Raw genomic sequence first — 42975 nt, 5'->3', positions numbered from 1 at the left:
CCCCCGCGCCACCGCGAACCGCTCGACGACCCCCGCCTCCGACCGCTTCCGCGACTTCATCGCGTCCGGCTGGGCCGAGCGGGAGGAGCCGCTGCCTGCTCCGCGCGAGCAGGCGTCCTTCGCCGCCTCCCGCCGCGAGCGCCTCTCCGCGCTGCACACCGGCGTGCGCATCGTCGTCCCGGCGGGCCGCCTCAAGCAGCGCGCGAACGACACCGACTACCCGTTCCGTGCGCACTCGGCCTTCACCTGGCTCACCGGCTGGGGCTCCGACTCCGAGCCCGGCGCGGTCCTCGTCCTCGAGCCCGCCGGGTCCGGCCACAGCGCGACGCTCTACTTCCGCGAGCGCGCGGGCCGCGACTCCGACGAGTTCTACGCCAACCCCGAGATCGGCGAGTTCTGGATCGGGCCGCGTCCGTCGCTCGCGCAGGTCGCGAGCGATCTCGGCCTCGCCACCCGCGGGATCGCCGAGCTCGACGCGGTCCTCGACGCGCACGACGGCGTCCCCCTCGCCGTGCTGCGCGAGGCCGACCCGGCGGTGACCGGCCGTCTCGACGCGGTCGAGGCCGACGAGCGGGCGGACCGCGACGCGGCGCTCGAGCGCGACATCGCCGAGCTCCGCCTGGTCAAGGACGCCTACGAGATCGCCGAGCTGCGCGCCGCCGTCGACGCGACGGGCCGCGGCTTCGAGGACGTCCTCTCCGACCTGCCGCGCATCATCGCCCACGAGAAGGGCGAGCGCCTGATCGAGGGCGTCTTCAACGGACGCGCGCGCGCCGACGGCAACGCGGTCGGCTACGACACCATCGCCGCGGCGGGCCCCCACGCCTGCATCCTGCACTGGACGCGCAACGACGGGCCGGTGCGCCCCGGCCAGCTGGTGCTGCTGGACGCCGGCGTCGAGCAGGACAGCTACTACACCGCCGACATCACGCGCACCTTCCCGGTGGACGGCCGCTACACGGACGCCCAGCGCCAGGTTCACGAGACGGTGCGGGAGGCGGCCGACGCCGCGTTCGCGATCGTCCGCCCCGGCATCCGCTTCCGCGAGGTTCACGCCGCGGCGATGGCCGTCATCGCGCGGCGCACCGCCGAGTGGGGCCTGCTGCCGGTCAGCGCCGAGGAGGCGCTCGAGGCCGACAACCAGCAGCACCGCCGCTACATGGTCCACGGCACCAGCCACCACCTCGGACTCGACGTGCACGACTGCGCCCGCGCACGGCGCGAGATGTACCTCGACGGACTGGTCGAGGAGGGCATGGTCTTCACCATCGAGCCCGGCCTCTACTTCCAGCCCGACGACCTCACGGTCCCGGAGGAGCTGCGCGGCATCGGCGTCCGGATCGAGGACGACGTGCTCGTCACCTCCGACGGCGCCGAGAACCTCTCGGCCGGCATCCCGCGCTCGGCCGACGACATCGAGGCGTGGATGGCCCGACTGGCCCGCTGAGGCCGGTCGCCCGCGGGGAGCCCCGGCCGCTCAGGCGGCGACGGGCAGCGCGAACTCCCCGCGGGCGGCGGCCAGCGCCAGCCCGTCGAGCAGCGTCGCCAGCTGACCGGCGGGAGCGTCCGGGTCCTCGGGATGCCACTGCACACCCACGAGGGGGGCCGCGACGTGCTCGACGGCCTCGATCACGCCGTCCTCCGCCCGGGCGACGACCCGCAGCCCCGGAGCGAGCAGGTCGACCGCCTGGTGGTGCGCGCTCTGCACCGCGAGCGCCTCGGATCCGAAGAGCCCGCCGAGCACGGAGCCCGCCGCGAGCCCGACCTCGTGCCGGTGCATGCGCTGGTGAGCAGGGGCCGCCGCGTTGACGTGCTCCGCCTCCGGCCCCAGGTCCTGCACCAGCGTGCCGCCGAGCGCGACGTTGACGATCTGCAGGCCGCGGCAGATGCCCAGCAGCGGGGTCCGGCGGGCCAGCGCCCGGTGCACCAGCGCGATCTGGGCGGCGTCGGCGCGCTCCGCGTGGGGGCCCTCGGCCGGGTAGCCGCGGTCGGCGCCGTACTGCTCGGGAGCGATGTCCTCGCCGCCCGCGAGGACGAGGGCGTCCGCCCCCGCCGTGCGCGCCAGCAGCTCCTCCGTGCCCAGCTCCTCGGCGGCGAAGCGCTCCGCCCGCCAGCCGCGCTCGTGCGCGAGGGCGAGGATGCGGCCGTTCAGGATCTGCACGTAGGCGTGGTACTCCTCGCGGCCCGGTCGCACGCGGGCGACCTCGACGATGGCGAGTGAGCGGGTCATGACTTCATCCTGGGCACGCCGCCGCCGCTGGTCGAACCGCCGTGTCACGCGGTGTCACACTCCGGCCGTACGATCACGGAGTGACCTCGCCGAGCCCGTCCCTCCCGGAGCGCGTGCAGCAGGCGCGCTCCGAGGTCTCCGTCCTCGCCGGGACCACTCCCGAGCGCCGGGTCCGACCGCTGCGCGAGGCCGTCGAGCACGTCGCCGCCGGCGGCTCCCCCGATCCCGGCGCCCTGCTCGACGCGGTCGACTCGCTGGTCGGGCTCGTGACCCGCGCCGAGGTGCAGCTGAGCGGCGTCGAGCGCTCCGTGCGGGACGACCTGGAGCGGGCCGCCACCCTCTCGGACCTGCGCACCTCGGCGCAGCTCGCCTCCGCCGCCGACGTGGCCGTCGCGTGCGCCGCGGCACGGTCGCTCCTCCTCGACGCCGACGACGCCCGGTCGGCCGGCGCCCGCCACGATCCTGCCGCGCTGCTGGTCCTGCTGCTCGACGCCGACTCCGCTCTGGACGCCGTCGTCTCCGGATACCGCGAGCCGCGCGCCCAGGCCGAGCGCCAGCTCCTGCTGTTCGAGGCGGCGCGCACCGCGGCCCGGCTCGGTGCCGAGTCGGTGCTGCTCCTGGCCGCCGTGCACGGCGAGCGCATCACCGCGGCACCCCGGATCCTCGCGGAGGAGACGCTCGGGCAGCTGGACACCGCGGTGCGCCGTGCGGCAGGCGATCCGGCCGGCGCTCTGGACGAGGCCCGCGCTGCCGCCGACCGCGCCCGCTCCGCACTCGACGAGGCCCTGGTCGACCTCGACGGCGCACCCCCGTCGCTCCGCCCCGCGGCCGTCCCCGGAGGCCTGCCCGCGGCCTGAGGACGCAGGCACCCGGCAGCGGCGCGCGTGCCATAGTGAGGGACATGGCCTCCTTCCTCGTCGTCCCCCAGTGGCAGGGCTCGGCGTCGACGCGCGCGATGCGCCTCGTCGACGGAGCCGAGGCGATCCGGGGCGATCTGCCCTCCTCCGCCACCACGACCCTCGACATCCCCGCCGAGGCGGGCGACGCTCAGGACACCGGCATCCGCCGCTACGCCTCGGTCGCCACCGTCGCCGAGCGGGTGCGCGAGGCCCTCTCGGGCCGCACCGATCCCGTGATCACGATCGGCGGCGACTGCGGCGTCGAGTTCGCGGCGATCGGGCACGCCGTCCGCTCGGCACCGGGTCCGGTCGCGCTGGTCTGGCTCGACGCCCACCCGGACGCGCACACTCCCGAGTCCTCCCCCAGCGGCGCCTTCTGCGGCATGGTCCTCTCGGCCGCGCTGGGCCGCGGCGTCGGCCTCCTGAGCGCGGGCGCCGAGGAGCGGGTGGCCGACGAGCGCGTCGTCCTTGCCGGTGTCCGCTCCGCCGACGACGGCGAGCTCGAGCCGCTGGTCGAGCGGGGGGCCGCGGTGCTGACCGCGGAAGCCCTCGACCCGGAGTCGCTCGTCGCGGCGGTCGAGGCGACCGGTGCCGCCTCCGTCTACGTGCACCTCGACCTGGACGTGCTCGACCCCGCCGATCTCGCCGGGCTGTTCGAGCCGGTGCCCTTCGGCGTGCCCGCGTCGCGCCTCGTCGCGAGCCTCGACGCCCTCCGGTCCCGCTTCCCGCTCGCGGGCGCCGGCGTCACCTCGTTCGCCCCGTCGTCGCCGACCGCGGCCGAGGACGACCTGCCCACGATCCTCCGCCTCCTCGGCGCTCTGTCCCGCGGGGCCTGAGAGAGCCCTGCCATCGGCGCGCAAGCCCGAGCGCGTGTCGGCGGCACCCGGCAAGATGGTCGGACGCGACCGAGCGGAGGAACGATGAGCGACGAGAGACCGCGCGTGCGCACCGAGCGGCGCGGAACCGTGCTCGCGATCGTGCTGGACCGGCCCGAGAAGCGCAACGCCGCCGATCTGCGGCTGCTCGCGGAGCTGGCGTCCGCGTACGGCGAGCTCGACCGCGACCCGGAGCTGCGCGCCGGCGTGGTCCTCGCCGAGGGCGGGCACTTCACGGCCGGGCTCGACCTCGCCGACATCGGGCCCCGTCTGGGCTCCGACGGCCTGGACTTCGTGCCCGAGGGCGGTCTCGACCCCTGGGGCCTGCGCACCCGCCCCGTGAGCAAGCCGGTGGTCATCGGCCTCCAGGGCACCTGCCTCACGCTCGGCATCGAGCTCGCGCTCGCGAGCGACGTCGTCCTCGCCGAGCGGTCCACCCGCTTCGGCCAGATCGAGGTCGCCCGCGGCATCCTGCCCTTCGGCGGAGCGACGCTGCGCTTCCCCCGCGCCGTCGGCTGGGGCGACGCGATGCGCTGGATCCTCACCGGCGACCTCTTCGACGCCGAGGAGGCCCACCGCATCGGCCTCGTGCAGCAGGTCGTCCCCGACGGGACGGTCGCCGAGGCGGCCTGGGCTCTGGCCGCCCGGATCGCCGCGCAGGCGCCGCTCGCCGTGCAGGCCGCCCTGGCCAGTGCCCGGCTCGCGGTCGCCGCGTCCGACGCCGAGGCCGCGGCCGCGCTCCCCGGGGCGCTCGCGCGTCTCGCGGTGTCCGAGGACGCGCGCATCGGCACCGAGGCCTTCCTCCAGCGCACGACGGCGGAGTTCACCGGACGATGAGCGACGAGAGCACCACCGTCACGGCGCCCGGCGGCTCCTCCCTCGAGGCGCAGCAGGAGCGGGCCGCGCAGCAGCTCGAGATCCGGCTCCGCTACGGCGACCAGGTGTGGGAGCTGCGCGAGGTCGACCACTTCGCCGTCTTCTCCCGCCGCAGCACCGCACGACGGGCCGGGCGCGTCCTCGTGGCCTCCGGCTTCCAGATCGCGATCTCGCGGCTGAGGCTGAGGCAGGTCCTCGTCGCGAGCCACCACGCCGCGGTCGACGAGGAGTCGACCACCGCGTTCCTCCGCCAGGTGATCGAGGCGGTCGAGAGCCACGGCGGCCGCTACGACGGCTGGCGGGCCGAGATCGTGCCGGCGCATTGAGCGCCGGGCACCCACCGACGACGGGGCTCGACGCCTCCGAGAACCCCAGGGAGACAGCATGAGCAGCACGACGGACGAGTTCGACGTCATCGTCATCGGAGCAGGACCGGTGGGCGAGAATCTCGCGGACCGCGCGGTCCAGGGCGGCCTCACCGCGGCCGTCGTCGAGAGCGAGCTCGTCGGGGGCGAGTGCTCCTACTGGGCGTGCATGCCCTCGAAGGCGCTGCTGCGGCCGCCGATGGCGCTCCGCGCCGCCCGTGATCTCCCCGGCGCGGCGCAGGCGGTGAGCGGAGGAGTCGACGTGCCCGCGCTCCTGGCTCGCCGCGACTCCTTCACCAGCCACTTCGACGACCACGGCCAGGTGCAGTGGCTCGAGGGCGCCGGCATCGAGCTCGTCCGCGGGCACGGCCGCCTGAGCGGCGAGCGCGAGGTGACCGTGACCGGACCCGACGGCGAGGTGCGCGTGCTCCGCGCCCGCTCCGCCGTCGCCGTCGCGACCGGCACCACCGCCGTCGTCCCCGACATCCCTGGCCTGCGCGCGGCATCCCCCTGGACGAGCCGCGAGGCCACCTCGGCCGAGGAGGTGCCGCCGCGCCTCGTCGTCATCGGCGGCGGAGTCGTCGCGACCGAGATGGCGACCGCCTACGCCGGCATGGGCTCCTCCGTCACGCTCGTCGCCCGCAGCGGACTCCTCGCGCCGTTCGAGCCCTTCGCCGGCGAGCTCGTCGGCTCGGCGCTCCAGGAGCTCGGCGTCGACCTGCGCCTCGGCGACTCGCCCGTCTCGGTCGAGCGCCGGTCCGACGGCACCGTGGCCGTGACGCTCGAGGGCGGCGACGTCATCGAGGCCGACCAGGTGCTCGCCGCGACCGGCCGCGCCCCGCACACCCGCGACGTCGGCCTCGAGACGGTGGGCCTCGAGCCCGGCTCCTCGCTGACGGTCGACGACACGATGCTCGTGCTGGGCGGCGACGGTGCTCCCCTCGGCGGCGGGCGTCCGTGGCTCTACGGGGTCGGCGACGTGAACCACCGCGCACTGCTCACGCACCAGGGCAAGTACCAGGCCCGTGCGGCCGGCGACGTGATCGTCGCGCGCGCCACCGGTGCCGAGGTCCACGACGCCCCCTGGGGAGCGCACGTCGCGACCGCGGACCACGAGGCCGTGCCGCAGGTCGTCTTCACCGACCCCGAGGTCGCGTCGGTCGGCCTCACCGCCGCGGCCGCCGAGAAGGCCGGCTACCGAACCCGCGTCGTCGACTACGAGATCGGCTCGGTCGCCGGCGCCGCCCTCGCCGCCGACGGCTACACGGGCACCGCGAGGATGGTCGTGGACGAGGACCGGAAGGTCGTCCTCGGCGTCACCTTCGTCGGCAAGGAGGTCGGCGAGCTGATCCACTCCGCGACGATCGCCGTCGTCGGCGAGGTGCCTCTCTCGCGCCTCTGGCACGCGGTCCCCTCCTATCCGACGATCAGCGAGGTCTGGCTGCGGCTGCTCGAGACCTACGGACGCGACAGCGCGTGAGCGCGCTCCGTCGAGCCGTCGCGACGGTGGCCCTGGATCCGGCGATCACCCGGCCGGGCTACCTCTTCGCGTGCGCGGTCGGACTCGCCTGGGGCGCGCTGTGGAGCACGGGCCCGATCCGGCGCAGCCACGGCCTCGTCGTCTTCACCGGTCTGCCCTCCTGGGCGTTCGGCCGCGGAGGGTCCTGCGTCGGCACGAGCTACCTCACGGGCACCAACGTCTCCGACAGCGTCCTCGAGCACGAGGCCGTGCACAAGGAGCAGTGGCGGCTCTACGGGATGTGGTTCCCGTTCGCGTACACGGTGGCGGGTCGCGATCCGCTGCGCAATCGATTCGAGATCGAAGCCGGTCTCGAGAAGGGCGGATATCTCCGTGGTCACTGACATGACGGGGCGCGTCGTCGTCCTCACCGGAGCGAGCTCCGGCATCGGCCGGGTCGCGGCGGGAGCGCTGGCGTCCGCCGGTGCCCGCGTGGCCGTGGTCGGGCGGAACCCCGAGCGCACCCGCGCGGTCGCCGCCGACGTGGGAGGGGACGCGTTCCTGGCCGACTTCGACCGGCTCGACGACGTCCGCGCCCTGGCCGACGGCCTCCTCGAGCGCTACGAGCGGATCGACGTGCTGGCGAACAACGCGGGCGGGCTCGTCTCCCACCGCGCCGAGACGGTCGACGGCCACGAGCGGACGATCCAGAGCAACCATCTCGCGCCGTTCCTGCTCACGCGGCTCCTGCTCCCGCGGATGATCGAGACCTCGAGGGAGCGGGCCGGCGTCCGCGTCGTCTCCACGGCGAGCCTCGCGAACCGCTTCGGTCGCCTGAGGCTCGACGACCTCGACAACCGCCGCGGTCCGTGGCTCGGCGGCTGGCGGGCGTACGGCACGTCGAAGCTGGTGACGATCCTCTTCATCCGCGAGCTGGCGGAGCGGCTGCTGACGACGTCGGTCGACGCGTACTCGTTCCACCCGGGCGTCGTCTCGACGAGCTTCGGCGCCGACAGCACGATGATGAAGCTGATGACGAGCCTCTCGGTCGGCTCCTTCGGCATCTCCGCCGAGGCGGGTGCGGTGCCGCTGATCACCCTCGCCTCCGAGCCCGACGTCGGTGCCGCCAGCGGCACCTACTTCGACCAGCTGACACCGCACGGCTCCCTGAACCCCCAGGCCCGCGACCGCGCTCTCGCCCACGACCTCTGGACCCTCTCCAGCCGCCTCGTGGGCGTGTCGCCCACCCTGTAGCCCGCTGCCGCTCCCCGCCGCCGCCGACTCGACGCGGGGGCGGCGCGGAGTACCCGACCCGCTCGCCGGGAGGATCTCGACACACCCTCTCCGAGGGCTGCCCGATCAGCAGGTCTGTGCGCGGTCGCCCGACTCGGTCTGTGCCCGCGAGCTGCTCGATCAGCCGCGAAATCGGTCGGGCGTGGATCTCGAAACTCCCTCTCCGAGGGCTACCCGATGAGCATGTCCGGGCGCGGTCGCCCGACTCGCCAGGCACCCGAGAACCGCTCGATCACGCGCGAAGTCCGTCGGCAGTGACTCTCGAGACGCCCTCTGCGAGGTCCGCTCGATCAGCATCGTCCTCCGCGGCCGCGCTCTCGGCGCGCCGTCCCCCGCGGCCGCGCCCCCGGCGCGCCGTCCCCCGTGGTCGCGCCCCCGGCGCGCCGCACCCCTACGAGCAGCGCCCGGAGCGTCGCAGGGCGACGTTCTGCAAGGCGGAGGAGGAAGCGATACCGGCGGTATCGCGCCCGACGACAACGCCGCAGAACGTCGCCCTGCGACGCTCCGGGTCAGTTGGACTCTTGGCGGCCGAGGCGCCAGTACCCCATGAACGCCACGCGCTTCCGGTCGAGTCCGAGCTCGGTGACGAGGCAGCGGCGGATCAGCTTCACGGCGCCGGCTTCTCCGGCGATCCAGGCGTAGAGGCCGGGGTCGGTGCTCTCGTCGGGGACCTCCCAGAGCATCTCGTGGTCGACGTCGATGTCGCTGACGTCGACGCCGCGGTGGTGGGCGGTGAGGAAGCGGGTGGCCCAGGCGCGGACCGCGTCGCCGAGGGCCGCTCCGGGGGCTGCCGCGTCGGCGCGGACGATCCAGGTGACGTGGACGCCGGCGGGGTGGCGGAGCGGGAGGCGGTCGTGGGCGGTGGGGACCTCGAGGAACGCGGCTCCGGTGGCGTCGTCGTCGAGGCTCTCGAGGATCGCGGCGATGGCGGGGACGGCCGTCTCGTCGCCGGCGAGGAGGAGGGAGGTGGCGGCGCCGGGGTGGAACTCGACTCCGCCGCCGGGGAGGTCGGAGCGCGTGTCGGGCGCGATGATGACGATCTGGTCGCCGGCGCGGGCGCTCTCGACCCAGGCGGAGGCCGGTCCGGTGTCGCCGTGGGCGGCGAAGTCGATGTCGACCTCGGCGTCCTCGGGGCGGAAGGCGCGGATGGTGTAGGTGCGGAGCGGGTTCCGGAGCTCGTCGGGGAGCTGTCGCCAGCGGCCGTACCAGTCGGGGTCGAGTCCGTCGGGTCCGTCGGGGTCCGAGACGGAGGCGAGGAAGGCGGGGGCGTCGGAGGCGGCGGTGGGGACGACGAGCTTGATGCGCTGGTCGGGGCCGGTGCAGCCGACGTGGTCGAGGCCGGTGCCGGTGAGGGTCACGCGGATGAAGTGCGGGGCGATCCGGGTCGCTGCGGCGACGGTCGCGAGGTACGGCCGGTAGGCCGGTCGGGCGGGGGCGGCGGTCGTCGGAGGCATCGCCTCAGTCTCGCACAGAAGGTAAGCCTTGCCTAACACTTAGCCGGGACGCCCGGCGGACGGTCAGCGCGCGGCGTGCTCGGCGGAGGTGCGCAGGCGCGCCTCGACGTCGGCGGCGAGCTCGGCGACGACGGGGCCGGCCCCGCCGATCCAGGCGCAGAAGTCGTGGCGGCCGTCGGCCCACGGGTAGTCGCCGTCGACGACCGACATCTCGCCGACCCAGGCCCGGACCGCGCGGTCGAGTGCGACTCCGCGGGAGCAGCGCTCACCGGTGCCGGGGGCGCCCGAGCGCTCGGAGCGGCCGAGCCAGGTGACGCAGACCCGTCCGGGGGCGGCGAGCGGCGGCAGTCCGCGCGCGTCGTCGACCTCGACGAAGACCTGGCCGCGGGCGTTCGCGGGGAGGGTGTCGAGGATGCTCTGGATCCACGGCACGACGGTCTCGTCGCCCGCGATCAGGAACTGCTTCACGTCGACCGGCGCGGAGCCGTCGCGGTCCTCGAACATGCACATCGTGTCCGAGTATAGGCAAGGCTTACCTCAGTGACCAGAGCCGGACCTGACCATCCGCCGTGCGGCCGCGCCCGGACCCGTCACCGCTGCGGCCTCCCCCGTCACCACTGCGGCGGGTGCCGCCTCTGCCAGCGCGCCCGCCGCTCGAGCTGTGCGCCGATCGCCAGCAGCGTCGCCTCGCCGCCGGGTCGCCCGATCAGCTGGACTCCCATCGGCAGGCCCTCCTCCGTGGTGCTCAGCGGAAGGGTGATCGCGGGGAGGCCGCTCACGTTCACGAAGGACGTGTACGGCGTGTAGAGGCACTGCTGCTCGAAATTGCGCTCGGGATCCTCGAGGTCGTACCAGCCGACGGGGCGCGGCGTCATCGCCAGCGACGGCGTCAGGACCGCGTCGACGCCGGAGAACGCCGCGATCACCGCGCGCTCGTAGCCCGAGAGCCAGGACGCCGCCTCGACGATCTCGCGGGCGGAGCGCCGGCGTCCCTCCTCCACCAGCCAGCGGGTCAGCGGCTCCAGCAGATCGAGGTCCGCGCCCTCGACGGGCAGGGTCGCGGCGCCGCTCTGCCACAGCGTCCGGAACGCGGCGGGGTACGGGGCGCTCGGGGGGAGCGACGCCTCCTCGAGCCCGTGGCCGAGGGCGGCCAGCGCGGCGATCCCCTCGTCCAGCGCGGCGCGCGCCTCCGGAGCGAGAGCGATCTCGTACTCCTCGTCCCAGGGCGAGTCCGTCAGCACGCCGATCTGGAAGCGCCCCTCTCCGCGCACCGCGGCGCCGAGGAACGAGCCGTCGCCGTCACCGGGCGCGCCGAGCGACCAGCGCTGCGGGAGGCGGCCGTTCGTCCGCTCCAGCATGCCCTCGAGCAGGAGGCCCGCGTCGGCGACCGAGCGGGTGATCGGCCCGGCGACCGTCAGGCCGCCGACTCCGCCGATGCCGGAGAGCGCGGCGACACGTCCGCGGGAGGGCTTCAGTCCCACCAGGCCGCAGGCCGCGGCGGGGATGCGGATGGACCCGCCGCCGTCCGAGGCGGGGGCGAACGGCAGCAGTCCCGCGGCGACGGCGACCGCTGCTCCTCCGCTGGATCCGCCGGCCCCGAGGCGGGTGTCCCAGGGCGTGACGGCGGGCGGGCCGATCCGCGTCTCGGTGTAGGAGGGCATCCCGAACTCGGGCGCCGCGGTCTTGCCGAGGCTGACCGCTCCCGCCGCGTCGAGCACCTCGACGATCTCGTCGGAGGCGGTGGGCACGTGGTGCTCGCGCAGCCGGGATCCGAATGCGGTCCGCACGCCCGCGCGCCGCCAGAGGTCCTTGTCGCCGCTCGGCAGGCCCCAGAGCGGAGCGGTTCCGGGCCCGGTGCCGAGCGCTGATGCCCGCTCCCGCGCCCGATCGGCGGTCACCGTGGCGAAGGCGCCCAGCTCCCCGTTCCAGCGCTCGATCCGGGCGAGGTAGTGATCGGCGAGCTCGAGAGGCGTGACCTCTCCGCGCTGCAGCCAGTCCCACTGCTCCTGGGCGCTGAGGTGGTGGAGTTCGAACATGGAACGACCCTATTCCGCCGCTCCGGGGAGCCGGCGGAACAGGGTCGTGGGGGTCAGGCCGCGCGGCGGCCGCTCTCGCTCGCCTCGTCGATGCCCCTCCGGGCGCCGTCGGGCACCACGGTGTCGCGGTCGATGCGGGCGCCGGTCGCGATCACGGCCGAGCGTCCGATGCGGGAGTAGCTCCCGATCCGCGCCCCCGGTCCGATGATCGCCTCGGGCCCGACGTGCACGTTCGCACCGATGAAGGCGCTGTGCCCGATCATGGCGTCGCGGTCGACCCAGCTGCCCGCGCCGATCCAGGCGCGCTCGCCCACGGTCGCGCCGGGCTCCACGTAGGCGCCGGTCTCCACGTACGCGGTCGCCGAGACGCGCGATCCGGGAGCGACCATGCCGCGTCCGTTCGCGTGGCGGCGGTAGACGATCTCGTCGTCACTGCCGCGCGCCCCTCGACCCTTGTCCATCCCTGTTCCTGCCATCTGCCTCTGGCTCCTCCGAGCTGTCCGGTGGGCGGGGCGCCGAGCCCCGTCCCGTCATCGGTAGACAACAGCGGCGAGCGCCCGCGCATTCCCCGTTCGGGGGGCGCTGGCGCGGGGTGGAGGCGGGTCGGCGGGCGGAGCGGAGAGCGGGCGGCGGAGCGGACCCGCGCGGGCGTCCCCGGAGCGTCACTCCACCGCGTCGGCGACCGCGGTCACGACCGCGCGGAACCGGTCCGGCGCCTCGCGGATCCGCCGCCGGAGGAGGACCCCGGCGAGCGCCGACGAGGCGGGTGCGGCGACCAGCTCGCACTCGACCCGGGCCCCCTCCTCGTCCGCCAAGACCCGCCACTGCTCGACGCCGAGCACGGGGAGTCGGCGCTCGAGCCTGCTCCCCCGCCGCTCGTAGGCGCCGTCGGCGGCGAGGACGTCCGCGAGGGCGGCGAGCACCGGGGCGGGGTCGGCGTGGAGGACGGAGGCGAGGGCGAGGAGGCTGCGCACGGCGGCAGTCTCGCACGCCCCCGCGTCAGGAGCGGGCGTCGAGGACGCGCCGGAGCCAGTCGAACGACGCCTTGGGCACGCGGTCCCGGCTGCGCGTGTCGACGGCCACGAGCCCGTGCGGGCGGCTGTAGCCGTGCTGCCACTCGAACGCGTCGACCAGGGTCCAGAGCTGCACGGCCTCCACCGGCAGTCCGTCGTGGACGGCCTCGGCGAGAGCGGCCAGGTGCGCCCCGAGCCAGCGGATCCGCTCCGTGTCGACGATCGCACCCTCGCGATCGGGCTCGTCGGGGTAGCTCGCGCCGAGCGCGGTCACCACCAGCGGCGGCAGGGCGTCGCCGTAGCGCTCCACGAGGGACCGCAGCACCGAGACCACCGCCCAGGGCGCGACCGGCGAGCCGTCGCCCGTGCGGTCCAGCTCCGGCCAGGGCGCCGTGTGGAAGGGGAGCGCGGGAGGAGCGCCCACCCCGGTCGGCAGCGCCGGGTCGCGGCCCGACACGATCCGCAGCGGCGGCAGCGGCGCGACCGCGTAGAAGTCGAGCGGAGCCGAGATGCGCGCGAGGTCGACCGGATCCGCCTGCGCGAGGGCGCCGAGGAACGGCGGCAGCTCCTCCGGTCCGACCGGGTAAAACCCGGTCAGCACGGCGTCGGCCACCAGGCGGTTCCGCAGGACGTCCGCCAGGGAGGCGAAGGCGCGGTCCCGGTCGTCGTCGGAGGCGGGCTCGACCGGCGCGAGCGCGTCGACGAGGCCGATCCTCCCGGTCACCTCCGCCGCCCGCAGCGCCTCCAGCGCCACACCGTGCCCGAGGAGCTGGTGGTGCAGCGCCGGCAGGGCGCTGAACAGCCGGCCGGCGCCCGGCGCCTGCCGCGCGAGCGCGTAGCCCTCGAGCATCACCGTCGACGGCTGGTCGAGGGTGATCCAGTCGGCGACCCGGTCGCCGAACCGCCCGCCGAGCTCGAAGGCGAGATCGCCGAAGCGGAACGCGGTGTCGCGGTTCATCCAGCCGCCGCTGAGCGCCGACGGGGTGTCGCGGTGGTGCAGGGTCAGCGCGACCCGGATCCCCGTCTCGGCGAGCCCGTCGAGCAGGCGGTCGTAGAAGCCGAGCCCTCCGCGGTCGATCGGCCCGCGGCCGTCGGGCTGCAGCCGGGGCCACGAGACCGAGAGCCGGAGCTCGTCGACGCCGAGATCGACCAGCAGCGCGAGGTCCTCGCGCCAGCGCAGGAGGAAGTCCGTCGCGATCTCGGGAGTGGCCTCCTCGGCGATCGTCCCCCGTCGCAGCGCGAAGTCGTCCCACACCGACCGGCCCCGGCCGCCCGTCTCGAGGGAGCCCTCCGTCTGGAAGGCGCTCTGCGCCAGTCCGATGCGCAGGCCCGGCGGCAGGAGCCCGCCCAGCTCGCGCGGATCGTCGAAGCGCGCGGCCTCGACGCGCACCTCCCGCCGATCGCGCCCGCGGGCCTCGTCTTCGCGCATTCCACTGTCCTCCGGATCTGATCGACGGGTATATTCTCGCGGAAGCGCTCTCCCGGATCTCCCCGACTCCCCCGACCGGCCGAGACGCCTCCTCCGGATGGTGTACATCCGGGAACAGTGGTGCGGCGCGCTTGACAGCTCCCCCCTGCCCCCGTGCAATGGACGCATCGTGAAATCGGGCGTCGACGTGGCAGTACCGGGGGGTTCACCGGTCGTGCCGGTGCCCCGACTCCGCCGATCCCCGCGCCGCACGGCCGCCCTGCTGCTGGTGCTCCTCGCGGCCGTCGCCTCCGTCTCCGGCCTGGCCGCGCCGGCCGCGCAGGCCGCCGCTCTCGCGATCACCGCTCCCTCCTCCGGCACGGTCCTCAGCACGGGAGCGACGACGGTCACCGGCACGGCGACGGCCGGGGACCAGGTGCAGATCGGGCTCCGCGGCGGCGGCGACCCACTCTGCATCACCACCGCGGGCCCCGACGGCGGCTGGAGCTGCGCCGTCTCCCTCGACGACGGGCCGGCGACCCTGGTCGCGGTGGAGCTCCTCGCCGGCGGCGGGACCACCTCGGCCGCCGTCCCGATCGCCGTCCTCAGCGCCCCCGTCATCGAGTCGGTCGACGGCTCGGCGACCTCCGCGGGCTCGGTCCGCGGCACGGCCTACCCCGGCGCGAGCGTCGCCGCGGTCTCGAACGGCGGCGCCGCGTGCCTGGCCACCGCCGACTCCGGCGGCGCATGGTTCTGCCAGCTCGCCCCCACTCCGGCGCCGGGCAGCTACCGCGTCACCGCGACGCAGACCGCCTCCTTCGCCGGCAGCGCCGCCTCGCCGGCCAGCGCGCCGGTGACCCTCGTGGTCGACACCGCTGCTCCTGCCGCCCCCGCCCTCACCTCGCCGTCGAACGGCGCCGCCCTGCCGCTCAGCGGCGCGTCCTACTCCGGGACGGGCGTGGACGGCACTCGCGCCTACGTGTACGTGGACCGGGTCAACACCTGCGACGCGGCGGTCAGCGGAGGCGCCTGGAGCTGCACCGGCGGCACGATCACGGCGGGCGCGCATCGGGTCTCCGCCATCGCCGGCGACAGCGCCGGCAACTACAGCCCGCCGAGCCCCTGGGTCGACGTGACCTTCGCGGCGGCGACGACCGCTCCCACCGGCACGCCCAGCGCGACGACGCCGGCCGCCCCCGGAGCCGCGCCCAGCGCGCCCGGGGCCGCCGCGTCTCCCGCTCCGAGCAGTGCGGCGCCGACCGCGTCCCCGTCGCCCGTCCGCCCCGGGGAGACCGCGCCCACGCCCGAGGACGAGCCGACCGCCGAGCCCACCGCAGCGCCGGTCCCGGCTCCCGACGTGGACGGCGGTGACGTGCCGCCGCAGCCCGCCCCCGACGCCGGATCCGAGCCGGGCGGCTGGAGCGCGGCGACCGGGATGACCACCGCGCTGTCCGCCGGATCGCCCGTCGTCTCGATGGCCGACTGGATGCGCTCCCTCGCCCTCGCTCTGCTCTCGCTCGCCCTGGTCGTCGTGCCGGCCCGCCTCGCCGCGGCCGGGCGCGCGCCCCGCGCCGAGCGCAGCTGGCACCTCACGGGCCGGAACCGCGCCGCCGTCGAGTACGACGACAAGCCGGACACCGGTCCCGCCTCGCCGCGCCTGATGGTCGTCGGGATGATCGGCTGCGCAGCCGGCCTCGTCCTGCTCTCGGGACGCGTCGACGGCCAGCCCGCCTACCTGCGCCTGCTGATCGCCGTCATCGTGGCCGTCGCCGTGGTCAACGCGGTCGCCGCCGCCGTCCCCGCGCTGGTCGGCCGACGGATCGGCGTCAGCGGGATCGGCGTCGTCGCCGCTCCGCGCGCGCTGCTCCTGGTCGCGGCGGCCGCTCTCGTCTCGCGCTTCGCGGGACTGGACCCGGCGCTCCTCTTCGGCGTGGTGATCGGCCTCGTCCTCCCCGAGGGCGCATCCGCCGTCGACCGGGCGAAGCTCTCCACCGTCCGCGTCGTCTCGCTGCTGGGCCTCGCCGGACTCGCCTGGGGCGCCTCCGCCGTGGTCCCGCCCGACGGCTCGTTCGGCTCCGTGCTCGCCGCGGAGGTGCTCAGCGCGACCACGCTGATCTCGGTCGGCTCGAGCGTGGTGCTGCTGTTCCCGGTCGGGCGCCCCGCCGGCCGCAGCATCCTGCGCTGGTCCCCGCTGCTCTGGCTCGGGCTCACGCTCCTCGCGACGACCGTGCTGTTCGTGCTGCTCACCCCGACCATCGCGTCCTGGTCGACCGACGGCGGAGCGGGCCCGGTGCTCTTCGCTGTCGTCGCCTTCAGCGCGGTGTGCACGTCGATCTGGGCCTGGCGGCGCTTCGTCGAGTCGGAGTAGCCGGGCTCGGGGGCCCGCTCAGCCGATCGAGACGGGCCGGTCGAGGTCGTCGCCCGGCAGCACGTCGGCCACGGCGCCGACGGTCAGCTCGCGCAGCGTCGCTATGCCGCCGTAGACGCCGAGGAACGCGGTGTCGGCCGCGTCGCGTCCCGTCGCGATCCGCACGAGGCTCGACCGCGGCGCGAGCGTCGTCGCGTCGACCGCCCGCCACTCCCCCTCGATCCAGGCCTCCGCGACCGCGTGGAAGTCCATCGGCTGCAGTCCCGGGGCGTACACGGCCGCCAGTCGGGCGGGCACGTCCAGCGCACGGAGGAGGGCGACGACGAGGTGCGCGAAGTCGCGGCAGACGCCGCGGCGGGCGAGCAGCGTCCGCTCGGCCCCGTCCGTCGGAAGGCTCGAGCCGGGGACGTACGCCAGCCGCGTGCCGACCCAGGAGCTCACCGCGTGCAGGAGGTCCGCCCCGGCGAGGCCGGCGAACTCGGCCCGGGCCGTCGCCCACAGCACGTCCGACTCGGCGTAGCGGCTCGGCCGCAGGTACCGCAGCCGGTCCACCTCGTCGCCCTCGAGCGGATCGAGGCGTCCCAGGACGCGCGCGGAGTAGTCCACGACGAGGTGCCCGACCGGCGCGTCGAGCACGTGCAGCCGGGTGCCGTGCTGGTCGATCACCTCGCGAGCGGCGAGCGGGCGGCCGTCGACGGTGAGCGTCAGCGACTCCTCCGCCCCGTACGCGTCGGCCACCGCGATCGAGAGGACGAGGGCGGCCGGAGCCGCGACGTCGAGGGTCAGGTGGGCCGAGACGTCGCGCTGCATGGGGCTCTTCTCCGGGGCGTGGCGGGTGGGGGTCAGGCGCCCTGCTCGCCCTTCGGCGGCGGGGTGGGGGCGGCGTCCGGCTCCTGCACGAGCTGCAGCCCGCCAGACGAGTTCGCCGAGACGGTCAGCAGGTCGATCCAGGTGCGGTTGATCGAGGGGACCCGTCCGCCGAAGTACTTGAAGTAGAGGGGCAGGGAGGGGTCGAGCCAGATGCTCGAGCGGCCGTCGCCGACCGCGGGGTCGTCCCGCCACGAGAAGAAGAAGCTCTCGCGGCGGCGCAGCTTGTTGGCGATGACGATCTGGACGTGCGTGAGCGTGCGGTCGTCGAACTCGATCTCGACTCCCGAGGCTCCGTAGAGCAGCTTCCCCATGGGGGCCTCCCGGCCGCCCGTCGCCGGGCGGTGCATGACGGTGCCCGCGGGCACGAGAAGCGGGACCGTTCCGGCGCCCGCCGTGGACCGGGCGGCTCGCATCCGGACGCGGGCGCCCGAGCGCGGAACCGCCCGGTGACGACTCTAGGCGAGGCGGCGCGGGCGCGCGGGATCCTCGTCCGATTCCCGAACACCGGGCTCCTCCGGCCGGAAGGACGACCGGTCTGGAGGCGCACCCGGCGCCCTGTCGGATCCGGGCGAGACGCGCCGGGGCACTGCCGCGCGCATGTCGGAGGTCGGACGTACGGTACCCGCATGATCGAATGCGCACTCTGCGGAACCGACGCCGTCGTCCTCGACCGCTCCGGCGGCCGCGACACCGAGGAGGAGCTCGTCGTGCTCTGCGCCGACTGCACCCCGGGCGAGATCACCCAGGCCCTCGAGGCCGGGCTGCTCGAGCCCGCTCGACGCAGCGCGCACGCCCGCGCCGCCTAGAGAGCGGCACGTCGGACGGAGTGCCCCCACTGGGACTCGAACCCAGACTGAGACGATTTTAAGTCGTCTGCCTCTGCCGATTGGGCTATGGGGGCGACCACCGGGAGGAGCGACCCTCCCGGCCGCGGTGTCAGGACTTGGCGGGTTCGCCGCCGACCGGGACCGGAGCACCGGCCTGGCCGGGGATCTGCGCCGGGGCCTGCGCGGCCGGAGCCTCGGCGGCCGGGGCCGCCGGACGCGGACGCGACGCGTAGGTCTCGAAGGAGCCGCGGGGGTACTCGCGGGCCTCGATCGAGGCGATGTCGCGGCCGAGCCAGAGGTTGTTCCACCAGCCCCAGACCACGCGGAACTTGCGCTCCCACGAGGGCATGGCGAGACCGTGGTAGCCGCGGTGCATCACCCAGGCGGGGAAGCCCTTCACGGCGATCTTGCCGGACTGGAACACGCCGATGCCGATGCCCAGGCCCGCGACCGCGCCGAGGTTCTTGTGCACGTAGTCGACCGGCTCCTCGCCGCGGAGGACCGCGGTGATGTTCTTGGCCATGAGCTTGCCCTGGCGGACGGCGTGCTGGGCGTTCGGCACGCAGAAGCCGCCGACGCCGCCGCCGGTGAGGTCGGGGACGGCCGTCGCGTCGCCGGCGCCCCAGGCGCCCTCGACGAGCACGTCGTCGTGGCCGACGCGGAGGTCGGCGCGCACGCGCAGGCGGCCGCGCTCCTCGATGGGCAGGTCGGAGTTCTTGATCGACGGGTTCGCCATGACGCCCGCGGTCCAGATGATGAGGTCCGACTCGAAGCTCTCGCCCGTCGACAGCTGGATGACGCCGTTCTCGGCCGACTTGAGCTGCGTGTCGAGGTGCACGGTGGCGCCTCGCTGGTCGAGGTTCTTCAGCACCCAGTGGCTCGTCTCGAGGGCGACCTCGGGCATGATCCGGCCCATCGCCTCGATGAGGTGGAACTGCGTCTCCTCGAAGTCGATCTCGGGGTAGCGCTTGAGCAGCGCGCTCGCGAAGGAGCGCAGCTCGGCGAAGACCTCGATGCCCGCGAACCCGCCGCCGACGACCGTGACGGTCAGCAGGCGCGAGCGCTCGGGGCCGGCGGGGAGCGACGCGGCCTTGTCGAAGTTCGTGAGCATGCGGTCGCGGATCGCGGTCGCCTCCTCGATCGTCTTCAGGCCGATCGCGTTGTCGGCGACGCCCGGGATCGGGAAGGTGCGCGAGACGGAGCCGGCGGTGACGACGATCTGGTCGTACTCGAACTCGTAGGGCTCGCCCACGGTCGGGGTGATCGACGCGGTGCGGTTCGCGTGGTCGATCTTCGTCACCTTGGCGGCGAGGATCGCGGTCTTCTTGAGGTGGCGGCGGAGCGAGACGATCGCGTGGCGCGGCTCGATCGACCCCGCGGCGACCTCGGGGAGGAAGGGCAGGTACGCCATGTAGGGCAGCGGGTCGACGATCGTGACCTCTGCCTCGTGCGGGCGGAGCTGCTTCTCGAGCTTCCACGCGGTGTAGAAGCCGGCGTAGCCGCCTCCGACGATCAGGATTCTGGGCACGGTTGACTCTCCAAGAGGGATGGACAATGCGAACACCCTCACGCAATGCGAAGTGCCCGCTCTCGATGCGGTGGGCAGCACTGACCCCGACTGGGAATCAGCTTAGCGAAGAGCGCGCCGGTGGTGGCGCCTCCGTGGCTCCGGTAGGAGCGGCTACGCGTCGAGCGGCCTGCAGGCGCAGCGCTCGGGAGACCAGTCGGCGCGGGCCAGGGCCAGATCGCCGATCGGATTGACGCCGGGGCCCGCCGCGAGGGCGTGCGCGGCGAGGGCGTGGAGGCACTTCACCCGCGAGGGCATGCCCCCGGAGGAGATGCCCGCGATCTCGGGGACGGAGCCGACGCTCTCGCGGTCGGCCAGGAACGCCCGGTGCGCAGCGGCATACGCCTCGCGCAGCTCCTCGTCCTCGGCGAGCATCGCGTTGTACTCGACCATGACCTGGGTGGCCTCGAGCTGCGAGATCGCGGCCGTCGCGGCGGGGTGGGTCAGGTAGTAGAAGGTGGGGAACGGCGTGCCGTCGGACAGGCGGGGGCTCGTGGAGACCACCGTCGGGTCGCCGCAGACGCAGCGTGCGCTGATCCCGACGACGTCCCGGGCGGGACGGCCCAGCTGGGCGGAGACGACCGCGATGTCGCGCTCGGACGGCGGATCGAAGGGGGGCGTGGTCACGGGGGCTCCAGAGGACGGACGGCCGGGAGGACGCTCCAGTGTACGCGGGGCCGGGCGGGAGCGACGGGGTCGGGCGGGAGCTACGGAGTCGGTGTCAGCTCGTCGGCGGTCGGCTCGCCGAGGCCCGAGACCGCGATCGAGGACAGCAGGGAGCCGGCCCAGTCGCTCGGGGTCTCCTGCACCGTGTCGCTCGCGGGCTGCTGCGCCTGCTGGGCGAGCGTCACGTCGTCGAGCACGAGGTAGCTCACCTCGCCGGGCATCACGAAGTACAGCCGCTCGCGGGCCTGCGCGCGGATGAACGCCGGGTCGGACCAGCGGGTGCGCTGCTCGTCGAGGTTCTGCGCCTGGGTCTTGGCCGCGTCGACCGAGCGCTGCAGCTCGGCGATCTCGGCGCGCTGCTCGACGAAGTTCTTGATGCTCGGGGCGAGCACGACCACCGCGAGGATCATGATCCCCATCACCAGCAGCGTGAAGCCGGAGCCGCGGACGCCGGCGATCCACGCGGACGAGGGCGGGGCGGACGGGCCATGGGCGGGTGCCTCCTCGATCGCGGCGGGGGAAGTGGAGCGGCCCCGGCGCCCGCACCGAGGTGCTGGGCTCCGGGGCCGGTCCGGCGTGCCGAGACTACGCGGAGAAGCGCGGGAAGGCGGAGCGACCCGCGTAGGTCGCCGCACCTCCCAGGATCTCCTCGATGCGCAGCAGCTGGTTGTACTTCGCGACGCGGTCCGAGCGGGCCGGGGCGCCGGTCTTGATCTGGCCGCCGTCCACCGCGACCGCGAGGTCGGCGATGGTGGTGTCCTCGGTCTCGCCGGAGCGGTGCGAGAGGATCGCGGTCATGCCGTTGCGCTGGGCGAGGGCCACGGCGTCGAGCGTCTCGGTGAGCGTGCCGATCTGGTTCACCTTGACCAGGATCGAGTTGCCGGCCTTCTCGGCGATGCCGCGGGCGAGGCGCACCGGGTTGGTGACGTACAGGTCGTCTCCGACGAGCTGCACCTTGTCGCCGATGGCCGCGGTGAGGTGGGTCCAGCCGGCCCAGTCGTCCTCGTCCAGCGGGTCCTCGATCGAGACCAGCGGGTAGTTGGCGACGAGGTCGGCGTAGTAGGAGGAGAGCTCCTCGGCCGAGAGCTTCTTGCCCTCGAACGTGTAGGCGCCGTCCTCGTAGAACTCCGAGGAGGCGACGTCGAGCGCGAGCCCGATGTCCTTGCCGGGGGTGAAGCCGGCGGCCTCGACGGCCTTGAGGATGAAGTCGAGCGCCTCGCGGTTGGTGGGCAGGTCGGGGGCGAAGCCGCCCTCGTCGCCGAGGCCGGTGGCGAAGCCGGCCTTCTTCAGCTGCGCCTTGAGCGCGTGGTAGATCTCGACGCCCCAGCGCAGGCCCTCGGAGAAGGACTCGGCGCCCAGCGGGACGGCCATGAACTCCTGGATGTCGACGCCGGTGTCGGCGTGCGCGCCTCCGTTGATGATGTTCATCAGCGGCACGGGCAGGGTGTGCGCGTTCGGGCCGCCGACGTAGCGGAACAGGTCGAGGTCCGACGACTGCGCGGCGGCCTTGGCCACGGCGAGGCTGACGCCGAGGATCGCGTTCGCGCCCAGGCGGGACTTGTTCTCGGTGCCGTCGAGCTCGATCAGCTCGGCGTCGACGAGGCGCTGGTCGGTGGCGTCGAAGCCCTCGATGGCCGGGCCGATCTCGTCGATGACGGCGTCGACGGCCTTCTGCACGCCCTTGCCGAGGTAGCGGTCGGAGTCGCCGTCGCGGAGCTCGTACGCCTCGAACGCGCCGGTGGAGGCGCCGGACGGGACGGCCGCTCGCGAGGACGCGCCGTCCTCGAGCAGGACCTCGACCTCGACCGTGGGGTTGCCACGGGAGTCCAGAATTTCTCGGGCGACGACTGCCTCGATAAGGGCCACAACTATCTCCTCTTGACGGGTGGGCTCCCGGAGACGGGAGCGGTCGGGAAGGAGTCTACTGACCGCCTCCGAAGCGCAGGAGACCGCGGCCGGTCGTAGACTCCCAGGGCCCGATCGCCGGACGGCCCGGGCGCACCCGCCGACCCGGAGGTTCCCCGTGACCACGACCGCCGCCGACCACGTCGACCGTCTCACCGCCGTCGTCCCGGACTTCCCGAGCCCGGGCATCCTGTTCCGCGACCTCACGCCGGTCTTCGGCGACGGCGAGGCCCTGCGGGCGGTGGCCGACGCGCTGATCGAGCCCTACCGCGGCCGGATCGACGCGATCGCGGGCGTGGAGGCGCGCGGCTTCCTGCTCGCCGCAGCGGCCGCCTACTCGGCGGGTCTCGGCGTCGTCACCGTCCGCAAGCCCGGCAAGCTCCCGCGGGCCGTGCTGCGCGAGCAGGCGACCCTCGAGTACGGAGAGACGATGCTGGAGGTGCACGAGGACGCGGCGCCCCGCGGCTCGCGGCTGCTGCTGGTCGACGACGTGCTGGCGACCGGGGGCACGCTCGACGCTAGCCGCCGCCTGATCGAGCGCGCAGGGTGGAGCCTCGAGGGGATCGCGGTGGTCATGGAGCTCGACGGGCTCGGCGGCCGCGAGGTGCTGGCCGGCCACCGCGTCGACGCGATCGTCACCGTCTGACCGGGCCCCGTCGCTCCGCTCCCCCTGCCCTCCCCCTTCCCGCGAGACACCACCGGGGTATGCGACCCACCGTGCGAGCCGCACTCGAGTGGCGTCCCGCGGAAGGGGGAAGCGACGGGGTCAGGTGAGGGAGAGGGACATCCGGGAGAGGACGAAGGTCTCGAGCACCTGCACGAGCATGTAGAGCACGAGCGAGACGCCGGTCACGAGCACGACCGCCGACCAGACGTCCGCGAACCGGGCCTGGGCGGACCAGGCGTTGATCGCCCCGCCGATGCCCGCACCGGTGGAGAGCCACTCGGCGAGCAGCGCGCCCGTGATCGCTCCGGGCACCGAGATGCGGATCGCGGCGAAGAGCGAGGGCAGCGAGCCGGGGATGGCCACCTTGCGGATCGCGGTGAGAGTGCTGCCGCCGTAGACCGCGACCACGTCGAGCATCTGCGGGGAGGCGTTGTTGAGGCCGAAGGCGATCGTCACCAGCGCGGGGAACAGGACGACGATCCCGCCGATGACCGCGACCGAGGCGATCGAGCCGGTCCCGAAGACCAGGATGATCAGCGGCGCCATCGCGATCAGCGGCACCGAGCGCAGCAGCATCGCGAACGGCATCAGCGCGTGCTCGATGCCCTTCGACAGGCGGAACAGGATCGCGCCGAGGATCGCCACGACCAGGCCGGCCGCGAAGCCGATCAGTGCGTCGCCCATGGTCACGGCGAAGAGGCCGCCCAGCTCGGCGCGGTGCTCCGCGGCCTTCGCATCGGTCACCAGGTGCTGCCAGACGTCCCACGGGCCCTTGACCACGTAGGGCGAGACCCCGCTGAAGAGGACCACGCCGATCCAGATCGCCAGCACGATCACGATCGTCGACAGGGCGACGAGCAGGCTCTTGCGCAGGCTCTTGAGGGTCGCGCCGAGGGCGGCCGTGCGCAGCTGGCGCCGCAGCTCGTCGACCGCGAGGATCGACGTGGCCGTGGACTGCTCCGTGCGGTCGGGAACGGTGGTCGTCATGGTCATGCCCGCTTTCCGGAGGACCAGGGCGCGATGAGGCGCCCGATCAGTCCGACGATGCCGTAGCCGAGGAGCGCGACGCCCGCGCAGAGGAGGAAGAGCGCCCAGACGCGGGGCGAGTTCAGCGAGACCTGCGCTGCGACCAGGATCGGGCCCACGCCCGTCTCGATCTTGCCGAAGTACTCGCCGAGGATCGCGCCGAGGAAGGCCGCGGGCACCGCGATCTGCAGCGCCGACAGGATGTTGGGCAGCGCCGCGATCAGGCGGACCTTGCGCAGCTGAGTGAAGCGCGAGCCCCCGTAGACCGTGACGACGTCGAGCGCCGCCTTGTCGGCCGCCTTAAGCCCGAGCAGGCTGCCGACGACCGTGGTGAAGAACACCGAGAGGCCGGCCAGGAAGATCGCCGTCGCGCTCGCCTTCCCGGGAGCGTCCGCACCGCCGAGGATCAGCAGCACGATCGCTCCGATGGCGACGATCGGCACGCAGTAGGTGATGACCGCGAGCTGCGAGACGACCCCCTCCAGCCAGGGCAGGACCAGCACGAGCGCCGAGAGCACGAGCGCGAGGAGGTTGCCCCAGAAGTAGCCGACGGCCGCCTCGCCGATCGTGACGGAGAAGTTGCGCCAGTAGAAGCCGGCGCCGTCCTCCATCGCGGTCTGCACGACCTGCACGGGAGTGGGGACGGGCGCGTAGGTCGCGGCGCCGGTGGGCGCGGTGACGAGCGCCACGATCCACCAGACGGCGACGATCGCGGCGACGCCGATCAGCCCGGTGAGCCACGGAGGCAGGGACCGGGCGCGGCGCGGGGCCGCGGGGAGCGTGGTGGCCACGATGCCTCCTAGACGCGGTCGTCCGCGGCCGCGCCGCCGTCGCCGAACAGCAGCTCGGAGGCCTGGTCGACGTAGGCGTGGAACTCGGGGGTGCGCTGCATCTCGGGGGTGCGCGGGCGGGGCAGGTCGATGTCGATGATCTCCTTCACCCGTCCCGGGCGCGGGCTCATCACCGCGACGCGGTCCGAGAGGAAGATCGCCTCCGAGATGCCGTGCGTGACGAGGAGCGTCGTGGCGGGCTTCTCGGTCCAGATCCGCAGCAGCTCGAGGTTGAGCTTCTGCCGCGTCATGTCGTCGAGGGCGCCGAACGGCTCGTCGAGCAGCAGGACCTCGGGCTTGAGGATCAGGCACCGCGCGATCGACACGCGCTGGCGCATGCCCCCCGAGAGCTGGGCCGGCTTGGCCTTCTCGAAGCCGCGGAGGCCGACGAGGTCGATCAGCTCGTCGATGTAGGACTGGTCGACGCTCTTGCCCGCGATCTCGAACGGCAGGCGGATGTTCGCCATGACGCTGCGCCACGGCAGGAGCGCGTGGTCCTGGAAGGCGATGCCGAGCTTGTTGTCGCGGCGCAGCTCCTGGGGGGTCCGGCCGTCGACCCGGATGGAGCCGGACGTCGGCTCCTCCAGCCCCGCGAGGATGCGCAGGATGGTCGACTTGCCGCACCCCGACGGGCCGAGCAGGGCGAGGAAGCTGCCCTGGTCGGTGTGGAGGTCGGTGTCCTGCAGCGCCGCGACGCTGCGCGAGCCCATCCGGAACGTCTTCGACAGGCCGTGGATCTGGATGCCGGTGCCGCCGGCACCCTGGTCGCGCAGGGTGCCGGCGTCGGTCGTGTCGGTCACGAGTGGTGCCCTTCGTGGATCAGGATCAGGCCGCGTACTTCATCAGCTCGGGGTTCTCCTCGTAGACCTCGTCGAGGAGGGTCAGATCGAAGAGGTCCTCGGCCGTGACGTCGATCCCCGCGCCCGCGAGGGACGCGATGGTCTCGGACTGCAGCGTCTCGGAGATGGTGAAGAGGCCGTTCGAGACCGTCTCGTCCGAGACGACCAGCTCCTCGGCCTGGATGGTGGCGCCCTTCTTGGAGGACTCCTCGTCGAGGCCGAGGTCCTTGCCGTAGTTCTCGACGGCGAGCATCGCGCCCGCCTCCGGGTCGTTGACCGCGTCGGTCCAGCCCTTGATCTCGGCGACGAGGAACGCCTTCAGAGCGTCGCGCTTCTCGGCGATCGCCTGCTCCGACACCGAGAAGGTCTCGGCGACGAAGGGGAGGCCGTTGTCGGCGAAGGGCAGGTTGACGACCTCGTAGCCCTCGGCCGCGACCGTGATGGCCTCGTTCGTCAGGTAGGCGATGAAGCCGTCGACGGTGCCGTTGACGAGCACGGAGGGGTCGTACTCGACGGGGACGACCGTGAGGTCGGACTCGGAGAGGCCGTTCGCGGCGAGCAGCGCCTGGAACAGGGAGGTGTTCGAGGCCTGGACGCCGATCTTCTTCCCGGCGAGGTCGGCCGGAGTGGCGATGTTGCCGGCGGTCTTGATCGAGAGGACCGTGAAGGGGTTCTTCTGGTAGGTCGCGCCGATGATCTTGAGCGGGGCCTCCTGCTGGGCGATCGCGGTGCCGATCGAGACGGCGTCGCTGAGCGCGACGTCCGCGCTGCCCGAGAGGAGCTCGGCCACGCCCGTCGAGGGGCCGGGGGTGAGCGTCACTCCCGCGAGGCCGGCCTCGGTGAAGTAGCCCTTCGAGTCGGCGAAGAACTCGCCCGCGAACTCCTCGTTCTTGATCCAGGAGAGCTGGACCTTGAGGGTGCCGAGGTCGCCGCCGTCCGCAGCGGACGCGCCGGAGGAGTCGGAGGCGCAGGAGGCGAGGACGGAGGCGCCGCCGATCGCGAGGCCGGCGACACCCGCCAGGCGGAGGAGGCTGCGGCGGTCGAAGGCCGGGAGGGAGCGGAGGGGCGACAGGGTCAAGGGGACTCCTCGGGTGGGGATCGTCAGGGCTGCTGCGGTGCGGTGCGCGGGGTCGCGACGGGGTGCCCGTGCAGGCGCGCCAAGCCGCGCCGATCGGGTGCCTCGACGCTATCCGGGGGAGATTTCTCGGGTGTGTCCGCAGATTTCGCGGGTATTAAGGCTCTCACGGATCCGACAAGGTTCCGACCAGATCGACACGATCCCCTGACGGATCGGCTGAGACCCAGTTCAGGCCCGACAGGACGGCCCCGGCCCCTCCCGCGGGCGCGGCTCAGCGCAGGCAGCCGGCGACGCTCACCCGGCGCCGCCGGCGCGGCTCAGCCGAGGTCCTTGAAGGAGAGGTCGGCGGCGGAGGCGGCGTCCCGCGGAACGAGCGCGAAGCGCGTGAAGCCCGCGGCGGCCGCGCGGTCCAGCAGCGGGGTGAGGTTCTTCGCCCGGCGCTCGAGGCGCACGCGCGAGCCCCGGGCGATCAGCTCCTGCTTGAGCGCGAGCAGCATCTCGGGCGCCGCGTCGCGCTCGTGGACGAGGACGACGGCGTCGGGACGCTCGACGACGGCACCGCCGATCAGCTCGACGATCCGCTCGAAGCCGATCGAGAAGCCGCAGGCCGGCACGTCCTGACCGAGGAAGCGGCCGATCATCCCGTCGTACCGCCCGCCTCCGCCGACCGAGGAGCCCGAGGACGGGTGCGCGATCTCGAAGATCGTGCCGGTGTAGTAGCCCATGCCCCGCACGAGCGTCGGGTCGAAGCGGAGCGAGACGCCGGCGGGCAGCGAGCGCAGCGACCGGGCCAGCGTCTCGAGCGCGAGCACCGCCTCCGGGTCGATGCCCTCGGGCAGCACGTCGAGGATCGCGGACTGCTCGAGCGCCACTCCCCCGGCGGCGACCGCCTGCTCGATCCGCGCGAGGTAGCCCCCGAGGACCGCGGCCGCGTCCGGCCCGTCGGCCTCGAGCTCGGCGACGACTCCGGTGGCGCCGATCTTGTCGAGCTTGTCGATCGAGATCAGCGCCGGGCCGAAGCGCTCGGGGGCGAAGCCGCAGTGCTCGAGGATGCCGGTGAGGATGCGGCGGTCGTTGATCCGGATGGTGCACTCCTCGAGGCCCAGCGCGTCGAGCGCCGCCGCGGTCGCCGTGATGAGCTCGACCTCGGCCAGCTGCCCGGGCTCGCCGATGATGTCGATGTCGCACTGCACGAACTGGCGGTACCGCCCCTTCTGCGGGCGCTCGGCGCGCCACACCGGCGCGATCTGCACCGACCGGAAGACGGCCGGCAGCTCGGCGCGGTGCGAGGCGTAGAAGCGGGCGAGCGGCACCGTGAGGTCGAAGCGCAGGCCGAGGTCGGCGAGGGCGGACGCGTCGTCGACCGCCGCCAGGTCGTCGCGGGTGAGCCCGCGGCGCAGGACGCTGAAGGCGAGCTTCTCGTTGTCGCCGCCGAGCCCGGAGTGGAGGCGGTCGAAGTCCTCGACCACGGGCGTCTCGATCTCGTCGAACCCGTGGGAGGCGTACACGCGGCGGATGACGCCGAGCGCGTGCTCGCGCTTCGCCTTGTCGGCGGGGAGGAAGTCGCGCATGCCGCGGGGCGGGGTGATCGGGGAGGCCATGACGGCGATTCTCCCAGATCGGCCGGGGCGGGCCGGCGGACGCCTCAGTCCGCGCGCCGCTCCTGCTCCACCGCGCGGATCTCGTCCTGCAGGTCGCGCGTCGCCGTGCGGAGCGCGCGCTCGGCGTCGAGCCCCTGGGCGCGGGCGGAGGCGACGATGGCCAGCAGCAGCGGGCCGAGGTCCTCCTCCGACTCGATGGGCAGAGGGCCCTGGCCGGCGTCCACGACGCCCAGCGAGGTCGCCTTGCCGATCACCTTGTCGGCGAGCGCGAGGGCGGGCATGCCCTGCGGGATCCCGTCGAGCACGCTGGTGCGGTGCGGCTTCTCGGTGCGCTTGAGCTCGTCCCACACCGCGATGACGTCGTCGGCCGTCTCGGCCGTGGCGTCGCCGAAGACGTGCGGGTGGCGGCCGATCATCTTGGCGTTCATGTGCGCCGCGACGTCCTCGATGGTGAAGGGCTCGGCGCTCTCGGCCGCCAGGTCGGCGTGGAAGAGCACCTGGTAGAGGACGTCGCCGAGCTCCTCGATCAGGTCGGCCCGGTCCCCCGCCTCGATGGCGTCGACGAGCTCGTGCGACTCCTCGATCAGGTAGCGCACGAGCGACTCGTGGGTCTGCTCGGCGTCCCACGGGCAGCCGCCCGGGGCGCGGAGGACGTGGACGGTGCGGATGAGCTCGTCGAGCCGGGGATGCGCGGTCACCCCGCCATCCTCGCATCCGGTCCGGCCGCCTCCGCTGACATCGGGGCGGCGCGGGCGCCCGGGAGCCTCAGGCCCGCGCGAGACGCCGCCGCGCGACGAGGAGGCAGCCGCCGGCGACGAGCGGCACCGCGGCGAGGAGGCCGGATGACGCCGCGACGGACACCGCGATCGAGGCGCTGACCAGTGCACCCGCCAGGTTCCAGAGGACCACCGCGACTCCCGCGCCGTCCCCGATCGGGAGCGGCACCGGGCTGAGCAGCTGCGGCGGCAGCGGACCCCGGGTCGCGTCCATCGCCCGCGCGGCGACGGCGGCGACGGCGGTCGCGGCGGCCACCGGCACCGCCGCGCCCGGGAGCAGCAGCGAGGCGGCGAGGGCGCCGAGCACCGCGACTCCGACCGCGAGCACCAGAGGGAGCACGGCGTGCAGGAGGAGCAGCTCGAACGGACCGGGGGCGAGGAGCGCCGGCTGCCCCGCTGTCGCGGCGGCGTGGCGGAAGCCGTCGCTCCAGACGCCGGCGCCGAGGTAGGCGAGCACGCCCGCCGCGGCGGCCGGGAGTGCGAGGAGGGAGGACGGCACGACCGCGGCGAGCACGGCGGCGGCGCCGGCAACGGCCAGGGCGACGACCGCGACCGCTGAGCGGCCGGGAGTGCGCAGCGCGCCGATCGCGTCGCGCACCGGCACCGCGAGGGCGAACGGGGAGAGGCGGACCGCTCGGAGCCCCCGCCCGATCGCCGGGAGGGCGCGGTACCCGTCGAGCGACTCGGCGAGGTCGCCCGTCGCTCCGAGCCGGGTGGTCGCCGACCACTGCCGGGCCTGGGCGAGGAGGCGAGGCCCGCGCGCGGCGTCGAGCAGCCGGGGCGCCGCGGCCAGGAGGACCGCGGCCGACGCGAGCAGCACGGTCGCGGCGCGCACCTCCTCCGCTCCGCTCACGGCTGAGGCGAGGAGGCCGCCCGGCGTGGGCGCACCGGGCAGGAGGGCCCCGAGGACCGCGAGGGAGGCGAGGAGGCCCGCCGCGAGCGCGGGGAGGCGCGAGGGGAGGCACTGACCGGCGAGCCAGGCGACGGCGACGAGGCCGGCGAACGCGGCGCCGCCGGCGACGGCCGCGAGGAGCGGCGCGGAGGCGGCGAGGGCGAGGAGCGACGCGACGGCGGAGCAGCACGCCACGAGACCGGCCGACGCCCGGACCACGGGTCGGCGGAGCACCGACCAGCGGCGCAGATCGGTCGCGAGCAGCACGGCCGTGGTGTGCGGCTCGCCCACCGCGGGTCCGCGCACCCGGCCCAGGAGCACGGCGGCGGGCAGGGCGAGACCCGCGGCGAGGGCGATCAGCGGCTCCGGCACGGCTCCCGCCTCGGCAGCGAGGAGCGCGAGGGCCCGGGCGACGGGGAGGACGACGACGAGGACGGTCATCGCGGCGAGGTAGCCCGCGTAGGTGCGCGGACTCGGCGGAGCCGCGGCGCGGTGCCGGTGCAGAGCCCGCACCTCGGCGACGCGAGCCCTCTCCGCGCGCGTCACGCCCGCTCCAGCTCGACGACCCGCGCGCCCAGACCCTGGATCAGCACAGGGCTGTGGGTCGCGACGACGAGTGCCCGGGACGCGGCTGCGCGCCGCAGGACTTCCGCCACCAGCGGCACCCGCTCGACGTCGAGCCGCTGCTCCGGCTCGTCGAGCAGCAGCACCGCGGAGGGGCGGGCCAGCACGAGCGCGAGGGAGAACAGCTGCGTCTGCCCGGAGGAGAGCTCGTGCGGGAAGCGGCGGGCGAGCGGAGCGAGCGCGAGCGCGTCGAGACCAGCCGCGGCCTCGCGGCGGGCGTCGGCGACCGGCGCGCCCCAGGAGACGGCCACCATCGCGAGGTGCTCCTCGAGGGTCAGGTCCCGCTCGAAGGGCGGGGTGCCGATCAGGGCGGCGACGGCGCGGCGGTGGGCGGCGGAGCGCTCCTCCGGGGCGCGCCCGGCCACCGCCACGACTCCCTCGCTCGGAGCGGTGAGGCCGGCGATCACCCGCAGGAGCGTGGTCTTGCCGGTGCCGTTGCGGCCCGTCACCGCGACGCGCTCCCCCGTCCCCGCCTCGAGCGAGCACGGCGCGAGCAGCTCGACGCCCGAGGCGCGGACCGCGACCCCGCGGACGGCGACCAGCGGGCCGGCGAGCGGCTCCGGCTCGCGGGGGCGTCGGGCGGCGAGGAGCGGCATGCCCTCCATCCTGCCAGCGGGCCCTCCCGCAGCGGCGACGGCCGCCGGAGCGGGACGGCGCTCCACCGGGGAGCGCCGCCCGGAGGACCTCAGACGGTGACCGGCTCCGGGAACAGCGAGTCCAGGAGCGACGCCACCCACTGGATGAGCGCCCGGTCGCCGAGCGGGACGCCGTCGAGCACGGGCATCGGCACGACGACCGCGTCGGCCTGCTGCAGGTACTTCGCGGTCGGGTACATCCGGCGCAGGCGCACCTGGATCGAGTCGGGCAGATGAGCGGGAGCCACGCGGACGTTCGAGCCCATCGCGACCACGTCGCTCAGGCCCGCCTTCTGTGCGCGCATCCGCAGCCTCGACACCAGGATGAGGTTCTCGACCGCCTCGGGCAGCTCGCCGTAGCGGTCGGTCAGCTCCTCGACCACGAGGTCGATGCTCCCCTCCTTCGCCGTCGGCGACGACGCGGCCGACAGCTTCTGGTACGCCTCCAGGCGCAGCCGCTCGCTGTCGACGTACTCCTCCGGGATGCGCGCGTCGACGGGCAGCTCGAGCCGCAGCTCGGTCTGCCCCTCGGCGACCTCGCCGCGGAAGGTGTCGACGGCCTCGCCGATCATCCGCAGGTAGAGGTCGAAGCCCACGCCCTGGATGTGCCCGGACTGCTCGCCGCCGAGGAGGTTGCCCGCACCGCGGATCTCGAGGTCCTTCAGCGCGATCTGCATGCCGCCGCCGAGGTCCGAGTTGGCGGCCAGCGTCTGCAGCCGGTCGTGCGCGGTCTCGCTCAGCGGCTTCGTCTCGTCGTAGAGGAGGTAGGCGTAGGCGCGCTCGCGGCCGCGGCCGACCCGCCCGCGCAGCTGGTGCAGCTGCGAGAGACCGTACTTGTCGGCGCGGTCGACGATCAGCGTGTTGGCGTTCGGGATGTCGAGGCCGGTCTCGACGATCGTCGTCGACACCAGGACGTCGAACTTGCGCTCCCAGAAGTCGACGATGATCCGCTCGAGCTGCGACTCGCTGAGCTTGCCGTGCGCGACCGCGATCCGCGCCTCGGGCACCAGCTCGGCGAGCTGCGAGGCGACGCGGTTGATCGTCGAGACGCGGTTGTGCACGAAGAACACCTGGCCCTCGCGCAGGAGCTCCCGGCGGATCGCGGCCGACACCTGCTTCTCGGAGTAGGGGCCGACGAAGGTGAGGATCGGGTGGCGCTCCTCCGGCGGGGTCGCGAGGGTCGACATCTCGCGGATGCCGGTCACCGCCATCTCAAGCGTCCGCGGGATGGGCGTGGCGCTCATCGAGAGGATGTCGACGTTCTTCTTCAGCGCCTTGAGCTTGTCCTTGTGCTCGACGCCGAAACGCTGCTCCTCGTCGATCACGAGCAGGCCGAGGTCCTTGAAGACGATGTTGTCGCTGAGGAGCCGGTGGGTCGCGATGACCATGTCGACGGTGCCGTCGGCCAGGCCCTCGATCGTCTCCTTCGACTCCTTCGCGCTCTGGAACCGGCTGAGCGCCCGCAGGTGGACGGGGAAGCCGGCGAAGCGCTCCTGGAACGTCTCGAGGTGCTGGCGGACGAGCAGCGTGGTCGGCACGAGCATCGCGACCTGCTTGCCGTCCTGGATCGCCTTGAAAGCGGCGCGCACGGCGACCTCGGTCTTGCCGAAGCCGACGTCGCCCGAGAGCAGACGGTCCATCGGGATCGGCCGCTCCATGTCGGCCTTGACCTCGTCGATGACGGTGAGCTGGTCGGGGGTCTCGGCGAACGGGAACGCCTCCTCCAGCTCGCGCTGCCAGGGGGTGTCCGGCGGGAACGCGTGCCCGCGGGAGGCCATCCGGGCGGAGTAGAGCTTCACGAGCTCGACCGCGATGTCGCGGACCGCGCGGCGGGCCTTGCTCTTGGCCTGCGCCCAGTCGCTCCCGCCCATCTTGCTCAGCGCCGGAGCCTCGCCGCCGACGTAGCGGGAGAGCAGGTCGAGCTGGTCCGTGGGGACGAGCAGCTTGTCGCCGGGGAAGCCGCGCTTGCTGGGGGCGTACTCGAGCACCAGGTACTCGCGGCGGGTCTTGATCGCGTTGCGGCCCCCGCTGGAGACCTCGCGCTGCGAGAGCTCCACGAACCGGCCGATGCCGTGCGTGGCGTGCACCACGAAGTCGCCGGGCGTGAGCTGCAGCGGGTCGACGACGTTCTTGCGACGCGACGCGAGCTTCTTCACCGCGCGGGAGTCGTAGCCGACGGTGCGGCCGTAGAACTCCGTGTCGGTGAGCAGGGCGAGCTTCGCCTCCTCCACCTCGAAGCCGTGGTCGACGGAGGCCTGCACCACGTAGGCCAGGCCCGTCTCGAGCCCGGCGGGGAGGTCGGCGACGATGCGGGCGGCGACCTCGTGCTCGGCGAGGACCTGGTCGGTGCGCTCGACCGTGCCGGTGCCGGGCGCGGTGAGGACCACGGTCCAGCCGTCGGCCAGGCGTGCGCGGACATGGGCGAGGGCGCCCTCGACGCTCGCTCCGAATCCGGGGACCGGCTCGCCCTCGACGCGGACGGCGAGGATCTCGTCGATCCCGAGCTCCTCCGGCAGCACCTCGGCCTCGCCCGCGGCGGGGCCCTGGCGGAACGTGCTCATCGTCCACCACGGGTGGTCGGGAGCGTCGGCGCCCGGGGCGCTGAGCTTCACGGAGTCGCGGAGCGCGCCGAGCGAGATGAACTCGCCCGAGGCGAGGTCGATGGGAGCCTCGGCGCCGGCGGTCGCCGCGCTCCAGGCCGCCTGCAAGAACTCGCGGTTCGTCTCGGCGAGGCTGATCGCCCGCGTCGCCACGCGCTCGGGGGCGAGGACCGCGACGGCCGCCCCCTCGGGGAGGTAGTGCGAGATCGGGACCAGCCGCTCGAGCAGCGCGGGGGCGAGCGACTCCATCCCCTCGACCGGGATGCCCTCGGCGATCTTCGCGAGCATCGCCGACAGGCTCGGGAACTCGTGCAGCATCTCGCGGGCCCGCTGCCGCACCGCCGGCACCAGCAGCAGCTCGCGGCTCGGCGGAAGGACCACCGAGTCGGCCTCGCCCGGGAGCGAGCGCTGATCGGCCACGGAGAAGCCGCGGATGGAGTCGACCTCGTCGCCGAAGAAGTCCACTCGGCTCGGATGCTCGGCCACCGCGGGGAAGACGTCGAGGATGCCGCCGCGCACGGCGAACTCGCCGCGGCGCGTGACCATGTCGACCCGGGCGTAGGCCAGGTCGACCAGCTCGGCCGAGATGCGGCCGAGGTCGTAGCCGCGGGCGCCCTTCACGAGTCGGATCGGCTCGATGTCGGCGAGGTTGTCGGCGACCGGCTGCAGCGCCGCGCGCACGGAGGCGACCACCACGAGGGGCCGCTCGCCCGACCACTGCTTCATCCGCCGCAGCGCGTCCAGGCGCCGCCCCACGATCTCGGCGCTCGGGCTGAGGCGCTCGTGCGGCAGCGTCTCCCACGCGGGGAACTCGACGACGTCCGCATCCGGCAGCATGCAGCCGAGAGAGGCGCGCACGTTCTCGGAGTCGCGGCCCGTGGCCGTGACCACCAGCGCCGCCTGCGGGCGTCCCGCCTCCGCGCGCCTCTCGATCAGGCCCGCGAGCAGGGGGACCCGGAGGCCGTCGGCCACCGAGAAGTCGGCGTCCCGCACCGCGTACGCGAGAGCATCGTCGAACGTGGAGGCGCGCGACAGCGCCGAGATGATCTCGTTGAGGGGCACGGGTCCAGTTTACGGCCGCCCCGCGGGCCGACCGCCGAGGGAACCCCGAACCGTCGAGAAAGCCCGGGGCTGCGATCTCCCTCGCCGTCCGGGGTCCCCTCGGCGAAGGGCGGGTCAGGCGCTGGTGTGGAACTTCAGCTGGGCGGCGGAGAGGCCGGAGTCGGCGATGAGCTCGACGGCGTCGGCGGCGTCCGAGACCAGGATCGGGAGCGCCTCGCGCTCCGGGCCGGCGAAGTCCTTCAGCACGAAGTCGGCGGCCTGCTGGCGGCCCGGCGGGCGGCCGATGCCGACCCGCACGCGCAGGAACTCGGCTCCTCCGGTCGCCGCGAGGATGTCGCGGATGCCGTTGTGCCCTCCGTGACCGCCGCCCTGCTTGAGGCGCAGGGTGTCGAAGGGGATGTCGAGCTCGTCGTGCACGACGATCAGGTGCGCCGGGTCGACCGAGTAGAAGTCGAGCAGCTGCGCCGTCGGCCCGCCGGAGAGGTTCATGAAGCTGTTGGGCTTGCCCAGCACGAGCTTCGGTCCGCCCGGGCGGAGGAAGCCCTCGGCGACCACGGCGTTGGCGCGGTTGTGCCGGCGGAACGAGCCGCCGATCCGCGTCGCGAGCTCGTCGAGCACCATCTGGCCGACGTTGTGCCGGTTGCGCGCGTACTGCGCGCCCGGGTTGCCCAGTCCGACGACCAGCCAGGTGTCACCCATGTCGTTCCTCTTCCTCGGGGGCGGCGGAGGGACTCCCCCGCCGGACGAGGAACGGGCCCGCCGCGGCTGCGAGCGGGCCCGTTCCCGGGGTGGTGCGGACTACTCCGCGGTCTCGGCGACGACGTCGCCCGAGGCCGGGGTCTCGTCGTCCTCGCCCAGGTCCTGCTCGACCTCGGCGGTGACGTTGACGATGAGCACCTCGGCGTCGGTGACCAGCGTGGCGCCCTCGGGGAGCGTGACGTCGGCAGCGGTGATCTGCGTGCCGGCCTCGAGGCCCTCGACGGAGACGACGATGTTCTGCGGGATGCGCGTGGCGTCGACCTCGAGCGAGAGGGTGTTCGACTCGATCGAGACGAGGGTGCCGGGAGCGGCGTCGCCCTCGACGTGCACGGGGATGTCCACCTCGACCTTCTCGCCCTTGTTGATGACGACGAGGTCGATGTGCTCGATGATCTGGCGCACCGGGTCGCGCTGGATGTCCTTCACCAGGGTGGTCTGCGCGGCGCCCTCGATGTCGAGCTCGAGGATCGCGTTCGCCTTGCGGGTGAGCAGGAGCACCTGGTGGCCCGGGAGGGTGAGGTGCTGGGGCTCGGTGCCGTGGCCGTAGAGGACCGCGGGGATCTTGTCCTGCGCGCGGATCTTGCGGGCGGCGCCCTTGCCGAACGAGGTGCGGACCTCGACGACGACCTTGTTGGTCAGTTCAGCCATGATGTTCTCCTTGGGCGGCGCGCACGCCACCGGATCGGGTCGTGGCCTGCGGCCACGGACGGTTTGTCGACTCGAACGCATGTCAGCGTGAGGAGAAGTCCGTGGCGCCCCGTGGGGGCCTCGCCTGCTTCCACCGCGTCGATCACGGATGCACGTGCATCCCTCGCCGAAGTTCAGCTGCCGATCCTACCCGGCATCGCGGCCGCCCGCCAGCAGGCGGTCGCGCCGCCGGACTCGGAGCCGGACGTCCAGGCGGACCGCCTACCGTGCGGGTATGACGAGCGACGACTTCGGCTCCTACGTCGAGAAGAACGGCTTCCACCGCGACACGAACTACATCCCGACGCGGATCACCGCCGACGGCCGCGACGGGTACCCGGTGGAGGCCGGGCGCTACCGCCTCGTCGTCTCCCGCGCCTGCCCGTGGGCGAACCGCGCCGTGATCGTGCGGCGCCTGCTCGGTCTCGAGGACGCCCTCTCGATGGGCATCTGCGGGCCCACGCACGACAAGCGCAGCTGGACCTTCGACCTCGACCCGGGCGGGGTCGACCCGGTGCTGGGCATCCCCCGCCTCCAGGACGCGTTCTTCGCCCGCTTCCCCGACTACCCGCGCGGGATCACCGTCCCGGCCCTCGTGGACATCCCGAGCGGCCAGGTCGTCACCAACGACTACCCGGTGATGACGCTCGACTTCTCCACCGAGTGGACCGCGTTCCACCGCGACGGCGCCCCCGACCTCTACCCCGAGGAGCACCGCGAGGAGATCGACGAGATCGCCGAGCTGGTTTTCCACGACGTGAACAACGGCGTCTACAAGTGCGGCTTCGCCGGCTCGCAGCGCTCCTACGAGCGGGCCTACGACCGCCTCTGGGCGCGGCTGGACTGGCTGGAGGAGCGGCTGAGCACCCGCCGCTACCTGGTCGGCGACACCATCACCGAGGCGGACGTGCGGCTCTTCACGACGCTCGCCCGCTTCGACGCCGTCTACTACAGCCACTTCAAGGCCAACCGGAACCTGCTGTCGGCGATGCCCGCGCTCTGGGGCTACGCCCGCGACCTCTTCGCCACTCCGGGGTTCGGCGACACGATCGACTTCACCCACATCAAGTCGCACTACTACGAGGTGCAGCGGGACATCAATCCGACCGGCGTCGTCCCCAAGGGCCCGGACCTCTCCGGCTGGCTCGTCCCCTCGCGCCGCGAGGAGCTCGGCGGCCGCCCGTTCGGCGACGGCACTCCCCCGCCGCCGCCGATCCCGTCGGAGCGCGTCCCCCTCGGCCACGGCGCCTGACCGGCTCCGGTCGCGGTCGTCGCGGCGCGCGCAAGACCGTGCGCGCGCCGCACGACCGATGTGCAGCCGGGAGACGGCTCGGACCCGGGCTCCCCGGAGCGACCCGGGGCTAGCCTGGGCTCGCCCCTGAACGCGAACGTCGAGGAGAACCGTGTCTGACAAGCCCACCGCCACAGCCAACATCGGAGTCGTCGGTCTGGCGGTGATGGGCTCGAACCTCGCCCGCAACCTCGCCAGCCGCGAGGGCAACACGGTCGCGGTGTTCAACCGCTCCTACGGCCGCACCGAGACCCTCATCACGGAGCACCCGGAGGCGGGCTTCGTCGCGTCCGAGACCATCGAGGACTTCGCCGCCTCGCTCGCCACCCCGCGCACCGCGATCATCATGGTCCAGGCCGGCCGCGGCACCGACGCCGTGATCGAGCAGCTGACGAAGGTCTTCGAGCCCGGCGACATCATCGTCGACGGCGGCAACGCGCTCTTCATCGACACCATCCGCCGCGAGAAGGCCGTCCGCGAGACCGGCATCCACTTCGTCGGCACCGGCATCTCCGGCGGCGAGGAGGGCGCGCTCAAGGGCCCGTCGATCATGCCCGGCGGCTCGGTCGAGTCCTACAGGACGCTCGGCCCGATCCTCTCGTCGATCGCCGCGGTCGCCGAGGGCGAGCCCTGCGTCACCCACATCGGCACCGACGGCGCCGGCCACTTCGTCAAGATGATCCACAACGGCATCGAGTACGCCGACATGCAGCTCATCGCCGAGGCGTACGACCTGCTCCGCACCGTCGGCGGACACGAGCCCGCCGCCATCGCCGAGGTCTTCGACGCCTGGAACAAGGGCGACCTCGAGTCGTACCTCATCGAGATCACCGCCGAGGTGCTCCGCCAGGTCGACGCCGACACCGGCAAGCCCTTCATCGACGTCGTCCTCGACCAGGCCGGCTCGAAGGGCACCGGCGTCTGGACCGTGCAGAACGCGCTCGACCTCGGCGTCCCCGTCGGCGGCATCGCCGAGGCCGTCTTCGCCCGTGCCGTGTCCTCCCACCCCGAGCAGCGCGAGGCCGTGCAGGCCCGCGTCACCTCGCGCCCGACCCCGGTCGAGAAGTACGAGGGCTTCGAGGACGACGTGCGCGCCGCGCTCTACGCCTCCAAGGTCGTCGCCTACTCGCAGGGCTTCGACGCGATCATCGCCGGGGCCGAGAAGTACGGCTGGGAGATCGACAAGGGAGCGGTCGCCAAGATCTGGCGCGCGGGCTGCATCATCCGCGCCCAGTTCCTCAACCGCATCGTCGACGCCTACGACGAGAACGCCGGCATCACGACCCTCCTCGAGGACCCGTACTTCGCCGAGGCCGTCGCCAACGGCGAGGCCGCCTGGCGCCGCATCGTCTCGACCGCCGCGCTCTCGGGCGTGCCGATCCCCGGCTTCGGCGCCGCGCTGTCGTACTACGACTCGCTCGCCTCCAAGCGCCTCCCGGCCGCTCTCGTGCAGGGCCAGCGCGATTTCTTCGGAGCGCACACCTACAAGCGCGTCGACAAGGAGGGCACCTTCCACACACTGTGGTCGGGCGATCGCACCGAGGTCGAGCAGGACCCCTCCACGCACTGACCCGCGTCGCACGGGAAGGCGCCCCCGCCTGCAGGATCCTCGGATCCTCGGGCGGGGGCGCCTTGCTCGTCGCGGAGGGAGCTCCCCCGTCGTCAGCGGAGCCGGGCGGTGGCGTCCGGCTCCCCGAGCGGGCGCTCGACGCCCGGGCCGGCTGACCCCTCAGCTCCGGAACGCCCGCGCGATCAGGAGCGCCGCCAGGAGCACCGCTGCGGCGGCCGCCGTGGCAGCCGGGAGGGCGAGCAGGAGCAGCAGCGAGACCGCGGCCGACGCGAGGGCCGGGCCGCTCGCCCCGGCCGCTCCGTGGTCGAGGCGCCGCACGATGGTCGCCACCAGCAGGGCGGCCACGGCGAAGGCGAGCAGCGCGTCGGCGTCGAGGATCACGACCGCGAGCACGGCGACCAGGCAGAGGACCAGCTGGGCCGCCGCGGGCACGCCGGTCCTGCGGTTCCTGGCGGCGAGCACCGCCGGCATCTCCCCTGCGTCGGCGAGACGCACGAGGGCGCGCGCATCCCTCCTCCCGAGGTCGAGGAGCGCGAGCAGGACCGCGATCACAGCGGCGGCCCCGACGAGCCCGGACGCGGGCGTGCCCCGGGTGACAGCGCTCAGGGGGGTCTCCGAGGACGCGAGGACCTCGGGACCGGCCGCCAGGAGCAGACCGGTGGCGAGCGCGGCGGCGGCCGCCGTGGCGATCCCGATGCGCAGCAGGGCTGGGCGGAGAGCCGTCACCGCGCCGGAGCGGGAGGTCGGCAGGAGGATCAGGAGCAGGGCCGCGGCGGTGCCGGCTCCCAGCGGCCCTCCGTCGCGCAGCGGGTCGAGCGGCGCGGGGTCCGGAGGGGACGCCAGCACGAGCACGGCGGCGGCGGCCAGCAGGACGACGACCGCGCCGACGAGGAGCAGGACCGGGCGAGCGGGGAGGCGCCCGCCGCGCAGGCCGAAGAGCGCGACGGCCACGAGCAGCAGGACGGCCAGGGGCCGGGCCGCTCCCCCGAGGACCGACTGGGCCGCGGTCAGGGCCAGCGCGGCCGAGGCGAAGGCGCGCCCGACGATCCCGAGCCACTCGGAGGAGGGGCCGTCGTGGACGGTGCGCCCGGCATCGGCGACGGCGCTCAGGGCCGCGGCGGCCGCAGCGACGGCGAGCCCGAGGAGCAGCCACCAGCCCGCCGCGGCGGCGGCCGGCGACCAGACCAGGAAGACCGCCGCCAGGGCGAGGGTCGCATCCGAACGCTGGGGCACGGCCTCACCCTAGGCGGTGGAGCCGGGGCGGGACCCGGGTGCGCTCTGCAGGGCGCACCCGGGGCGCGGGGTCCTACGCGTCGCCGTCGAACATCGACGTCACGGAGCCGTCGTCGAAGACCTCGTGGATGGCGCGGGCCAGCAGCGGAGCGATGGGCAGGATCGTCAGGCGGTCCCAGGTCTTCTCCGGCGGCAGCGGCAGGGTGTCGGTGACGACGACCGAGTCGATGAATTCCGAGCTCAGGAGCTCGACCGCCGGGTCCGAGAAGACGGCGTGGGTGGCCGCGACGACCACGCCGATCGCGCCCGCCTTCTTCAGCGCCTCGGCCGCCTTCGCGATGGTGCGCCCGGTGTCGATGAGGTCGTCGACGAGGAGGCAGACGCGGCCCTTCACCTCGCCGACGATCTCGTGGACGGAGACCTGGTTGGCGACCTTCGGGTCGCGGCGCTTGTGGATGATCGCCAGCGGGACGCCGAGCTTGTCGCTCCAGATGTCGGCGACGCGGACGCGGCCCATGTCGGGCGAGACGATGGTGAGGGTCGAGGGGTCGAGCTTCTCGCGGAAGTGCTCGAGCAGCACCGGCATCGCGAAGAGGTGGTCGACGGGGCCGTCGAAGAAGCCCTGGATCTGCGCCGCGTGGAGGTCGACCGACATGATCCGGTCGGCTCCCGCCGCCTTGAAGAGGTCGGCGACGAGGCGGGCCGAGATCGGCTCGCGGCCGCGGCCCTTCTTGTCCTGGCGCGCGTAGGGGTAGAAGGGGGCGACCACGGTGATCCGCTTGGCGGAGGCGCGCTTGAGCGCGTCGACCATGATCAGCTGCTCCATCAGCCACTCGTTGATCGGGGACGTGTGCGACTGGAGGACGAACACGTCGCCTCCGCGGACCGACTCGCCGTAGCGGACGTAGAGCTCGCCGTTGGCGAAGGTGCGCCCCTCGGTCGTGACGAGCTCGGTCCCGAGCTCGGCGGCGACCGCCTCCGCCAGTGCCGGATGCGCCCTCCCCGAGACGAGGACCAGGCTCTTCTTGTTGCTGGCGGTGATGCCGGTCACTGTGCTCCGCTTCCTCCGGTGGGCGCCTGGTCGGATCCGGTGGGATCCGACGCCAGGGCCGCCTCGGCGGCGTCGGCCGCCGCGGTGCCCGGACGGTGGGTCTGCACCCACCCGGCCATGTTGCGCTGCGGAGCGACGGTGATCCCGAGGGCTCCGGCGGGGATGTCCTTGCGGATGACCGTGCCGGCGCCCGTGTACGCTCCGTCACCGATTCTAACGGGGGCGACGAAGACGTTGTGCGACCCCGCACGCACGTGCGAGCCCACCACGGAGGACGCCTTGCTCACCCCGTCGTAGTTGGCGAAGATCGAGCCGGCGCCGATGTTCGACTCCTCGCCGATGACCGCGTCGCCGACGTAGGAGAGGTGCGGGACCTTCGATCCCTCGCCGATCACGGCGTTCTTGGTCTCGACGTAGGTGCCGATCTTGCCGCGGGCGCCGAGCACGGTGCCGGGGCGGAGGAACGAGAACGGGCCGACCTGGGCCTTCGCGCCGATGACGGCGAGCGTCGCGTCGGAGCGCTTCACGACCGCGTCCTCGCCGACCTCGCAGGAGTCGAGCGTGGTGTCCGGGCCGATGACCGCGCCGGTGGCGATGACGGTCGGGCCCTTGATCTGCGTGCCCGGGAGGATCTCGACGTCCGGGGCGAGGACCGCGTCCACGTCGATCCAGGTGGTCGCCGGGTCCTGGATCGTGACGCCCTCGAGCTGCCAGCGGCGCACGATGCGCGCGTTGAGCTCGAGCGCCGCGTCGGCGAGCTGGGCGCGGTCGTTGATCCCGGCCACGAGCCAGCGGTCCTGCACGGGGACGGCCTCGATCGCGCGGCCGGCGGCCTTGAGCGCGGCGGCGGCGTCGGTGAGGTACTTCTCCCGCTGGGCGTTCTCGGTGCCGATCGCGCCGATGACCGAGCGGAGCGCGGCGGCGTCGAAGGCGTAGACGCCGGCGTTGATCTCGGTGAGGTCGAGCTCGTCGGGGCTGGCGTCCTTCTGCTCCACGATGGAGGCGAAGGCTCCGTCGGCGCCGCGGACGATCCGGCCGAAGCCGGTCGGGTCCTCGAGCACGCAGGAGAGCATGGTGAGCGCGTTCGCCGCGGCGAGGTGCTCGTCGAGCAGGCGGCGGAGGGTCGGCGCGTCCAGCAGCGGGACGTCGGCGCTCAGCACGACGACCGTGCCGGCGAAGGACTCCGGGAGCGCCGCGAGGCCCTGCTCGACCGCGCGGCCGGTGCCGGGCGTCTCGTCCTGGTCCACCACCAGCGCGGAGGGCGTGTGCTCGAGGACGGCCTCGGCGACCCGGTCGCGCTCGTGGCGCACCACGGTGACGACGTGCGCCGCGTCGAGCGAGGCGGCCGTGTCGAGCACGTGCCCGAGCAGCGGCCTCCCGGCGAGGCGGTGCAGGACCTTCGGGGTGCGGGACTTCATGCGGGTGCCCTGGCCTGCCGCCAGGATCACGACGGCGAGCGTGCTGTCTGCCATGTTCTTCGCGTTCTCCTCCGTGAGCGCACCGTCCTGGTGCCGCTCCGCCACCAGGATTCGAACCTGGACCGGACAGCTCCAAAGGCTGCCGTGCTGCCGTTACACCATGGCGGACCGCGCGATCGCGCGGTCCGCCATGGTGTAACGGCAGCACGGCAGCCTTTGGAGCTG

At 73.8% G+C, this 42975-nt stretch carries 40 protein-coding genes and 2 tRNA genes; 13 read left to right on the top strand and 29 right to left on the bottom strand.

What is annotated here, in order from left to right; translation table 11 throughout:
• On the top strand, window positions 1-1447 hold a 1447-nt coding region (locus C5C95_RS13845), incomplete at its 5' end, for an aminopeptidase P family protein (RefSeq protein ID WP_104324670.1).
• Window positions 1448-1477: 30 nt separating this feature from the next.
• On the opposite strand, the gene C5C95_RS13840 is transcribed toward C5C95_RS13845, so the two are convergent.
• Window positions 1478-2230: a gamma-glutamyl-gamma-aminobutyrate hydrolase family protein gene (locus tag C5C95_RS13840; RefSeq protein ID WP_104248220.1), complete on the bottom strand. Its 753-nt coding sequence runs from the start codon at window positions 2228-2230 to the stop codon at window positions 1478-1480.
• 80 nt (window positions 2231-2310) lie between these two features.
• Between C5C95_RS13840 and C5C95_RS13835 the strand changes: the two genes are divergently transcribed.
• From C5C95_RS13835 to C5C95_RS13805, 7 genes are all read left to right on the top strand, one after another.
• A complete protein-coding gene (locus C5C95_RS13835) occupies window positions 2311-3087 on the top strand; it encodes a hypothetical protein (protein ID WP_104239623.1) in 777 nt (258 codons plus the stop codon).
• A gap of 44 nt (window positions 3088-3131) precedes the next feature.
• Complete coding sequence (locus C5C95_RS13830) at window positions 3132-3965, top strand: arginase family protein (RefSeq protein ID WP_104324669.1); 834 nt, start codon at window positions 3132-3134, stop codon at window positions 3963-3965.
• Window positions 3966-4049: 84 nt separating this feature from the next.
• Window positions 4050-4841 carry a crotonase/enoyl-CoA hydratase family protein gene (locus tag C5C95_RS13825; RefSeq protein ID WP_104267031.1) on the top strand — a complete coding sequence of 264 codons (792 nt, stop codon included), beginning with the start codon at window positions 4050-4052 and terminating at the stop codon, window positions 4839-4841.
• A complete protein-coding gene (locus C5C95_RS13820) occupies window positions 4838-5206 on the top strand; it encodes a ribonuclease E inhibitor RraB (protein ID WP_104225032.1) in 369 nt (122 codons plus the stop codon). Before C5C95_RS13825 ends, C5C95_RS13820 begins: the two co-directional genes overlap by 4 nt.
• 58 nt (window positions 5207-5264) lie before the next feature.
• The gene (locus C5C95_RS13815) at window positions 5265-6725 is read left to right on the top strand and encodes an NAD(P)/FAD-dependent oxidoreductase (RefSeq protein ID WP_104225031.1); all 1461 of its coding nucleotides are present in this window, start codon (window positions 5265-5267) and stop codon (window positions 6723-6725) included.
• Window positions 6722-7108 (top strand): Fe-S oxidoreductase, encoded by a 387-nt coding sequence (locus C5C95_RS13810; protein WP_104227423.1) that lies wholly within the window; start codon window positions 6722-6724, stop codon window positions 7106-7108. The genes C5C95_RS13815 and C5C95_RS13810 overlap by 4 nt, the downstream gene beginning before the upstream one ends.
• A complete protein-coding gene (locus tag C5C95_RS13805; RefSeq protein ID WP_244230659.1) occupies window positions 7098-7958 on the top strand; it encodes an SDR family NAD(P)-dependent oxidoreductase in 861 nt (286 codons plus the stop codon). The genes C5C95_RS13810 and C5C95_RS13805 overlap by 11 nt, the downstream gene beginning before the upstream one ends.
• A gap of 548 nt (window positions 7959-8506) precedes the next feature.
• Here C5C95_RS13805 and C5C95_RS13800 read toward each other — a convergent pair.
• From C5C95_RS13800 to C5C95_RS13775, 6 genes are all read right to left on the bottom strand, one after another.
• Window positions 8507-9451 (bottom strand): siderophore-interacting protein, encoded by a 945-nt coding sequence (locus C5C95_RS13800; protein WP_104324668.1) that lies wholly within the window; start codon window positions 9449-9451, stop codon window positions 8507-8509.
• A 63-nt stretch (window positions 9452-9514) separates the two neighbouring features.
• Window positions 9515-9961: an SIP domain-containing protein gene (locus C5C95_RS13795; RefSeq protein ID WP_104248226.1), complete on the bottom strand. Its 447-nt coding sequence runs from the start codon at window positions 9959-9961 to the stop codon at window positions 9515-9517.
• A gap of 101 nt (window positions 9962-10062) precedes the next feature.
• Window positions 10063-11487, bottom strand: coding sequence for an amidase (locus C5C95_RS13790; protein WP_104250108.1), 1425 nt, complete (start codon window positions 11485-11487; stop codon window positions 10063-10065).
• A gap of 53 nt (window positions 11488-11540) precedes the next feature.
• Window positions 11541-11948, bottom strand: coding sequence for a transferase (locus C5C95_RS13785; protein WP_181125686.1), 408 nt, complete (start codon window positions 11946-11948; stop codon window positions 11541-11543).
• Between the two features lie 201 nt (window positions 11949-12149).
• Entirely contained in the window at window positions 12150-12461 is a 312-nt protein-coding gene (locus C5C95_RS13780; RefSeq protein ID WP_104324666.1) for a hypothetical protein, read from the bottom strand.
• Between the two features lie 25 nt (window positions 12462-12486).
• On the bottom strand, window positions 12487-13929 hold the full coding sequence (locus C5C95_RS13775; protein WP_181125684.1) for a glycoside hydrolase family 1 protein: 1443 nt from the start codon (window positions 13927-13929) through the stop codon (window positions 12487-12489).
• A 220-nt stretch (window positions 13930-14149) separates the two neighbouring features.
• Between C5C95_RS13775 and C5C95_RS13770 the strand changes: the two genes are divergently transcribed.
• On the top strand, window positions 14150-16276 hold the full coding sequence (locus C5C95_RS13770) for a hypothetical protein (protein ID WP_146087090.1): 2127 nt from the start codon (window positions 14150-14152) through the stop codon (window positions 16274-16276).
• A gap of 18 nt (window positions 16277-16294) precedes the next feature.
• Here C5C95_RS13770 and C5C95_RS13765 read toward each other — a convergent pair whose 3' ends face one another.
• Together C5C95_RS13765 and C5C95_RS13760 are read right to left on the bottom strand one after the other, a co-directional pair.
• Window positions 16295-17086, bottom strand: coding sequence for a transglutaminase family protein (locus tag C5C95_RS13765; RefSeq protein ID WP_104234572.1), 792 nt, complete (start codon window positions 17084-17086; stop codon window positions 16295-16297).
• Between the two features lie 32 nt (window positions 17087-17118).
• Entirely contained in the window at window positions 17119-17457 is a 339-nt protein-coding gene (locus C5C95_RS13760; RefSeq protein WP_104324671.1) for an ATP-dependent DNA ligase, read from the bottom strand.
• Between the two features lie 315 nt (window positions 17458-17772).
• Here C5C95_RS13760 and C5C95_RS13755 point away from each other — a divergent pair, with 315 nt between their 5' ends.
• A complete protein-coding gene (locus C5C95_RS13755; protein WP_104225020.1) occupies window positions 17773-17952 on the top strand; it encodes a hypothetical protein in 180 nt (59 codons plus the stop codon).
• A 21-nt stretch (window positions 17953-17973) separates the two neighbouring features.
• On the opposite strand, the gene C5C95_RS13750 is transcribed toward C5C95_RS13755, so the two are convergent.
• From C5C95_RS13750 to eno, 5 genes are all read right to left on the bottom strand, one after another.
• Window positions 17974-18047, bottom strand: a tRNA-Leu gene (locus C5C95_RS13750).
• A gap of 35 nt (window positions 18048-18082) precedes the next feature.
• Window positions 18083-19501 carry an NAD(P)/FAD-dependent oxidoreductase gene (locus tag C5C95_RS13745; RefSeq protein ID WP_104324663.1) on the bottom strand — a complete coding sequence of 473 codons (1419 nt, stop codon included), beginning with the start codon at window positions 19499-19501 and terminating at the stop codon, window positions 18083-18085.
• Window positions 19502-19654: 153 nt separating this feature from the next.
• Window positions 19655-20167: a DUF501 domain-containing protein gene (locus C5C95_RS13740; RefSeq protein WP_104227430.1), complete on the bottom strand. Its 513-nt coding sequence runs from the start codon at window positions 20165-20167 to the stop codon at window positions 19655-19657.
• Between the two features lie 80 nt (window positions 20168-20247).
• Window positions 20248-20625 (bottom strand): septum formation initiator family protein, encoded by a 378-nt coding sequence (locus C5C95_RS13735; RefSeq protein ID WP_104239595.1) that lies wholly within the window; start codon window positions 20623-20625, stop codon window positions 20248-20250.
• A 166-nt stretch (window positions 20626-20791) separates the two neighbouring features.
• The gene (eno, locus tag C5C95_RS13730) at window positions 20792-22072 is read right to left on the bottom strand and encodes a phosphopyruvate hydratase (protein WP_104222361.1); all 1281 of its coding nucleotides are present in this window, start codon (window positions 22070-22072) and stop codon (window positions 20792-20794) included.
• A gap of 157 nt (window positions 22073-22229) precedes the next feature.
• On the opposite strand from eno, the gene C5C95_RS13725 reads away from it, so the two are divergent.
• Entirely contained in the window at window positions 22230-22757 is a 528-nt protein-coding gene (locus C5C95_RS13725; protein ID WP_104274327.1) for an adenine phosphoribosyltransferase, read from the top strand.
• 120 nt (window positions 22758-22877) lie between these two features.
• Here C5C95_RS13725 and C5C95_RS13720 read toward each other — a convergent pair whose 3' ends face one another.
• The 11 genes from C5C95_RS13720 to C5C95_RS13670 all read right to left on the bottom strand — a co-directional run bounded on the left by C5C95_RS13720 (window position 22878) and on the right by C5C95_RS13670 (window position 36148).
• Window positions 22878-23771: an ABC transporter permease gene (locus tag C5C95_RS13720; protein WP_104222359.1), complete on the bottom strand. Its 894-nt coding sequence runs from the start codon at window positions 23769-23771 to the stop codon at window positions 22878-22880.
• Window positions 23768-24595, bottom strand: coding sequence for an ABC transporter permease (locus tag C5C95_RS13715; RefSeq protein ID WP_104319413.1), 828 nt, complete (start codon window positions 24593-24595; stop codon window positions 23768-23770). Before C5C95_RS13715 ends, C5C95_RS13720 begins: the two co-directional genes overlap by 4 nt.
• Before the next feature lie 8 nt (window positions 24596-24603).
• On the bottom strand, window positions 24604-25344 hold the full coding sequence (locus C5C95_RS13710; protein WP_104222373.1) for an ABC transporter ATP-binding protein: 741 nt from the start codon (window positions 25342-25344) through the stop codon (window positions 24604-24606).
• 115 nt (window positions 25345-25459) lie between these two features.
• Window positions 25460-26551, bottom strand: a complete 1092-nt coding sequence (locus C5C95_RS13705; protein WP_258066712.1) for an ABC transporter substrate-binding protein — start codon at window positions 26549-26551, stop codon at window positions 25460-25462.
• Window positions 26552-26868: 317 nt separating this feature from the next.
• A complete protein-coding gene (gene hisS / locus C5C95_RS13700) occupies window positions 26869-28152 on the bottom strand; it encodes a histidine--tRNA ligase (RefSeq protein WP_104248104.1) in 1284 nt (427 codons plus the stop codon).
• A gap of 44 nt (window positions 28153-28196) precedes the next feature.
• On the bottom strand, window positions 28197-28850 hold the full coding sequence (locus C5C95_RS13695; protein WP_104222356.1) for a MazG family protein: 654 nt from the start codon (window positions 28848-28850) through the stop codon (window positions 28197-28199).
• A 67-nt stretch (window positions 28851-28917) separates the two neighbouring features.
• Window positions 28918-30366, bottom strand: coding sequence for a hypothetical protein (locus C5C95_RS13690; protein WP_104324662.1), 1449 nt, complete (start codon window positions 30364-30366; stop codon window positions 28918-28920).
• Window positions 30363-31040 carry an ATP-binding cassette domain-containing protein gene (locus C5C95_RS13685; RefSeq protein WP_104324661.1) on the bottom strand — a complete coding sequence of 226 codons (678 nt, stop codon included), beginning with the start codon at window positions 31038-31040 and terminating at the stop codon, window positions 30363-30365. The genes C5C95_RS13690 and C5C95_RS13685 overlap by 4 nt, the downstream gene beginning before the upstream one ends.
• Window positions 31041-31129: 89 nt before the next feature.
• On the bottom strand, window positions 31130-34741 hold the full coding sequence (gene mfd, locus C5C95_RS13680) for a transcription-repair coupling factor (protein WP_104324660.1): 3612 nt from the start codon (window positions 34739-34741) through the stop codon (window positions 31130-31132).
• Between the two features lie 114 nt (window positions 34742-34855).
• A complete protein-coding gene (gene pth, locus C5C95_RS13675; RefSeq protein ID WP_104233681.1) occupies window positions 34856-35440 on the bottom strand; it encodes an aminoacyl-tRNA hydrolase in 585 nt (194 codons plus the stop codon).
• Between the two features lie 99 nt (window positions 35441-35539).
• Window positions 35540-36148, bottom strand: a complete 609-nt coding sequence (locus C5C95_RS13670) for a 50S ribosomal protein L25/general stress protein Ctc (RefSeq protein WP_104238997.1) — start codon at window positions 36146-36148, stop codon at window positions 35540-35542.
• A gap of 274 nt (window positions 36149-36422) precedes the next feature.
• On the opposite strand from C5C95_RS13670, the gene C5C95_RS13665 reads away from it, so the two are divergent.
• Both C5C95_RS13665 and gndA read left to right on the top strand, forming a co-directional pair.
• Window positions 36423-37439, top strand: coding sequence for a glutathione S-transferase family protein (locus C5C95_RS13665; protein WP_104233683.1), 1017 nt, complete (start codon window positions 36423-36425; stop codon window positions 37437-37439).
• A 151-nt stretch (window positions 37440-37590) separates the two neighbouring features.
• Window positions 37591-39048, top strand: a complete 1458-nt coding sequence (gndA, locus tag C5C95_RS13660; RefSeq protein WP_104324659.1) for an NADP-dependent phosphogluconate dehydrogenase — start codon at window positions 37591-37593, stop codon at window positions 39046-39048.
• A gap of 159 nt (window positions 39049-39207) precedes the next feature.
• Here gndA and C5C95_RS13655 read toward each other — a convergent pair whose 3' ends face one another.
• The 4 genes from C5C95_RS13655 to C5C95_RS13640 form a co-directional block, all read right to left on the bottom strand.
• Window positions 39208-40281 carry a hypothetical protein gene (locus C5C95_RS13655; protein ID WP_104324658.1) on the bottom strand — a complete coding sequence of 358 codons (1074 nt, stop codon included), beginning with the start codon at window positions 40279-40281 and terminating at the stop codon, window positions 39208-39210.
• Window positions 40282-40354: 73 nt separating this feature from the next.
• A complete protein-coding gene (locus C5C95_RS13650; protein WP_104222342.1) occupies window positions 40355-41332 on the bottom strand; it encodes a ribose-phosphate diphosphokinase in 978 nt (325 codons plus the stop codon).
• Window positions 41329-42804, bottom strand: coding sequence for a bifunctional UDP-N-acetylglucosamine diphosphorylase/glucosamine-1-phosphate N-acetyltransferase GlmU (glmU, locus tag C5C95_RS13645; protein ID WP_104222372.1), 1476 nt, complete (start codon window positions 42802-42804; stop codon window positions 41329-41331). The genes C5C95_RS13650 and glmU overlap by 4 nt, the downstream gene beginning before the upstream one ends.
• Window positions 42805-42846: 42 nt before the next feature.
• Window positions 42847-42918, bottom strand: a tRNA-Gln gene (locus C5C95_RS13640).
• Between the last annotated feature and the right edge of the window lie 57 nt (window positions 42919-42975).

The sequence above is a fragment of the Rathayibacter sp. AY1B7 genome, from assembly GCF_002932735.1.
Lineage (GTDB): Bacteria > Actinomycetota > Actinomycetes > Actinomycetales > Microbacteriaceae > Rathayibacter.
The sequence above is the reverse complement of the archived record's forward strand: the minus strand, read 5'-3'. Positions and strand labels throughout refer to the sequence as shown.

What these genes read in the sequence shown, in the direction of transcription:
- C5C95_RS13820 (WP_104225032.1), top strand. Translation starts at nt 4,838, where the DNA reads ATGAGCGACGAGAGCACCACCGTCACGGCGCCCGGCGGCTCCTCCCTC.
- C5C95_RS13735 (WP_104239595.1), bottom strand. Translation starts at nt 20,625, where the DNA reads ATGGGGATCATGATCCTCGCGGTGGTCGTGCTCGCCCCGAGCATCAAG.
- C5C95_RS13685 (WP_104324661.1), bottom strand. Translation starts at nt 31,040, where the DNA reads ATGCCGCTCCTCGCCGCCCGACGCCCCCGCGAGCCGGAGCCGCTCGCC.
- C5C95_RS13840 (WP_104248220.1), bottom strand. Translation starts at nt 2,230, where the DNA reads ATGACCCGCTCACTCGCCATCGTCGAGGTCGCCCGCGTGCGACCGGGC.
- hisS (WP_104248104.1), bottom strand. Translation starts at nt 28,152, where the DNA reads ATGGCCTCCCCGATCACCCCGCCCCGCGGCATGCGCGACTTCCTCCCC.
- C5C95_RS13760 (WP_104324671.1), bottom strand. Translation starts at nt 17,457, where the DNA reads ATGGGGAAGCTGCTCTACGGAGCCTCGGGAGTCGAGATCGAGTTCGAC.
- pth (WP_104233681.1), bottom strand. Translation starts at nt 35,440, where the DNA reads ATGGGTGACACCTGGCTGGTCGTCGGACTGGGCAACCCGGGCGCGCAG.
- C5C95_RS13800 (WP_104324668.1), bottom strand. Translation starts at nt 9,451, where the DNA reads ATGCCTCCGACGACCGCCGCCCCCGCCCGACCGGCCTACCGGCCGTAC.
- C5C95_RS13795 (WP_104248226.1), bottom strand. Translation starts at nt 9,961, where the DNA reads ATGTGCATGTTCGAGGACCGCGACGGCTCCGCGCCGGTCGACGTGAAG.
- C5C95_RS13825 (WP_104267031.1), top strand. Translation starts at nt 4,050, where the DNA reads ATGAGCGACGAGAGACCGCGCGTGCGCACCGAGCGGCGCGGAACCGTG.
- C5C95_RS13665 (WP_104233683.1), top strand. Translation starts at nt 36,423, where the DNA reads ATGACGAGCGACGACTTCGGCTCCTACGTCGAGAAGAACGGCTTCCAC.
- C5C95_RS13720 (WP_104222359.1), bottom strand. Translation starts at nt 23,771, where the DNA reads ATGACCATGACGACCACCGTTCCCGACCGCACGGAGCAGTCCACGGCC.
- C5C95_RS13785 (WP_181125686.1), bottom strand. Translation starts at nt 11,948, where the DNA reads ATGGACAAGGGTCGAGGGGCGCGCGGCAGTGACGACGAGATCGTCTAC.
- C5C95_RS13815 (WP_104225031.1), top strand. Translation starts at nt 5,265, where the DNA reads ATGAGCAGCACGACGGACGAGTTCGACGTCATCGTCATCGGAGCAGGA.
- C5C95_RS13765 (WP_104234572.1), bottom strand. Translation starts at nt 17,086, where the DNA reads ATGCAGCGCGACGTCTCGGCCCACCTGACCCTCGACGTCGCGGCTCCG.
- C5C95_RS13830 (WP_104324669.1), top strand. Translation starts at nt 3,132, where the DNA reads ATGGCCTCCTTCCTCGTCGTCCCCCAGTGGCAGGGCTCGGCGTCGACG.
- C5C95_RS13710 (WP_104222373.1), bottom strand. Translation starts at nt 25,344, where the DNA reads ATGGGCTCGCGCAGCGTCGCGGCGCTGCAGGACACCGACCTCCACACC.
- C5C95_RS13755 (WP_104225020.1), top strand. Translation starts at nt 17,773, where the DNA reads ATGATCGAATGCGCACTCTGCGGAACCGACGCCGTCGTCCTCGACCGC.
- C5C95_RS13775 (WP_181125684.1), bottom strand. Translation starts at nt 13,929, where the DNA reads ATGCGCGAAGACGAGGCCCGCGGGCGCGATCGGCGGGAGGTGCGCGTC.
- C5C95_RS13670 (WP_104238997.1), bottom strand. Translation starts at nt 36,148, where the DNA reads ATGGCTGAACTGACCAACAAGGTCGTCGTCGAGGTCCGCACCTCGTTC.
- glmU (WP_104222372.1), bottom strand. Translation starts at nt 42,804, where the DNA reads ATGGCAGACAGCACGCTCGCCGTCGTGATCCTGGCGGCAGGCCAGGGC.
- C5C95_RS13790 (WP_104250108.1), bottom strand. Translation starts at nt 11,487, where the DNA reads ATGTTCGAACTCCACCACCTCAGCGCCCAGGAGCAGTGGGACTGGCTG.